53 protein-coding genes and 1 pseudogene are annotated in these 57,061 nt (G+C 64.9%); 10 read left to right on the plus strand and 44 right to left on the minus strand.

The window, feature by feature from the left end:
* Positions 1-201, plus strand: a 201-nt coding sequence (locus BI49514_RS12655; protein ID WP_145996179.1) for a transposase, incomplete at its 5' end; no start/stop codon positions are given.
* A 319-nt stretch (positions 202-520) separates the two neighbouring features.
* Here BI49514_RS12655 and BI49514_RS12660 read toward each other — a convergent pair.
* The 3 genes from BI49514_RS12660 to pheS form a co-directional block, all read right to left on the minus strand.
* The gene (locus BI49514_RS12660) at positions 521-1,399 is read right to left on the minus strand and encodes an SDR family NAD(P)-dependent oxidoreductase (protein WP_101546877.1); all 879 of its coding nucleotides are present in this window, start codon (positions 1,397-1,399) and stop codon (positions 521-523) included.
* Between the two features lie 179 nt (positions 1,400-1,578).
* Positions 1,579-4,167 (minus strand): phenylalanine--tRNA ligase subunit beta, encoded by a 2,589-nt coding sequence (gene pheT, locus BI49514_RS12665; RefSeq protein ID WP_101546878.1) that lies wholly within the window; start codon positions 4,165-4,167, stop codon positions 1,579-1,581.
* A 1-nt stretch (position 4,168) separates the two neighbouring features.
* Complete coding sequence (gene pheS, locus BI49514_RS12670; RefSeq protein WP_025779805.1) at positions 4,169-5,212, minus strand: phenylalanine--tRNA ligase subunit alpha; 1,044 nt, start codon at positions 5,210-5,212, stop codon at positions 4,169-4,171.
* A gap of 247 nt (positions 5,213-5,459) precedes the next feature.
* Here pheS and BI49514_RS12675 point away from each other — a divergent pair, with 247 nt between their 5' ends.
* On the plus strand, positions 5,460-7,091 hold the full coding sequence (locus tag BI49514_RS12675; protein ID WP_101546879.1) for an acetolactate synthase large subunit: 1,632 nt from the start codon (positions 5,460-5,462) through the stop codon (positions 7,089-7,091).
* Between the two features lie 120 nt (positions 7,092-7,211).
* Here BI49514_RS12675 and BI49514_RS12680 read toward each other — a convergent pair whose 3' ends face one another.
* The 7 genes from BI49514_RS12680 to infC all read right to left on the minus strand — a co-directional run bounded on the left by BI49514_RS12680 (position 7,212) and on the right by infC (position 12,880).
* Positions 7,212-8,114 carry a polysaccharide deacetylase family protein gene (locus BI49514_RS12680; RefSeq protein WP_101546920.1) on the minus strand — a complete coding sequence of 301 codons (903 nt, stop codon included), beginning with the start codon at positions 8,112-8,114 and terminating at the stop codon, positions 7,212-7,214.
* Between the two features lie 151 nt (positions 8,115-8,265).
* A complete protein-coding gene (locus BI49514_RS12685; RefSeq protein ID WP_101546880.1) occupies positions 8,266-8,925 on the minus strand; it encodes a pentapeptide repeat-containing protein in 660 nt (219 codons plus the stop codon).
* Positions 8,926-9,112: 187 nt separating this feature from the next.
* Complete coding sequence (locus BI49514_RS12690) at positions 9,113-10,096, minus strand: DUF559 domain-containing protein (protein WP_167443959.1); 984 nt, start codon at positions 10,094-10,096, stop codon at positions 9,113-9,115.
* 297 nt (positions 10,097-10,393) lie between these two features.
* Complete coding sequence (locus BI49514_RS12695) at positions 10,394-11,215, minus strand: TrmH family RNA methyltransferase (protein ID WP_101546882.1); 822 nt, start codon at positions 11,213-11,215, stop codon at positions 10,394-10,396.
* Between the two features lie 191 nt (positions 11,216-11,406).
* Positions 11,407-11,796 (minus strand): 50S ribosomal protein L20, encoded by a 390-nt coding sequence (gene rplT, locus BI49514_RS12700; protein WP_025779787.1) that lies wholly within the window; start codon positions 11,794-11,796, stop codon positions 11,407-11,409.
* A gap of 126 nt (positions 11,797-11,922) precedes the next feature.
* A complete protein-coding gene (gene rpmI / locus BI49514_RS12705; protein ID WP_062244103.1) occupies positions 11,923-12,129 on the minus strand; it encodes a 50S ribosomal protein L35 in 207 nt (68 codons plus the stop codon).
* 100 nt (positions 12,130-12,229) lie between these two features.
* The gene (gene infC, locus BI49514_RS12710) at positions 12,230-12,880 is read right to left on the minus strand and encodes a translation initiation factor IF-3 (RefSeq protein ID WP_244195135.1); all 651 of its coding nucleotides are present in this window, start codon (positions 12,878-12,880) and stop codon (positions 12,230-12,232) included.
* 278 nt (positions 12,881-13,158) lie between these two features.
* Here infC and BI49514_RS12715 point away from each other — a divergent pair, with 278 nt between their 5' ends.
* Positions 13,159-13,530: a DUF1844 domain-containing protein gene (locus BI49514_RS12715; RefSeq protein ID WP_101546884.1), complete on the plus strand. Its 372-nt coding sequence runs from the start codon at positions 13,159-13,161 to the stop codon at positions 13,528-13,530.
* Between the two features lie 145 nt (positions 13,531-13,675).
* Positions 13,676-13,909, plus strand: coding sequence for a hypothetical protein (locus tag BI49514_RS12720; RefSeq protein ID WP_101546885.1), 234 nt, complete (start codon positions 13,676-13,678; stop codon positions 13,907-13,909).
* 12 nt (positions 13,910-13,921) lie between these two features.
* Here BI49514_RS12720 and BI49514_RS12725 read toward each other — a convergent pair.
* The 9 genes and pseudogenes from BI49514_RS12725 to BI49514_RS12765 form a co-directional block, all read right to left on the minus strand.
* Positions 13,922-15,558, minus strand: a pseudogene (locus BI49514_RS12725) (AbgT family transporter).
* Positions 15,559-15,607: 49 nt separating this feature from the next.
* A complete protein-coding gene (locus BI49514_RS12730; protein WP_101546886.1) occupies positions 15,608-16,954 on the minus strand; it encodes a M20 family metallopeptidase in 1,347 nt (448 codons plus the stop codon).
* A 46-nt stretch (positions 16,955-17,000) separates the two neighbouring features.
* A complete protein-coding gene (locus BI49514_RS12735; protein ID WP_101546887.1) occupies positions 17,001-17,837 on the minus strand; it encodes an SseB family protein in 837 nt (278 codons plus the stop codon).
* A 4-nt stretch (positions 17,838-17,841) separates the two neighbouring features.
* Positions 17,842-18,579, minus strand: coding sequence for a bifunctional 1-(5-phosphoribosyl)-5-((5-phosphoribosylamino)methylideneamino)imidazole-4-carboxamide isomerase/phosphoribosylanthranilate isomerase PriA (gene priA / locus BI49514_RS12740; RefSeq protein ID WP_101546888.1), 738 nt, complete (start codon positions 18,577-18,579; stop codon positions 17,842-17,844).
* Positions 18,580-18,637: 58 nt separating this feature from the next.
* Positions 18,638-19,324 (minus strand): imidazole glycerol phosphate synthase subunit HisH, encoded by a 687-nt coding sequence (gene hisH / locus BI49514_RS12745; protein ID WP_101546889.1) that lies wholly within the window; start codon positions 19,322-19,324, stop codon positions 18,638-18,640.
* The gene (locus tag BI49514_RS12750) at positions 19,321-19,923 is read right to left on the minus strand and encodes a hypothetical protein (protein ID WP_101546890.1); all 603 of its coding nucleotides are present in this window, start codon (positions 19,921-19,923) and stop codon (positions 19,321-19,323) included. Before BI49514_RS12750 ends, hisH begins: the two co-directional genes overlap by 4 nt.
* A complete protein-coding gene (gene hisB / locus BI49514_RS12755) occupies positions 19,920-20,516 on the minus strand; it encodes an imidazoleglycerol-phosphate dehydratase HisB (RefSeq protein ID WP_101546891.1) in 597 nt (198 codons plus the stop codon). Before hisB ends, BI49514_RS12750 begins: the two co-directional genes overlap by 4 nt.
* The gene (locus BI49514_RS12760) at positions 20,513-21,691 is read right to left on the minus strand and encodes a histidinol-phosphate transaminase (RefSeq protein WP_420808562.1); all 1,179 of its coding nucleotides are present in this window, start codon (positions 21,689-21,691) and stop codon (positions 20,513-20,515) included. The genes hisB and BI49514_RS12760 overlap by 4 nt, the downstream gene beginning before the upstream one ends.
* 138 nt (positions 21,692-21,829) lie before the next feature.
* The gene (locus BI49514_RS12765; protein ID WP_101546893.1) at positions 21,830-22,168 is read right to left on the minus strand and encodes a LysM peptidoglycan-binding domain-containing protein; all 339 of its coding nucleotides are present in this window, start codon (positions 22,166-22,168) and stop codon (positions 21,830-21,832) included.
* Positions 22,169-22,402: 234 nt separating this feature from the next.
* On the opposite strand from BI49514_RS12765, the gene lexA reads away from it, so the two are divergent.
* A complete protein-coding gene (gene lexA / locus BI49514_RS12770) occupies positions 22,403-23,158 on the plus strand; it encodes a transcriptional repressor LexA (RefSeq protein ID WP_092012603.1) in 756 nt (251 codons plus the stop codon).
* Between the two features lie 66 nt (positions 23,159-23,224).
* Here lexA and BI49514_RS12775 read toward each other — a convergent pair whose 3' ends face one another.
* Positions 23,225-25,195: an ATP-dependent DNA helicase gene (locus BI49514_RS12775; protein WP_101546894.1), complete on the minus strand. Its 1,971-nt coding sequence runs from the start codon at positions 25,193-25,195 to the stop codon at positions 23,225-23,227.
* Positions 25,192-26,664: a GTPase HflX gene (gene hflX, locus BI49514_RS12780; protein WP_101546895.1), complete on the minus strand. Its 1,473-nt coding sequence runs from the start codon at positions 26,662-26,664 to the stop codon at positions 25,192-25,194. The genes BI49514_RS12775 and hflX overlap by 4 nt, the downstream gene beginning before the upstream one ends.
* Before the next feature lie 85 nt (positions 26,665-26,749).
* Here hflX and BI49514_RS12785 point away from each other — a divergent pair, with 85 nt between their 5' ends.
* A complete protein-coding gene (locus BI49514_RS12785; protein WP_180954386.1) occupies positions 26,750-27,364 on the plus strand; it encodes a class I SAM-dependent methyltransferase in 615 nt (204 codons plus the stop codon).
* Positions 27,365-27,366: 2 nt separating this feature from the next.
* Here the strand turns inward: BI49514_RS12785 and dapF are convergent, their stop codons facing one another.
* From dapF to BI49514_RS12855, 14 genes are all read right to left on the minus strand, one after another.
* Positions 27,367-28,356, minus strand: coding sequence for a diaminopimelate epimerase (gene dapF / locus BI49514_RS12790; RefSeq protein ID WP_101546897.1), 990 nt, complete (start codon positions 28,354-28,356; stop codon positions 27,367-27,369).
* A 75-nt stretch (positions 28,357-28,431) separates the two neighbouring features.
* Positions 28,432-29,367 carry a tRNA (adenosine(37)-N6)-dimethylallyltransferase MiaA gene (gene miaA / locus BI49514_RS12795; RefSeq protein ID WP_101546898.1) on the minus strand — a complete coding sequence of 312 codons (936 nt, stop codon included), beginning with the start codon at positions 29,365-29,367 and terminating at the stop codon, positions 28,432-28,434.
* Complete coding sequence (locus tag BI49514_RS12800; RefSeq protein WP_101546899.1) at positions 29,364-30,047, minus strand: hypothetical protein; 684 nt, start codon at positions 30,045-30,047, stop codon at positions 29,364-29,366. The genes miaA and BI49514_RS12800 overlap by 4 nt, the downstream gene beginning before the upstream one ends.
* Before the next feature lies 1 nt (position 30,048).
* Positions 30,049-31,545, minus strand: a complete 1,497-nt coding sequence (miaB, locus tag BI49514_RS12805; protein WP_101546900.1) for a tRNA (N6-isopentenyl adenosine(37)-C2)-methylthiotransferase MiaB — start codon at positions 31,543-31,545, stop codon at positions 30,049-30,051.
* 35 nt (positions 31,546-31,580) lie between these two features.
* Entirely contained in the window at positions 31,581-32,531 is a 951-nt protein-coding gene (locus BI49514_RS16385) for a regulatory protein RecX (RefSeq protein WP_115614070.1), read from the minus strand.
* The gene (gene recA / locus BI49514_RS12815; protein ID WP_101546901.1) at positions 32,512-33,603 is read right to left on the minus strand and encodes a recombinase RecA; all 1,092 of its coding nucleotides are present in this window, start codon (positions 33,601-33,603) and stop codon (positions 32,512-32,514) included. Before recA ends, BI49514_RS16385 begins: the two co-directional genes overlap by 20 nt.
* A gap of 191 nt (positions 33,604-33,794) precedes the next feature.
* Positions 33,795-34,202: a VOC family protein gene (locus BI49514_RS12820; RefSeq protein ID WP_101546902.1), complete on the minus strand. Its 408-nt coding sequence runs from the start codon at positions 34,200-34,202 to the stop codon at positions 33,795-33,797.
* A 121-nt stretch (positions 34,203-34,323) separates the two neighbouring features.
* Positions 34,324-34,551: a DUF3046 domain-containing protein gene (locus BI49514_RS12825; protein WP_101546903.1), complete on the minus strand. Its 228-nt coding sequence runs from the start codon at positions 34,549-34,551 to the stop codon at positions 34,324-34,326.
* Positions 34,551-34,880 (minus strand): helix-turn-helix domain-containing protein, encoded by a 330-nt coding sequence (locus tag BI49514_RS12830; RefSeq protein ID WP_101546904.1) that lies wholly within the window; start codon positions 34,878-34,880, stop codon positions 34,551-34,553. Before BI49514_RS12830 ends, BI49514_RS12825 begins: the two co-directional genes overlap by 1 nt.
* Positions 34,881-35,057: 177 nt before the next feature.
* Positions 35,058-35,600, minus strand: a complete 543-nt coding sequence (locus BI49514_RS12835; RefSeq protein WP_338063777.1) for a CinA family protein — start codon at positions 35,598-35,600, stop codon at positions 35,058-35,060.
* The gene (gene pgsA / locus BI49514_RS12840) at positions 35,593-36,261 is read right to left on the minus strand and encodes a CDP-diacylglycerol--glycerol-3-phosphate 3-phosphatidyltransferase (protein ID WP_101546906.1); all 669 of its coding nucleotides are present in this window, start codon (positions 36,259-36,261) and stop codon (positions 35,593-35,595) included. Before pgsA ends, BI49514_RS12835 begins: the two co-directional genes overlap by 8 nt.
* Positions 36,262-36,386: 125 nt before the next feature.
* Positions 36,387-39,167, minus strand: coding sequence for an FtsK/SpoIIIE family DNA translocase (locus tag BI49514_RS12845; protein WP_101546907.1), 2,781 nt, complete (start codon positions 39,165-39,167; stop codon positions 36,387-36,389).
* A 427-nt stretch (positions 39,168-39,594) separates the two neighbouring features.
* On the minus strand, positions 39,595-40,251 hold the full coding sequence (locus tag BI49514_RS12850; protein ID WP_101546908.1) for a response regulator: 657 nt from the start codon (positions 40,249-40,251) through the stop codon (positions 39,595-39,597).
* Positions 40,251-42,119, minus strand: coding sequence for an ATP-binding protein (locus BI49514_RS12855; protein WP_101546922.1), 1,869 nt, complete (start codon positions 42,117-42,119; stop codon positions 40,251-40,253). The genes BI49514_RS12850 and BI49514_RS12855 overlap by 1 nt, the downstream gene beginning before the upstream one ends.
* 143 nt (positions 42,120-42,262) lie before the next feature.
* On the opposite strand from BI49514_RS12855, the gene BI49514_RS12860 reads away from it, so the two are divergent.
* The gene (locus tag BI49514_RS12860) at positions 42,263-43,756 is read left to right on the plus strand and encodes a CitMHS family transporter (RefSeq protein WP_101546909.1); all 1,494 of its coding nucleotides are present in this window, start codon (positions 42,263-42,265) and stop codon (positions 43,754-43,756) included.
* A gap of 13 nt (positions 43,757-43,769) precedes the next feature.
* A complete protein-coding gene (locus tag BI49514_RS12865) occupies positions 43,770-44,231 on the plus strand; it encodes a universal stress protein (protein WP_101546910.1) in 462 nt (153 codons plus the stop codon).
* Between the two features lie 62 nt (positions 44,232-44,293).
* Here the strand turns inward: BI49514_RS12865 and BI49514_RS12870 are convergent, their stop codons facing one another.
* Positions 44,294-45,448 carry an FAD-binding oxidoreductase gene (locus BI49514_RS12870; protein WP_167443960.1) on the minus strand — a complete coding sequence of 385 codons (1,155 nt, stop codon included), beginning with the start codon at positions 45,446-45,448 and terminating at the stop codon, positions 44,294-44,296.
* Between the two features lie 190 nt (positions 45,449-45,638).
* Positions 45,639-47,243: a malate synthase A gene (aceB, locus tag BI49514_RS12875; protein ID WP_101546912.1), complete on the minus strand. Its 1,605-nt coding sequence runs from the start codon at positions 47,241-47,243 to the stop codon at positions 45,639-45,641.
* 256 nt (positions 47,244-47,499) lie between these two features.
* Here aceB and BI49514_RS12880 point away from each other — a divergent pair, with 256 nt between their 5' ends.
* Positions 47,500-49,512, plus strand: coding sequence for an L-lactate permease (locus BI49514_RS12880; RefSeq protein WP_244195138.1), 2,013 nt, complete (start codon positions 47,500-47,502; stop codon positions 49,510-49,512).
* Between the two features lie 275 nt (positions 49,513-49,787).
* Here BI49514_RS12880 and BI49514_RS12885 read toward each other — a convergent pair whose 3' ends face one another.
* From BI49514_RS12885 to BI49514_RS17315, 3 genes are all read right to left on the minus strand, one after another.
* Positions 49,788-51,434, minus strand: a complete 1,647-nt coding sequence (locus BI49514_RS12885) for a ribonuclease J (protein WP_101546913.1) — start codon at positions 51,432-51,434, stop codon at positions 49,788-49,790.
* Between the two features lie 34 nt (positions 51,435-51,468).
* A complete protein-coding gene (dapA, locus tag BI49514_RS12890; protein ID WP_101546914.1) occupies positions 51,469-52,392 on the minus strand; it encodes a 4-hydroxy-tetrahydrodipicolinate synthase in 924 nt (307 codons plus the stop codon).
* 90 nt (positions 52,393-52,482) lie between these two features.
* Positions 52,483-52,797 (minus strand): hypothetical protein, encoded by a 315-nt coding sequence (locus BI49514_RS17315; protein WP_420808563.1) that lies wholly within the window; start codon positions 52,795-52,797, stop codon positions 52,483-52,485.
* A gap of 173 nt (positions 52,798-52,970) precedes the next feature.
* On the opposite strand from BI49514_RS17315, the gene BI49514_RS17320 reads away from it, so the two are divergent.
* Positions 52,971-53,285, plus strand: a complete 315-nt coding sequence (locus BI49514_RS17320) for a hypothetical protein (RefSeq protein WP_420808564.1) — start codon at positions 52,971-52,973, stop codon at positions 53,283-53,285.
* A 37-nt stretch (positions 53,286-53,322) separates the two neighbouring features.
* On the opposite strand, the gene BI49514_RS12900 is transcribed toward BI49514_RS17320, so the two are convergent.
* The 4 genes from BI49514_RS12900 to ypfJ all read right to left on the minus strand — a co-directional run bounded on the left by BI49514_RS12900 (position 53,323) and on the right by ypfJ (position 57,023).
* Entirely contained in the window at positions 53,323-53,946 is a 624-nt protein-coding gene (locus tag BI49514_RS12900; protein ID WP_101546915.1) for a TetR/AcrR family transcriptional regulator, read from the minus strand.
* Positions 53,943-54,353, minus strand: coding sequence for a hypothetical protein (locus tag BI49514_RS17060; RefSeq protein WP_244195139.1), 411 nt, complete (start codon positions 54,351-54,353; stop codon positions 53,943-53,945). Before BI49514_RS17060 ends, BI49514_RS12900 begins: the two co-directional genes overlap by 4 nt.
* Entirely contained in the window at positions 54,350-55,984 is a 1,635-nt protein-coding gene (locus BI49514_RS12905; RefSeq protein ID WP_244195140.1) for an oxidoreductase, read from the minus strand. The genes BI49514_RS17060 and BI49514_RS12905 overlap by 4 nt, the downstream gene beginning before the upstream one ends.
* A 160-nt stretch (positions 55,985-56,144) precedes the next feature.
* Entirely contained in the window at positions 56,145-57,023 is an 879-nt protein-coding gene (ypfJ, locus tag BI49514_RS12910) for a KPN_02809 family neutral zinc metallopeptidase (RefSeq protein WP_101546916.1), read from the minus strand.
* Positions 57,024-57,061: the final 38 nt, after the last annotated feature.

Here is a 57,061-nt window from a genome sequence, read left to right on the forward strand (position 1 = left end):
ACGTTGAAGCGTCGAGCTGCTGATGTGCTCGCGTTCTTCACCCGACCGGGAACGTCGAACGGTCCCACTGAAGCGATCAACGGCAGACTCGAGCATCTACGCGGGTCCGCGCTGGGATTCCGCAACCTCACGCATTACATCGCGAGGTGTCTGCTCGAGTCCGGTGGCTTCAGACCGGTTCTACACTCTCAATTACGATGAGCCGATTAACTCTCCGTTGAATTTTTCCATAACGAATACTCAACGGATAAGTCATTAAATTGACTTTGATTTCAGGCGAGTCATTCACACGTCGCTCAAGTGACTTTCATGAAGTGAAGCTTCCGATTAGTGTGGTTCTTTCTAGCTGTGGTATGCAAGCGCCAGACAGTCCCTTAGCCCCGACTACTCTCAATAGGCATGGAGCGACTTATGTAAGCAGCCATCTGGAGCTGGCTCTTCAATAGATCCATTAAGTGTCTGAAATTCAGTGTTCACGCCGGTGTATAGTGCGTTGAATCGCGGTTCTTTCCAAGCTGATTCAGCATAAAGTCAGTCGACGGGTCGAATCCTCCAGCTCGTTCGCCTCGGAGATGAGCGACTCCTCCGAATCCGCACCGGCGCGGACGTATCGTCCAGTGAACGCGTCCAAAGTCCCCGACGCCAACGCCAACGCGAGGTCCGTGACCTGCCCCGGTGAGGTCCAGTCATCGCCCTGTCGGAAGTCGTGAACGGGCATCGACTTCGTCATGGCGGTCTCAACGACACCAGGAGCCATCTCGAAGATACGCAGCCCCTTGTCGTGACCGAAGTGCACGACCGAATCGGCGAGACGGAACAGCGCCGCCTTCGACGCCGAATACACGGCATACGCCGGCGTTCCCTTCGCTCCCGACCCGGAGTTGAGGTCGATGATCCGGCTGGGACGGCTGGTCGCCTCGGCGCCGGCCATGAGCACCGGTGCAAAGACATTGATCATGAGCGCAACCCCGGTGACGTTCGCGTCGACAACGGCCTTGAGGCTCTCCGGATCGGCGTCCCACAACGGACCCTCGGACGACTCGATGCGCCCCGCATTGTTGATGAGCACCTGCAGGCGCTTGCCCGTCTCGGCCTCGAGCGCGACCACCGACTCACGCAGCGCCTTCACCGCAGCAATGTCATCGGTGCGCAGCCCAACACCGGTCACCCCTCCCCCGGTCGCTTCAGCGATCTCGTCGGCCGCAGCCTCCGCATTGCTCGCCGAGGTAGCCGTCACGATCACGTGATATCCGGCACCAGCGAATGCCTCCGACAGATGGCGTCCGATTCCGCGCGCACCGCCGGTTATGAGCGCAATCGTCTCGGACGGGACCGCAGTCGCCTCAGGGGTTCCGTCGGTGGTCGGCATGTTTGTTCCGTAGGGCAGTTTCTCGGACATGGTTGGGACTCCTCAGCGGTGATCGGGTACGAGTGGTCAGGTGTCGTGGTGCGCAGCACAGATCCTCACACCAACGTGTTCGGATGTTCTTGTGCGCTCTACCGTGATGCTTCGAGCGGACACGGCAGAGCCCGGTCGAACCACTGTAGCGGTCGACCGGGCTCTGTGACGTACTGTTTTCAGCTGCGGACTTCGGCGCCGTGACGCTCGGCAGCCAACTTCGTCGCCGCCTCACGCATCGCCGAGGCCTCATCTGCCTTGAGCGTACGATCCGGGGCACGGAACGTCAGGCGGAACGCCAGCGACTTCTTGCCCTCGGGCAGCTGATCGCCGGTGTAGAGGTCGAAGGTCTCGAGCAGTTCGAGCTCCTCCCCTGCACCTTCACGCAGCGTCGCGGCCAGAGTCTGCGTCGGCAGGTCCGCATCGACGATGAGCGCGACGTCCTGACGGGACACCGGGTAGGTCGACAGCGCGCCGTCCCAGGCACGCAGATCGTCCTGAGCAAGCAGTACATCGAGATCGATCTCGAATCCGACAGTCCTGGCGGGCAGGCCGAGGTTCTCGCACACCTTCGGGTGCAGCTCACCGGCGTGGCCGAGAGTCTGCCCGTCGGCAAGGACGAACTTCGCAGCCCGTCCCGGATGCCAGGGAGCGATCTGGTCGGCCTCGACGGTGACCTCGAGGCCATTGACCGCAGCGATCCGGCGGACGGTGTCGATGACGTCGGTGGCCTCGGCCTTGCGGCCCTTGCCCCAGACGCCGGGCATCTCGGCGTTTCCGGAGATGATGCCCGCGTAGTGGTAGGGCTGGGCCGGCACCGAGGCGTAGATCTTCTCGAGCTCGTCATCGCTCGGGTGGTATCCCGGCAGGTGACGCGGTCCCGGTCCCTCAGGCATTCCCGCCGAGGTGGATACGAGTCCGGCTTCGAAGAGCGCAACGTCTTTGGCTCCACGGCCCTGGTTGCGAACCACGAGGTCGACGAGAGTCGAGAGCAGGTTGGTGCGCATGAGCGGCAGGTCTTCGGACATCGGGTTGGCCAGGCGCACGTGCTTGCGACGCACATCATCGGCCTCGAGCCTCAGCTGATCGTCCCGTTTGTCGTTTGTGAACGGGTACGACAGCACCTCGGTAAACCCATCAGCAGCCAACAGGTTCGAGACACGGCGACGCGTCTTCTGCGCGACAGTCAGTCCGTTGCCGGCCCGAGCGGCGGGCTGAACGGACGGAATCCGGTCATAGCCTCCGGTGCGAGCGACTTCCTCGATGAGGTCGACGTCGTCGGTGATGTCCGTGCGCCAGCTGGGCACGGTCACGGACACGGTCTTCTCATCGTCCTTAGTCGACACGGTTGCGCCGATGCCCTCAAGCAGTGAGGTCACCTCGGCGATGGAATAGTCGATGCCGACCAACGACGCCACACGGGCGACCTTGAGATCGAGCATGGTCGGCTCGGGCGTCTGACCGACCTGCGTGGTCGCAGGGCTGAGCGTTCCGCCGCCGAGTTCGACGAGCAGGTCCGCGCACCGACGTGCGGCCACAGGCCCGAGCCTCGGGTCGACGCCGCGTTCGAAGCGACGCGAGGCCTCCGAGGACAGCTTGTGACGACGCGAGGTGCGGGCGATGGAGATCGGGTCGAAGTGAGCGGCCTCGATGACGACATCAGTGGTCCCAGCATGAACTTCGACGTCGGCGCCGCCCATGACTCCGGCCAGGCCGATGATCTTCCCGCCCTTGCCAGAAGCACCAGCACCGCGGTCGGTGATGAGCAGATCCTCGGGATCGAGCTTGCGCTCGACATCGTCGAGAGTCGTGAACTTCTCCCCCGCGGTGGCGCGGCGGACGACGATTTCGTCGCCGAGCAGCGAAGTGTCGTAGGCGTGCAGCGGCTGGCCGAGTTCGAGCATGACGTAGTTCGTGACATCCACGGTCAGGCTGATCGGACGCATTCCCGCCTGCTGCAGGCGACGCTGCATCCAGAACGGGGTCTTTGCCTGAGGATCCAGGCCGGTGACCTGAAGGGCAGTGAATTGGTCACAGCCGGTCACCTCGTTGATGGGGTTCGAATCCTCGATCGACACCGGGAAGCCATCGTCGGTGGCCGCATTGGTGGGAGCCACCTCGGCGGAACCGATATCGGTGAAGGTCTGCCCCTTCATCTGCGCATATTCGCGTCCGATGCCGCGCATCGACAGCTGGTAGCCGCGGTCGGGGGTGACGTTGACGTCGAGGGTGACCTGGTCGAGGCCGAGCAGGGCGATCGCGTCGTCACCGGGCTCACCGGTCAGGCCGAGGTCAGTCAGCACGATGATGCCGGAGTGATCCTCGCCGAGGCCGAGCTCCTTGGCTGAGCAGATCATGCCATCGGACTTGTGACCGTAGGTCTTGCGAGCAGCGATCTTGAAGTCACCGGGCAGGACGGCTCCGGGCAGGCAGGCGACGATGAGGTCGCCGGGCACGAAGTTGTGGGCCCCGCAGATGATGCCGCGGCTGGGCACCTCGGGGCCGGGCTGCGGGTCCTTCGGATCGTCGAGATCCTCGTTGTGTTCGGGGCCGACGTCGACGCGGCACCAGTTGACGGTCTTGCCGTTCGAGTGCTCTTCCTTCACCAGTTCGAGCACCCGGCCCACGACGAGGGGGCCGGTGATCTCGGGGCCGAAGAAGTCCTCTTCCTCGAGTCCGATGGATGCGAATTCGGCGGCGAGGGCATGGGGGTCGGTCTCGGCTGGGAGATCGACATAGTCGGCCAGCCAGTTCAGTGGGACGCGCATATCAAGCCTTCATTCCGAAACGGGCCGAGAAGCGCACATCGCCTTCGACCATGTCATGCATATCGTTGATTCCCTCGCGCAGCATCAGGGTGCGCTCGATGCCCATGCCGAAGGCGAAGCCCTGGTAGACGTCGGGGTCGATGCCGGCGGCGCGCAGCACGTTGGGGTGGACCATTCCGCAGCCGCCCCATTCGATCCAGCCGGGGCCGCCGACCTTGTTGGGGAACCAGAAATCCATCTCCGCGCTCGGTTCGGTGAACGGGAAGAAGCTCGGGCGCAGACGGGTCTTCGACTCAGGCCCGAACATCTCGCGGGCGAAGCCGTCGAGGGTGCCCTGCAGGTTGGCCATGGTCAGGCCCTTGTCGATAGCGATGCCTTCGATCTGGTGGAAGACCGGGGTGTGGGTGGCGTCGAGCTCATCGGTGCGGAAGGTCTTGCCGGGGCACACGACGTAGAGCGGGACACCGCGTTCGAGCAGGGAACGCGACTGCACCGGTGAGGTGTGGGTGCGCAGGACGAGGCCAGCCTCAGGTGGGTCGACGAAGAACGTGTCCTGCATCTGGCGGGCCGGATGGTCAGGGCCGAAGTTCAGCGCATCGAAGTTCAGCCATTCGGATTCGATCTCGGGGCCTTCGGCCACTTCCCAGCCGAGGCCGACGAAGTAGTCGGCGGCCTGTTCCTGGATGAGGCTCAGCGGGTGGCGAGCGCCGAGGCGGCGACGATCGGTGGGCAGGGTGACGTCGATGGCCTCTTCGATGAGCACGGCCGCATCGCGTTCGGCTTCGAGCTCTGCCAGGCGTGCGTCGTGGGCCTGCTTGACCGCTCCCCTGGACTTGCCGACGATCTTGCCGGCGGCGGCCTTATCGGCCTTGTCGAGTGAGCCGATGGCTCGGTTGGCGAGCGCCAGCGGGGCTTTGTCGCCGGTGTGGTCGATCTTCGCCTGCTTGAGCTCGTCGAGAGTCGTCGCATCCGCAAAAGCCTTGAGTGCCGCGTCGACGGCCTGCTTCACGGCCGACTCGTCCAAGGGGTCGAGTTGGTCTGTCATCAATGTCCTTTTGTCCGTACTTGCCCGCAGCTGAGGGGACGTCGTTTCTCTTCGCCTGCAAGTCTATCGTCTCCCCCGGCAGGGCCCTGGTCTGGTCCGCTGTGTGGGTGGGCCGCCTCGGTGAGCGATCCCCTCGCCGAGGGGGCCGTGCGGTTGCGCACGTTAGCTGGGTGGGTGGGCCGCCTCGGTGACGGTGGTGTGGGGCTGGTCATAGGGATCGAGGCGACAAAAGCGTAGGGTCGGGCACATGACGACACAACGTGCATCAGATGTCATGGTCAAGGCCTTGGAGAACGAAGGCGTCGAGCGGATCTTCGGCATTCCCGGCGAGGAGAACCTCGACTTCGTCGACTCCCTGCGGAACTCATCGATCGAACTCATCCTCACCCGGCATGAGCAGGCGGCCGCGTTCATGGCCGCCACCTACGGCCGGCTGACCGGCAAGCCCGGGGTGGTGCTTACGACCTTGGGGCCGGGCGCACTCAACCTGGCGACCGGGGCCGCGTACGCCCACCTCGGCGGGATGCCGGTCATCATGATCACCGGTCAGAAGGGCATCCGCACCGCTGAGCAGGCGGCGTTCCAGATGGTCAACACGGTGGCGACGATGGATCCGCTGACGAAGGTGAGCAAGCAGATCACCTCGGCGGCGATGATCCCGACAATGGTCCGGGAGGCGTTCCGTGCCGCTCAGGCCGAGCGTCCGGGACCGGTGCACCTCGAACTTCCCGAGGACATCGCCGGAATGCCGGTCGACGGATTCGAGCTCATCGAACCACATACGAACGGTCGTCCCGTCGCCGGGGATACGGCGATTGCGAACGCCGCGAACGTCATCAAAGAGGCGAAGAACCCGCTGCTCATGCTCGGTGCGGATGCCTCCCGGGCTTCCTGCAGTGAAGAGCTGTCGCGTTTTGTCGCCGAGATGCGCATCCCCTACGTCACCACGCAGATGGGCAAGGGGTCGGTGTCGGGGTCGTCGGATCTGTACATGGGCACGGCGGCGCTGACGTCCGGCGACTACGTCCACGACGCAATCGATGCGGCCGATGTCATCGTCACCATCGGTCACGATACGACCGAGAAGCCGCCGTTCACGATGGACGAGACCGGGCCGACCGTCGTGCATATCGGGTACCGTCCCGCCATCGTCGAGCGGGTGTATTTCCCGCAGTTCGAGGTCATCGGTGACCTGGGTCCGTCCCTGGACAAACTCGCCGAGGTGCTCGGTGGTCCCGTGCCCACCGCCGAGGCGCTCCTGCCGATGCGCGATGAGATACTCATCAAGATCCACGAGGGAGCCGATGAGGATCGCTTCATCCCGCAGCGGATCGTCCAGGAGGTCCGCGACGTCGTGCCGACCGATGGGATCGTGGCCCTGGACAACGGAATGTACAAGATCTGGTTCGCCCGCAACTACCGCACGACCCGGGCGAACACCCTGCTGCTCGACAATGCTCTGGCCACGATGGGCGCCGGGCTGCCCTCGGCGATCGGGGCGAAGCTGACCTACCCGGAGCGTCGGGTCATGGCCGTGGTCGGCGACGGTGGGTTCATGATGAACAGCCAGGAGATGGAGACCGCAGTCAGGCTCGGGCTGGACCTCGTCGTGGTCATCCTTGAGGACAACGCCTACGGCATGATCCGGTGGAAGCAGGCCGCGGACGGATTCCCCGACTACGGTCTGACCTACGGCAACCCTGATTTCGTGAAGTACGCGGAGTCGTATGGGGCCACCGGCACCCGCGTCGAGGATGTCGACAGCATCAGCGACGCCTTGGAGAATGCATTCTCTGTTGGCGGCGTGCACGTCGTGGTCGTGCCCATCGACTACTCGGAGAACAAGCGCGTGCTCATCGATGAGTTGGGGAAGCGGTGAAGTACTTACGGTGAACCGATCGGCGATCGCGAGCGGCATTCGCTGAAACGCTGAGAGCCCCAGCCAAGATCGTCGCGGCTGGGGCTCTCGTCGTGAGTCTGGACGGTCTCGTAACGAGGCTCAGTACGCCGGTGGACGCTCAGGTGACTCGAACGGGTACCGAGCGCGGAAGTCATCGGCGATCTCGCCCATGGTCACGATCTTCACTCCGTCGTGCCCGCCGATGTAGTCCAGCAGACGTTCGAGCATGAGCAGCACCTGCGGGCGGCCGGACACGTCCGGGTGGATCGTAATCGGGAAGATCCCATAGTCGAGTTCGCGGTAGACCCAATCGAACTGGTCTCGCCACAAGGTCTCGATATCGCGCGGATTGACGAACCCGTGGCTGTTCGGGCTGCTCTTCACGAACAGCATCGGAGGCAAGTCATCGACATACCAGTTCGCGGCGATCTCGACGAGGTCGATCTCCTTGCCGTGTTTGAGCGGCTTCATCCACGTTTCCGGCGACTGCGAATAGTTGATCGGCGTCCATTCGTCGCCGGCGATGGAGTAGTACGGCACGAAATCCTTGTGGCTCTGGCTGTGGTCGTATTCGAAACCGAACTTCTTCAGCAGCTCAGGCGTGTATGCGCTCAGCTCCCACCATGGGGCGACGTAGCCACGTGGCTGGCTGCCGGTGAGGTTCGTGATGAGCTCGACGGACTTCTCCATGACGATGTCTTCCTGACGGTTCGTCATTGCGACGGGGTTCTCGTGGCTATAGCCGTGGGCGCCGATCTCATGTCCGTCGTCGTACACCATCTTGCATTGGTCAGGGAAGGTCTCGAGCGAATGTCCGGGGATGAACCAGCTTGCCTTGAGGTCGCGGCGTTTGAGCATCTTCAGGAGCCGGGGAACTCCGATTTCGCCGGCGAAGATGCCCCGCTGAATGTCTGAGGGAGAGTCTTCCCCGCCGTAGGAACCGAGCCAGCCTGACACCGCATCGATGTCGATACCGAGTGAAACGAAAATCTCTTTGGCCATCTTGCGCATCCTCCGTCGATTCGAAAGTGAGAACGCGGACTCGCTGCGGGCGAATGCCGCGATGCTGTGAGTCTTTCACCGAAGCGTGATCTGCGCAATAGGTGTCTCACCTGGTCAGAGACCGTGCTACTCCGCTAGGAAACTCCTGTGCTCATTCCACGGTGATGCCGAGTTCTGAGGCGAAGAGTTCGGCGAAGATCATGAGCTGGGTGTCGTCGATGGTCGCCCCACGCAGTGAGTGAACGCCGGAGATCTTGTGCGGTTCCAGTCCGCGGATGTCGACGTTGCCAAGCGTGGCGCCTTCGCACTGGAAGACGCCGACACTGCTTCCCGGAAATGCGACCCGGCTGACTTTCGCTCGGTCGAGGTCGATCTCGTCGATCTTACAATCACGGAACTCGACATCGGTGAGTTTCGACCCGCGTAAGTTGAGATACGAGATGCGGCAGTTGGTGAATCGCACCTTCTCCCACACGCTGTCATAGACAACGCCAGCACCGATTCTGGTGCCGCTGATCTCCGTGTGCAATAGGTTTCCACGGGACATGTTCCAAGTGTCGGCGCGGCAGTCCGTGATCTCCGTACCGGAGATCCTCGCCCCGGTGAGGGCGATCGGGGCGTCGGCGTCGCCGAAATTGACGTTCGCCAATCGGCAGTCGAGGAATGTTGCTTGCGTGGCGGCCGCCTCGGCGAGGTTGAGGCCGTCGAACTCCATCCCTTCGAGGAACTCCTCTGGACCGATATCGCCGAGGTAGCCGGTCGCCAGTCGGCCGAGTGAGGTCTTCGGAGGGTGCGGAGCTTTGGTCGTCATGTCCTCACCGTATCGGGTGCCGGTGACGCTACGTCGTTCAACAAGTAGTCGGTTTTTCGATTCGAGACAGCGTCGAAAAGCGAACTGGTCCTCGATCGACCTCGCCAACACGGCAGTTGTCACCGACCGTGGTCACACGAACTTTCGACAACACACATACGAAGAGAAGATTCTGAGCTCGTGACCCTTATCTGAAATCAGCCAGTCGACTGTTCATGCTCTCCCTGATGCGGAGAAACACGTCTGCTGTAAACAGATCCTGCCAGCGAATGCGGAAGACGGCATAGCCGAGGTTCCGCAGCTTGTACTCCCGCCGGCGCTCTTTCTCCATCTCCGCCCGCGGGTTGTTCCCCATCAGGTGGTACTTTCCTTCGCCGTCGAACTCGACAATGACCTTCGCCTTCTTGTTCGCGAAATCCGTGCGCGCGATGAACTGTCCCTTCTCATCAAAGAACTCGACCTGCGGCTCGAACCCTGGCAGCGCGTACTCATCAAAACGCACCGCGCATATCGATTCGGCCACAGACTCCCGCCTTCCATCCATCAGGGTCAGCGTTGTTTCGACTCTCTTTCGCAGTGTCCTCGGCCGATGAGCTTCGCAGTATTCGGTGATCGCCCGCTCTGACGCTCTGCCTTGACGAAGAGCAGCATCGAGAACTGCGACCGAGAATGCCAGCGGATAGTCACGGGCAACATCAGCAAGTGTTCTCAGCATCGACGTCACTGGAGTTCCATCGAAGTTGACGATGTCGTCATCGGCCAACTCGCGTCGGCGCACCAGCATAGGAGTATGCCGCACGCCGTTCCGGGGATGGATCGCCTCAGCGAACGGGTGACTTCCCTGATCGAGGTATGGGACAGGCAAACCGTGAACAATCATGGCACTTCGGTGTGACAGCACAGTTTCCGGCGGCATTCGCCCCGTGTAGGACCGAACCAGGATCCTCAGATCTTCGTCCTGCTTTCGCATCCCGGATTCTTCAACGGGCAGGTGAACGTGCTTCGCTGTGGCAAATGCCTTTATGAACTCGTGGTTGGGGTGAGAGCAGCGCTTGGCAACGGCATAGATGCCGGTTCTGACTCGCCGCAAGCAACAACCCAACGCGGTGGTGATCTGGTGGGAAGTCCACCCTACGTCGTGAAGATCGGAGGTGCTCAGGCAGATGAACATGCATACCAGCATGTGCTCTGCAGCAGCCTCAGCACAATGACTGGGTTTTCGGCTGTGGATAACTGTCTACTTGAGCACACAGACCACGAAGTTCTGCTGTTTTCGACCAGGGGCGAACCCGCAACCAGCACCCAGCGAGCCCCGTTCAACCGTCAGAAGACTTTTCGATGTGAAGTAGCGTAGAAAATCGAACTGATGGTTGAACGACAGGAAAGACACCGACTGGCCCTCAGAGAAACTTCGGGTGCCGTCAGTGGTCAGAGACTCGCAACGAATGCGAAACCCACCACGAACGCATCACATCCGCTGGTTGCGAGCACTTTCGTAGATGCAGACTCCGGCGGCGGTGCCGAGGTTGAGGCTTTCGGCCGAGCCGTAGATCGGGACGGCTACAGACGAGTCGCACAGCTCCAGATCCTCGGCGCTCATCCCCCAGGCCTCGTTTCCGAAGACCCAGGCGGTCCGTGCGGTCAGGTCGAGGCCTGTCTCCCAGGGGTGGTGAAGATCGTGGGCTTCGTCGTTCGCATCGGCGGCGAGCACCTGCAGGCCGCGCGCACGGGCCAATTCGGTGACCTCGGACAGGCCGACTCCGGTGACGACGGGAATGTGGAAGAGCGAGCCTGCGGTCGACCGCACGACCTTGTCGTTGTAGACATCCACCGACGACGACGTCAGCACCACGGCATCGGCGCCCGCGGCATCGGCCAGGCGGATGATCGTGCCGGCATTGCCCGGATCGCGCACTTGCGCCAGGACGACGACGAGCTGCGCTTCCTTGTCGAGCACCGACGTCAGCTCCACATCGAGCGCGTTGCACACGGCCACGACACCCTGGGAGTTCACGGTTGATGCGAGCTCGGTGAGCACCTCGGGGGTGACGATGCTGCACTGCATACGCCCGTGCTTGGCCGTGGAGACGAACGACGGATGCTCCTCGGCGGCCTCCTCGGTGATGAAGAGCTCGACCACAGAACCCTTGCGCGCCAGTGCCTCACGGACGGCCTGCGGACCTTCGACGAGGAACTGCCCCGTGGCCTTGCGATCACGACGCTTGAGCAGTTTCGCGGCATTCTTGATCCGCTTCGACTGAGGTGAGGAGATGACGTCAGGGAGTTTCATGAAACCGGGTTCTCGATCCGTTGAATGCTGAAGTGGAAGAGGTGCGAGCTGAAGAGACAGAAGCTGAAATGACGACAACGCTGCTCTTGGCAGAAAGACCGACGGCCCCGAACCTGCAGTTCGGGGCCGTCGTCGATCACCGAGGCGATCGGTCAGTCACTTCAGTGACCGGAGTCTAGATAAGACGCTGCTCAGGCGGCGTCGGTCTTCGCTGCGTTGACGTCAGCAGGAAGAGCGTCCTTGGCGACCTTGACCAGGTGCGCGAAGGTGGCCGAGTCGTTCACGGCGAGCTCGGCGAGCATGCGACGGTCGACCTCGACTCCAGCGGCCTTGAGACCCTGGATGAAACGGTTGTAGGTCATACCGTTGGCGCGGGCGCCGGCGTTGATGCGCTGGATCCAGAGACGACGGAAGTCGCCCTTGCGCTTGCGACGGTCACGGTAGCTGTAGACCAGCGAGTGGATGACCTGTTCCTTGGCCTTACGGTACAGGCGCGAGCGCTGTCCGCGGTAGCCGCTTGCCCGGTCGAGGATGACCCGGCGCTTCTTGTGAGCGTTGACCGCTCTCTTCACACGTGCCACGTGTTACTCCTTTAGAAAGTTCGTGTCTGCCGGCGGTGCCGGACTCTGATTCAAGCTGTGGGAGCCGATATCGACTGCCCATGGGGGTCCCGGAGACTGTCCGGGAAGGAAAGACCCAAAAGGGTCTCACCTGCCCTTGAGCTTGCCCAGAAGCTTGCGGGCCATGGCGCGGTCGCCGCCGGTGATCTCCTGGTCGGTGGACACGCGGCGCTTACGAGCCGAGGACTTGCCCTCGAACTTGTGCTGGTTGTTCACGCCTTCACGCATGATCTTGCCACTGCCAGTCACGCGCATGCGCTTCTTGGCGCTGCTGTTCGTCTTCTGCTTCGGCATAGTGCCGTTCTCCTTTGCAATTCGTTGCCCGCGTCAACCGCTGGCAACTACTTCACACGCACAGACCAGGACGGACCTGGAACGCGACGTACTTAATTTCTCACGCGTCCGGGCGAGCTGCGTTCTTCTCTGCAGCGACCCGATCGCGACGGGACTTCACCTCAGCGGACTTGCCCTTGGCATCTGCTGATGCTTTCCGGGCCTCCGCCTTGGCGTCAGACTTTGACTTGTGCGGGGCGACGACCATCACCATGTTGCGTCCGTCGACTCGCGGTGAGGATTCGACGGAGCCGAGGTCGGACACATCCTCGGCCAAGCGGTTGAGCAGCTTGATGCCCATCTCGGGACGGGACTGCTCACGTCCGCGGAACATGATCATGACCTTGACCTTGTCGCCGCCTTCGAGGAAGCGGGTGACGTGGCCCTTCTTCGTCTCGTAATCGTGTTCGTCGATCTTGAGACGGAAGCGGATCTCCTTCAGCGCAGTGTTTGCCTGGTTCTTCCGGGCTTCTCTGGCCTTCTGGGCAGATTCGTATTTGAATTTTCCGTAGTCCATGAGCTTGGCTACGGGTGGCTTCGCCTGCGGGGCTACCTCGACGAGGTCGAGGCCAGCTTCGCCGGCGAGATCGAGTGCCTTGCGAATGGCAACGATACCGACCTGTTCACCGTTGGGTCCGACCAACCGGACCTCGGGAACCCGAATCCGGTCATTGATGCGCGTCTCGCTGATGTGTTCACTCCTTTTGCTCAAATGTGGTCGTGACAACGAAAAAGGCTCCCGTTGACACATGCCAAGGGAGCCTGCACACACGAGCAGTACGGTAGACGTACGTTCGGTGAATACACCTCGATCTGCACCCGATCAGACTATGCCTGACGGACAGATCTTTGGACCCGATCGCTCTTCGCGATCAAGGTGGGAGACAGACTCCGCTTCGCACCAGCTACCAGTGTACTACGCTTCATGACTCTTCGCACATCGAGGCCCTGGTGTGATCGCCGCATTGATTTATATGTCAAGCTTATGGCATGAGTTCTGAAGAATCCGTTCCCGCCGAGGCGATCGCCGACGTTACGCGCGACATCGCCGAGGTCCCCGCTGTCGAGGTCATCACCTCCAGCGCCGTTCACCTCATGTCCGCTGCCGCCGTCAAGTGCGGCCTGGCCGAGGACACCGCCGAAGGTCGCGGCGCCGACCTGCAGGACCTCGACGAGGCCCGCAAGCTCATCACCGCACTGGCCGGCTTCGTCACCGGTGCCGCCACCGTGATCGGCGACCACCATGCCCGCCCGCTGCGCGATGGACTGCGCAGCCTGCAGCTGGCCTTCCGCGAGGCCTCGGAGATTCCCGACGCCCCCGGCGAAGGCCCCGGAGAGAAGTTCACCGGCCCCGTCCGCTGACACTCCCCCGCTGACCGTTCGCACCGCGGCCCTCGACCATCGATCGGGGGCCGTTGTCGTATTCGCATTCACCGAGCCGGCCGGCGGTATCGCACCGGCATCAAATCCGACACTGGCCGAGATCGCCGACTTCACCTCTGACATCTTGGGGAAGAAGCGCAAGCGCCCGGTCTCGGTGCCACGCTGGGCGACCCGTGCCATCGGTGCGTTCGAACGCTCCTTCTACGAGCTCAACGCTCTGGCCCCGATCTGGTACGAACCTTGCGTCATCTCCTCCAGCGAGTTGGCAGAGAAGGTCGGCATGACCGACTGGCGCGAGGGCGTGCGGCAGATGCTCGCCGCGGAAACGTCTGAGACTCCTGCACGGCAGCCTCGGTGAGCGAACGAGGCCTCACAGCCGGATCCCGTTGCCCGGGCCCAGCGGCAGGTCGAAAAGGAACCAGATGCCCAGCAGCACTGCCCAGGCCAGCCAGAACGGGATGACGAATGGGAACATCCGAGAGATGACCGTGCCCAGCCCGGCGTTCGGCTCATACCGGCGGACGAGACCGAGCAGCACGATCATGTACGGATTGAGCGGGGTGATGACCTGCGTGGCCGAGTCACCGACGCGGAAACCGGCCTGGATGAACGCCGGTTCGTAGCCGAGCAGGGAGAAGAGCGGGACGAACACGGCGGCCATGAGCGTCCACATCGACGATCCTGAGATGATGAACAGATTGAGCAGGCTGGCCAGGAGCATGAAGCCGATGACCGCAGCGAACCCGGTCAGCCCGATCGCCTCAAGCCCCGACGCACCTGCGACGGCGATCCACGAACCGATGCCCGTCCAGTTGAACAGGGCGATGAACTGCCCGAGGATGAACGCGAGAATGAGGAACGACATCATGTCGATGATCGACTGACTCATCATCTTCACGAGGTCGTTCATCGACCTCACGGTGTGCACGACGATGCCGTAGACGACACCCATGAGCATGAAGTAGGCGAAGACGATGAACACGATCGACGACAGCAGTGGGGACTCCGGGAGGAAGCCGCCGTCCTCGTTCCGCCATGGTGAGTTCGGGATGAGTACGGAGAACAGGATCACCGCGGTCAGCAGCAGTGCCGCCACGAGCGACCAGATCAGTCCGCGTTTCTCCTCCGGCTCGAGTTCGGCCTTGATCTCGGTGGCATCGTCCTCGCCGGAATCATCTGACGTCGCCGAGGCGTCCCCGTAGGGGCTGTCGGGTGCTTGGTATTCGCGGGCCAGGCCGCTCGACGAGGCATTCGCGTATTCGCGGGGCACTCCCTTGCGCACCATGTTCGGTTCGATGAGCCGATCGATGATGAAGCCGGCGATGACGGCCAGAACGATCGACGAGGCGATGTTGAAATAGTAGTTCGAGACCGGGTTGACCGCGGTGTAGTCGGTGTTCGGCAGGGTCTCCATCACCGAGGTGGTGATCCCGGCGAACAGAGCGTCGAGGCTCGTGGGGACGATCGACGTCGAATAGCCGGCACCGGTGGCGGCGAACCCGCCGATGAGCCCGGCCATCGGATGCCGTCCTGCCGCTTTGAACACGAGCGCAGCCAAAGGCGCGATGATGACGAACGCCGAGTCGGCCATGATCGACCCGACCACCCCGACGAAGCCGACAGCATACGGCAGCAGCCACTTCGGGCTCTTGCCGAAGGCGATCCGGACGGCCGCGGCGAGCATTCCCGACTTCTCGGCCACACCGACGGCAAGGAGAATCGGCAGCACCGTGGCCAGGGGCGGGAACCCGATGTAGTTGTCGCCCATCGTCGTGGTCAGCCACGACAGGCCCTCCCCGGTGAACAGGCCCTTGATCGCGATGGTCTCGTCGCCGCCGGGAATGGCCACGGTGACATGGCCATGGCCATGGCCGTGGAGACGAGACCGGTGATGATGGAGAGCCCGAGGAACAGTGTGAACGGTTCGGGCAGCTTGTTTCCGATGCGTTCGATCCAGTCCAGCGTGCGCTGGCCGAAACCGACTTTCCCATCTGCCGTCGTCGACATGAGCGGTCCTTCTCTTCGATGGCGCGGGTCTGGGTGCGGCGGGACGGTCTCAGTCGAAGAAGTGCTCGACATCGATCGCTCCGCCGTCGCGGGCGAATTCTTCGGTCACCTCGGCGGCGAGGGCGTCGTCGACGAGGAAGTCCAGGGCGGTGCACGCAAGACCGTAGGCTGCGTCGAGCGCCGCAGTTTCGGCGGCAGGGGTCCTGGCGGCTGCGGCGAATTCACGGGTGTGCAGGGCCACCTCGGCGTCGGCGGTCTTGATGAGCGGATGGATGCCGGGAATCCTGTAGGAGACGTTGCCGAAGTCCGTGGACGCAGCGATCGATTCGTCGAGGACGCCAGCGGGCAGCGGCCGGCGCCCGCGGGTCTGTTCGTGTTCTGCCCAACGGGCGGTCAGCGCCTGGTTCGTGCGCACTGGCAGGGACGGCGGATGTTCATCCCAGTCGACGGTGACTCCGGTTCCGGTCATGAGCGCGGCACCCTTCGCCGCGTCCTCGACTCGGTCGGAGAGCTCTTTGAGCGTTTCGGGGAACTTCGAACGGACGTAGCACTGCACGGTGGCGGTTTCGGTGATGATCGACGGCCTCGTTCCGCCGTCGGTGATGACCGCGTGCAGGCGGGAGATCGGCGGCATCTGCTGCCGCATCAGGCCGAGCCCCTGATAGAAGAGGTTCGCCGCGTCGAGGGCGTTGCGCCCCATGAACGGCTGCGCCGAGGCGTGGGCGGCGACCCCTGAGTACGTGACCTTGAGCAGGCGGCGTCCCAGCCACACCTGGTCGGCGCAGTCGTATCCGTAGCTGTGGACCATGATGGCCGCGTCGATGCCGTCGAACGCGCCGGCGCGGGCCATGACCTCTTTGCCCGAATGACCTTCTTCGGCCGGGGTGCCCAGCAGCACGACGGTGCCCGGCACGGCGTCGGGGTCTTTCTCGTATAAGGCATGGAGGGCGAGGAAGGCACCGACTCCGGCAGTGGCGATGATGTTGTGTCCGCACGCATGCCCGATCTCGGGCAGGGCATCGTATTCGGCGAGGATCGCGATCGTGCGACCGTGACCGGATCCCGTCGTCGCCCGCAACGTCGTCTTCACACCGTAGAGGCCGGTCTCGACGTCGACTCCGTGATTCTTCAGCACCGAGGCGATCGCTGCGACCGAATCGAACTCTTCGAACGCGGTCTCTGCGAGGTCATGGATGGTGTGGAGCAGGCCCGTGAGGTCGCCTTCCGCAGCGTCGAGGCCAGCGGCGATGCCGGACCGGCTCGTCTCCGGGGCACCGGTGAAGTCGGAGGCCCACTCGGCGGCCTGCCCGGCTCGAGCTCGGGTCTGTCGAGCCATCTCGTCGAGGTAGCTGTCGTCCGGTGCGGTCGAGTGGCCGAGGTCACGGATTTCGCTCATGGGTCACAAGCATAGGTGCCCTGCCGATCTGACACGCCAGGAACGGTCAGAATTCGACGAGGCGGATGGCCAGAGAGTCGATCTTCGCCACAAGGTCCTCGTCGCCGGCGACGGCTTCCTGGAACCGGCGCACCTCCTCCGGCGGCACCTCGGACTCGACGCCGAGTGTGATGCCGAGCTCCGGCCCACCGAGGTGGACGCTGTCGCTGCCGGGGCTCACCCCGATTCGAGACAACCAGGGGAAGGACTCGGCGATGGCACGCAGTCGCTGGGCCACCTCGGCGTCGGCCCAGGACGGAGTCCACGGCTGGGACTGCACGAACGCGAACATGGCCGGGCGGCGCAGCAGGAACGAGGACTCGGCCCCAGGGTCGAGGACGACGAGCTGGGACTCGGCCTCGATCGCCCCGAGGACGAGCCGTTCGGACTCGATCGGGACGGGACGGGCATCGGAATGCCACGCGGTCAGCGGCGGGATTCCGGAGAATCCCGGGGTGCACTCTCGTCCGTCATCGGCCTGGAGGCGAACCATCGCCATCTCCGAGGAATTGTCGGCCATGAGACCGTTCTCTCCGACCTCGTGATCGAGAACCATCGGCACGATCGGGGCATAGAGCCTGGCCCCGGACAGGGCTTGGACGACCCGTTGGTGTGCGGCCGGATCCAGGGGTGCCTGAGCGGCCTGGGTCATGGACTCCAGCAGAGCCGCATCCGCCAGCCCCGTGTCGCCGGAGAACGGGTTGGGTTTGAGATCCCGGCCCTCCCACGCCTGACCGGCGGAATCCGCCGGAGCGTGGGCCTCGCCTGCCCGGGCATCAGACGCGGAGGACCGGGGACCGCCCGGCCCATGCGGCTGGCCCGGATCGTGCGAGTGCGTGCTCACAGACTCACCGTCCTGCGACGTCGAGGGCTTCTTCCAGAGTGAACTTGCCGGCGTAGAGTGCCTTGCCCACGATCGCCGAGTCGACGCCGAAGGGCACCAGCTCACGAAGGGCTCGCAAGTCGTCGAGGCTCGAGACTCCGCCGGAGGCGACGATCGGAGAGTCCGTCTTCTGCGCGAGGTCCTTGAGCAGGTCGACATTGGGACCCTGCAGGGTGCCGTCCTTGCGCACATCGGTGACGACGTAGCGGGAGCAGCCGGCGGCTTCCAGGGTGGCGAGGACTTCGTAGAGGTCGCCGCCGTCCTTCGTCCAGCCGCGAGCGGCCAGGGTGGTTCCGCGCACGTCGAGGCCGATGGCGACCTGGTCGCCGAAGCGCGAGATCATCTCGGCCGTCCACTCGGGATTCTCCAGGGCGGCGGTGCCGATGTTGACACGTTCGGCTCCCGTGTCGAGTGCACGTTCGAGGCTTTCGGTGTCACGGATGCCCCCGGAGAGTTCGACCTTGATCCCCAAGGCCTTGACGACCTGGTTGAGCAGATCCGAGTTCGATCCGCGTCCGAAGGCGGCATCGAGGTCGACGAGGTGGATCCATTCGGCGCCGCGGCTCTCGAAGTCCTGAGCGGCGTCGATGGGTGAACCGTAGTCGGTTTCGGTTCCGGCTTCGCCCTGGACGAGGCGGACGGCCTTGCCATCGGCGACGTCGACGGCGGGGAGGAGGACCAGCTTGTTCGAACTGTCTGTCATTGTGACCTTTCTGCCAGGGTGCCACGGGGTTTGAGGCAACCATAGTCGGTGTGCTCGGTCAGGAGCTGAGTGAGTCTGTGGGGTTGGTGCCGGTGCTGCCGGAACCGCTGCCCGGACCGCTGCCCGGACTGCTGTCGGCGGCGAACGAGGCGAGCCAGTTGCGCAGGAGCTTGGCGCCAGCCTCGGCGGATTTCTCGGGATGGAACTGTGCTGCCCAGGTGGTTCCGTCTTCGACAGCGGCGATGAAGTCATTGCCATGGCGGGCGGTCGTCACCGTCGCGTTCGCCGGCGGCTCGGTTGCGGCGTAGGAGTGGACGAAGTAGAAGCGTTCGTCGCCGATGCCGTCGAACATGGCCGAGTCTGCGGGAGCGTTGACCTTCGACCATCCCATATGCGGGATGACCGGCGCTTCGAGGCCGGTGACGGCTCCGGGCCACAGACCGATGCCCTCGGTCTTGACTCCGTGTTCGACTCCGCGGGCGAAGAACACCTGAAGGCCGACGCAGATGCCGAGCAGCGGTCGCCCCTGTTCGTGGCGTGCCCGGATGAGGTCGACTCCCCCGACGTTCTCCAGTCCGGCCATCACTGCCGAAAACGCGCCGACGCCGGGGACCAGCAGTCCGTCGGAGTCGTTGATGACATCGTGATCGGCCGTGAGCGTGACCTCGGCACCGGCCGCGGCGACCGCTCGGACGGCGGAGCGGACGTTTCCGGCACCGTAGTCAAGGACGGCGACAGTCGTCATCGCTTCGCCCCCTTGCTCAGCACCGACCAGATCCTCCACAGAGAGAACCCGAGGACGATGGCTCCGAGTGCGGCGACGACCCAGGCGATGGTGTTCCCGCCGAGGGCCAGGGCGATACCGAAGGCCACGACGAGCCCGGCAAGCACGGCGGCGATGATCCACAGCAGTGCGGTGCGTGCCCTGGCGGCCCGGCCCGGGCTCATCGTGGCCGCGCTGGCCTGCAGCTTCGTCATCGAGTCGGTTCTGATGCTGCCTTCGACGTCATCTGCGGCAACGGTTTCGAGCAGCAGTCCCTCGAGCACATCGGGCAGGTTCTTCAGCGCCAGTCCGGCCGGCACATCGGATTCTCGGGCGCCGTGGCGGAAGTGGCCGGCGTCGATCTGCTCTTCGCTGCGCACGAGGAGGAGGACCTCATGTTTGCCCGCGAGCTTCGAGATCGCCGCGGCCGCCTCGTTGCCGGCTTTGACATCCGTGTCGGCGAGCACGATTCCGCTGAACTCGCCGATCGGCACGATGGTGCCGGAGATGTTCGACAGCACGCACGCGGCGGCCAGCTGTTGGGCGGCCCCGAACGGGGTCACGATGACGGTCGTGCTCACAGGACTCCCTTGGTGCTGGGAACGGAGTTGTTGCGCGGATCGGTTTCGACGGCTTCGCGCAGCGCGCGGGCGAAGGCCTTGAACTCGGCTTCGACGATGTGGTGCGGGTCGCGGCCGCGCACCAGGTCGAGGTGGACGGTCAGTCCGCCGTTGAAGGCGATCGATTCCAGCGAGTGGGAGGTCATCGAACCGGTGAAGTGGCCGCCGATGAGGTGGTACTGCTGGCCTTCGGGCTCGCCTTCGTGGACGAAGTAGGGGCGACCCGAGACGTCGACGACGCACTGGGCCAAGGCCTCGTCCAGCGGCACGGCGGCGAAGCCGTAGCGGCGGATGCCGACCTTGTCGCCGAGTGCTTCGCGCAGGGTCTGGCCGAGCACGATCGAGGTGTCTTCGACGGTGTGGTGGACGTCGATGTGCGTGTCGCCGGTGGCGGTGATGTCGAGGTCGATCATCGAGTGCTTCGACAGGGCGGTGAGCATATGGTCGAAGAACGGCACGGAAGTCGAGATGTTCGAGGAGCCGGTGCCGTCGAGGTTGACGGACACGGACACCGTGGACTCGGACGTGGTGCGTGAGTTCTGGGCCTGCCTCATGGAGTGCCTTTCGTCGGGGCGGCTGATGACGGGGTCGGAATCTGCGGACGGCCCAAGAGGATGTCCGGGTCTTCGGCGAGGATCTCGTCAATCGCGGTCAGGAACGCTTCGGTCTCTGTCTCGGTTCCGGCGTTGACACGGGCGTGGCCGCTGATGCCGATATCGCGGATGAGCACTCCGCGGTCGAGGAGCTTCTGCCACAGATCGGACGGTGAGGCGATGTTGCCGAAGAGAACGAAGTTCGAATCGCTGTCGTGGACGGTGAAGCCCGCCTCAACGAGGTGGCTCGACATCCGATTGCGCGAGTCGATGAGTCGGTCGACGTTGCCCAGCAGCAGTTCGGCATGTTCGAGTGCCGTGCAGGCCAGCACCTGGGTGACTTCGGACAGGTGGTAGGGCAGGCGGACGAGACGCAGGACGTCGATGAGCTCGGGTGCGGCGATGGCGTAGCCCAGGCGCAGGCCGGCACAGGCGAAGGCCTTGCTCATGGTGCGGGAGACGACGAGGCGGGGCCGCCCCTCGAGCAGTGTCATCGCCGAGGACTTGGCGGGACGGGAGAATTCCGCATACGCCTCGTCGACGATGACTATCCCTGCGCAGTTGTCGTAGGCGGCTTCGATGACATCGAGGCCGATCGAGGTGCCGGTCGGATTGTTCGGGGTGCACAGGAATACGATGTCCGGATTCGCCCGAGCCACCTCGGCGGCGACCGTCTCGGCATCGAGGGTGAAGTCGTCCTTGCGTTCGACGTGCTGCCACTCGGCACCTGTGCCCGTGGTGATGAGCGGGTGCATCGAATACGAGGGGGTGAAGCCTAAGACGGTGCGGCCCGGACCGCCGAAGGCCTGGACGATATGGCTGAGCACTTCGTTCGAGCCGTTGGCGGCCCAGATCATGGAGGGATCGAGGTCGACGGAGTCTCCGGCGCGTTCGTTCACACCGTCCAGATAAGTGACGAGGTGTTCGCGCAGTGCGGTGAATTCGCGATCGGGATATCGATTGAGTCCGGCGAAGTGATCGTCGACGGCGGCGCGCATGCTCTCGACGACGACGTCCGGAAGCGGATAGGCGTTCTCATTGACGTTGAGCTGGACCGGCACATTGAGGTGCGGAGCCCCGTACGGCTTGAGGCCGACGAGGTCTGAACGCACTGGCAGAGAGTCGATGTTTCCCACGACGATCATTCTACCGAGAGGCCCCCGCGGCCCGGGCGGCGGGTCGGGCCTCGAGATCCGCCGGTCGGCTCACCCGATCGAACGGGTCAGCGCGCTGCCGTTCGGGCCGCCGCCCTGCCGGTCGAGCAGGGTTCGACCTCAGCGGACGGGGACGTCAAGGGTCTGGCCGGGGTGAACCGTCGGGGTGTCCAGGTGGTTGATCTCGACGATATCGGCAACGACATCGCGGGTGTCGCGGTCGATGCCGAGATTCGAAGCCACGGTCCACAGCGATTCGCCCTCACCGACGACGACCGCCTCGGCGTCGATGCCGATGCTCTCCGTCTCCGATTCGGCGACAGCAGCGGCCGAGAACGACTGGGTGGCGAGGAGGACCGCCCCGCCGATGACGACGAGAGCGACGAGCAGGGTCCGGAGAAGGCGCACAGCCTGGCGTCCACGAGGGGTCAGGTGCAGCTCGGTGTTCTGTGCAGACATCGCATTACCTCTTTCATTCGTACGATTCCACCAGTAATCGGTAGAACGTCTGTTCTATTCAACATGCCAATCGAACAAATGTCCAGTCCAACTCGAACATCTATGCCACAATGAGAGGGAACCAGCGTTGTTGATTGATCTGTCAGAACCATCTCAGTCGGCACTGACACGAGAATTTCCGAAGCGGAGATCACGGCGTTCAGCGGCAGGGAATAGAACGAAGGGGAACGAGCAATGGTTCAGAACAAACGAGGCAGAGGCAGGCCTCGCAACGAAGATGTTGCCAGCGAGATCGCTGCCGCTCGCACCGATGACGACGTCGTCCAGATCCCCGAGGGGTCATCCGGTGAGGGCGACTTCCGCCTCACTCCCCGTCAGCGTCTCGTGCTTGAGACCATCGAACGCGCGGTCGTGACCAACGGCTACCCGCCGAGCATGCGCGAGATCGGCAAGGCCGCCGGGCTGGCATCCCTCTCCAGCGTCGCCCACCAGCTCTCCCAGCTCGAACGCCTCGGCTATGTCCGCCGCGACCCGAAGCGCCCTCGTGCCATCGAAGTGGTCAATCCGTTCGAAGAGGAAGAGGCCGAGCGCGCGAAGTACGAGGAGCTGGCCAACAACACCGTGCAGGTGCCGGTCGTCGGACGCATCGCCGCCGGTGGCCCGATCCTGGCCGAACAGGAAGTCGATGATGTCTTCTCCCTGCCGACCCAGGTCGTCGGCTCTGGTGAGATGTTCCTGCTCAAGGTCGTCGGCGATTCGATGATCGAAGCCGCCATCTGCCACGACGACTGGGTGGTCGTGCGCAAGCAGCACACCGCTGACAACGGTCAGATCGTCGCCGCCCTCCTCGACGGCGAGGCCACGGTGAAGACGCTCAAGCGCAAGGCCGGTCAGCAGTGGCTGATGCCGCAGAACGAGAACTACGAACCCATCGACGGCACCTACGCGCAGATCATGGGTCTCGTCGTCGCCGTCATCCGCCGCCTCTGATGTTCCGTCGGCTATCCGCAGTCTGAGCAGAAAGGCCCGCGACCGAATCGGTCGCGGGCCTTTGTGTCATCCTTCGTCGGTTTCGGCCAGCCTCGTCAGACTCTTGCGGACGAGAGCGGAATTCGTCGTCGGCCACATCCTCGGCATCGAATTGACGAGGAACCCGGCATACCGGGCCGAGCGCAGCCGCGAGTCGAGCACGGCCACCACTCCCCTGTCCTTGGTCGACCGGATGAGGCGTCCGGCGCCCTGAGCCAGACGCAGGGCGGCATGCGTGGCCGACACCGCCATGAATCCGTTGACTCCCCGCTGGTCGGCATCGCGTGCCCGCGCCTGCATGAGCGGGTCGTCGGGGCGTGGGAACGGCAGACGGTCGATGATGACCAGGCGGTTCGTCCGTCCCGGCACATCGACTCCCTGCCACAGTGACATGGTTCCGAACAGGCAGGTCTGGTCGTCGGCCGTGAACTGAGAGACCAGTGCCGGCAGGCCGTCATCGCCTTGTAGCAGGATGGGGAAATCGAACTTCTTCCGCAGGTGTTCGGCTGCCGCGTTGGCCGCCGCCCGGGAGGAGAACAGGCCCAGTGCCCCGCCGTTCGAGGATTCGACGAGTTGTTCGAGTTCGGTCAGCGCTTCCTCGCTCAGTCCGCTTCGTCCGGGTTTGGGCAGGTGGGAAGCGACATAGAGGATTCCCTGTTTGCCGTAGTCGAAGGGAGAACCGACATCGAGGCTGTCCCATTTCGGGGCGTCGGGACCGAAGAGTCCCAACGAGGCGGCCACCGCGTCGAAGTTCCCACCGAGGGACAGGGTCGCCGAGGTGGCCACGACCGTGGATTCTTCGAAGATGCCGTTGCGCATGGTGCCGGCCACGCTCAAGGGCGCGACGACGAGGTTCGTCGTCTCCTTCTCGCGGAAGGTCGAGCGTGAGAGCCAGATGACGTCGTTCTTGCCCGGGTCGCAGAAGCGTTCGGCGAGTTCGAAGATCTCCTGGCAGCGCGCCTTGGCCATCTGTCGTCCCGCGTCGGCGTCCTCGGTCTTGCCGCCGATGTCGTTGATGATCTGGCGGGCGGAGTCGCGGATCTGCGCGAGAGCCAGTCCGAGCGCCTCGCTCATATGCAGGATGAGTCCCTCGGGCACCGAGGTCTGCGCACGTTCGAGTGCCGCCGCGGCGGAATCGAGCAGCGACACGACGCCGTCCTGGACGGTGGTGTGTTTGCGTACGGAACTCGTCGCGGCCGAGAGCATGCTCGTATTGATCTGCCCGGACAGGGCGCTGGTCACCCGGTCCTTGAGCTCGTGGGCCTCGTCGATGATGATGACATCGTGTTCGGGCAGCACGTTCGATTCCCCGAAGGCGTCGATGGCCAGCAGGGCATGGTTCGTCACGACGATATCGGCCTCGGCGGCCTTGTTCCGGGCGAGCTCGGCGAAGCATTCGGTGAACAGCGGACAGTTCGAACCGAGGCAGTCGAAGGCGTTGACGGACACCTGTGACCAGGCACGATCACTGACGCCGGGCAGGAGGTCGTCGCGATCGCCGGTGTCGGTGGTCTTCTCCCAGGTGCGGATCCGCTGGATCTCCTCCCCCAGGCCGGAGCGTTCGGTGGGTTTGCGTCCCGCCTCGGCGTCGGCACCGAGGTCGAAGAGCATGCCCTCGCCCTCGTCGGGGTACCCGCCGGCGAGCTTGTGCTTGCACACATAGTTCCGGCGGCCTTTGAGCAGTGCCGCCCGCGGCAGCGGATCGAGGTCCTTCTTCACGGCCTTGAACAGCCGGGGCAGGTCGCGGTGGATGATCTGCGTCTGCAGGGCCAGGGTCGCCGTTGACACGACGACCTTCCCGCCGGTGCGGGTGACGTACTCGGCCGCCGGCACCAGGTATGCCAAAGACTTGCCCGTGCCGGTTCCAGCCTGCACGAGCAGATGGATTCCCTTGTCCAGCGACGAGGCGACCGCCTGCGCCATCTCCTGCTGACCCTCTCGTGGCGATCCGCCGATGGCGCCGACAGCGGATTCGAGGAGGGTGTCGACAGCCTTCACTCGTCGATGACCAGGTCCGGACGTTGGAATTCGCGCAGTTCGTCGACGAGCTCGGTCGGCACCTTGGCCTGCAGGCTGGTGCCCTCCGTGCCGTGCGACTCGTGTTCGACCGTACCGAGGGCGTAGATCTTCGACACGAGGTCACCGCGTTCATAGGGAATGAGCACGGTCATGTCGATGTCCGGGACGGGAAGGCGGTCCTCGATGGCCTCGATGAGGTCGTCGATTCCTTCCTTCGAGACGGCGGAGACGAACTGGGCGTCGGGGTACTCCGCGCGCAGCCCGGTGATCACGGCCTCCTCGGCGATATCGGATTTGTTGAACACGAGGAGTTCGGGGATGTCCCCGGTCTCGACATCCCCCAGGACGTCGCGCACGGCCTGGATCTGTCCGTGCGGATCCGGATGGGAGGCATCGACGACGTGGAGGAGCAGATCCGAGCCGGCGGCTTCCTCCAGGGTCGAGCGGAAGGCCTCGACGAGCTGGTGGGGCAGGTTGCGGACGAACCCGACGGTGTCGGTGTAGGTGAAGACGAGGCCGTCGGCGGTCTTGGCCTGCCGGACGGTCGGGTCGAGGGTGGCGAACAGGGCGTTCTGCACCATCACCTCGGCGTCGGTGAGCAGGTTGAGCAGGGAGGACTTGCCCGCGTTCGTGTAGCCGACGATCGCGACGGAGGGCACGTGGTGGCGGGCGCGGTTCTTCCGCTTGGTCTCCCGGGAGGGCGCCATGGCGTTGATCTCGCGGCGCAGCTTCGACATGCGTGTGCGAATGCGGCGACGGTCGAGTTCGATCTTCGTCTCGCCGGGTCCGCGGGAGCCGATTCCGGCACCGCCGGCGACACGGCCGCCGGCCTGACGGGACAGCGACTCGCCCCAGCCGCGCAGTCGCGGCAGGAGGTATTCGAGTTGGGCGAGTTCGACCTGGGCCTTGCCTTCGCGGGATTTCGCGTGCTGGGCGAAGATGTCGAGGATGAGCGCGACGCGGTCGACGACCTTGACCTTGATGACGTCCTCGAGTCCGCGCCTCTGGCTGGGGGCGAGTTCGGAGTCGATGATCACGGTGTCGGCGCCGACGGAGGCGACGACCTCGGCGAGCTCGGCTGCTTTGCCTTTGCCGAGGTAGGTGCCTGGGTCCGGCTTGTCGCGACGTTGGATGAGCGCATCGAGGACCTCGGAGCCGGCGGTTTCGGCGAGTGCGGCGAGTTCGCGGATCGAGTTCTCGGCTTCGGCCTGGGTGCCGTTCCAAATGCCGGCGAGGACGACGCGTTCGAGGCGAACCTGACGATATTCGACCTCGGTGATGTCTTCGAGCTCGGTGGAGAGGCCGGCGACACGGGTGAGCGCGGCGCGCTCGGCGAGGTCGAACTGGTCGTCCTCGGGGGTGGTGTCGTGATCATCGAGGGCTTGGGCGCCTCGGGAGAGCACACGGTCGAGCATCGCGTTGCGACGCTCTTTGTCTTCAGACGTCATTCATTCCTTTGTTCTCTGCCGTCGGTGACGATTCGCACCGACAATGGTGTCCATCAATTCTCCCACAGCCGTCTAGACTGAAATGGTGTCAGAGCACTATTTCACCGAATCGCCGAGCAGCGAGGCCAAGTCGCGCGAGCTGAACCTCGATCTGGCCGGCCGCGCCGTCACCGTCGAAACCGTATCCGGCACGTTTTCGCCCACTCGCCTCGACCTCGGGACGGCTGTGCTGCTGCGGCATCTGCCTCAGCCGCCGGCGGGCGATATCCTCGATCTCGGCTGCGGGTGGGGGCCGATCGCCCTGCACACGGCCTTGGATGCCCAGGACGCCGAGGTGGCTGTGCGAGTGTGGGCACTCGACGTCAACTCCCGGTCCCTGGAGACCACCGCGGCGAATGCGCGCAGGCTGGGTCTCACGATGATCAACACCGTCACGGCCGCAGATGTTCCCGAGGACCTGCAGTTCGCCGCGATCCGGTCGAATCCGCCGATCCGCATCGGCAAGGAGGCACTGCACGAACTCCTGGAGACGTGGCTGCCGCGCCTGGCGCCGGGCGGCCGCGCCGATCTCGTCGTGTCGAAGAACCTCGGTGCCGATTCCCTGCAGAAGTGGATCGCCGGGATGCTCGGAGATGGCTATTCGGTCACCCGGACGGGGTCGTCGAAGGGCTTCCGCGTGCTCACGGTCGAGCGAGACTGAGCTCAGCTGATCGTGCCGCTGGCGACGAGGACGGCTGGGCCGGCGAGGCTGACGCGTCCGCTCGTGCCCTCGGCGTTGGGTTCGATCTCGATGCGCAGCTGACCGCCGGGCACGTCGACTCTCCACTGCAGAGGCGACTTCTCACCGGCCCAGTGGTGGGCTGCGATCGCTGCCGCGCAGGCTCCGGTTCCGCAGGAGCGGGTCTCACCGACGCCGCGTTCGAACACGCGCATGCGCAGGGCGCCTTCTCCCCCGGCCACATCGGATCGGGCCGGTTCCATGACGATGTATTCCACATTGGATCCCTGCGCCGGGACGGGGTCGAGGACGGGTGCATCGCGCAGTTCGGCTGCGGCGAGTTCGGCGTTCTCGGCCAGGGCGACGACGGTGTGCGGGTTGCCGGTGGATACGCGCAGTCCGGGACGGGCGACGTCGATGCCGCCGGTGGTCACGAGTACGCTGCTCGCGGGGTCGAGTGACCATTCGCCCATGTCGATGGTGTACCAGGCGTCGCTGGCGGATCCGGGTCCGGCTGTACCGGTGTCGACGACGTCGTCTCCGGTTTGGACGCCGAGGGCGGGATTGAGGGTGGTGCGCACGGCTTTGATGCCGTCACGGGTGCCGACGAGGATCTCGCGGGCATCGGCGGGGACGCGACCGCTGGTCAGGAGTGCGTGGGCGAAGACGCGAACTCCGTTGCCGCACATCTCGGAGAGGCTGCCGTCGTTGTTGTAGTAGTCCATGAACCATTCGGCACCGGCTTCGGCCTGTTCGGCGGCTCCGGGGATGCCGCTGGCTGCGGAGCGGACGATGCGGATGATGCCGTCGGCGCCGAGTCCGGCCCGTCGATCGGCCAGGGTGGCGACGGTTTCGGGATGCATCTCCAGTGTGCTGTCGTCGTCGGTGAGCAGAACGAAGTCGTTCTGGGTGCCGTGCCCCTTGACGAAGCTGACATCGGTCCAGGCGGCGAACGGGGTATCCGGAGTGCTCATGGCTCCATCCTATCTGTGAGCGTCCAGTCGGGTCTTCAGTGCCCGTTCAGGACGTCGAGTGCAGCCGCTATGCCGTCAGTGATCGCGCAGCGCATCAAGTGCGGCCGCCAGATTCTGTTCGGCGTCGGCGGCGCTGCCGTCGATCCAGCGGATGCGCGGGTCGCGGCGGAACCAGGTGTCCTGTCGGCGTGCGAACTGCCGGGTGCGGATCGTCGTCTCTTCCTTCGCCTCGGCGGCGGTGAGCTCTCCTGCCAGATGGCGTTGGATCTGTGCGTATCCGATGGCACGTGATGCTGTCTTGCCTTCGGCCAGCCCAACGTCGAGCAGACGCGTCACTTCGTCGACCCATCCGTGCTCCCACATGAGGTCGACGCGGGTGGCGATGCGCTCGTGCAGAATGGCCCGGTCCATGCTCAAGCCCAGGTGGATGGTCGGTTCGATCTCCTGGTAGTCCGGCAGTTGGGCGCTGAATGGACGTCCCGTGAGTTCGATGACTTCGAGCGCTCGTGCGATACGTCGTTGGTCGTTGACGGTGATCTTCTCGGCCGCTTTCGGGTCGAGTTCGCGCAGCTTCTGATGCAGCGCCCACCGGTCTGTTGCGACCTCGGCCTCGAGGCGAGCCCGCACCTCGGGGTCGGTGCCGGGAAACTCCATATGATCGACCGCAGCACGAACGTAGAGCCCGGACCCGCCGACGAGGATCGGCCACAGTCCGCGCCCCCGGATGTCCGCAATCGCTGCCCGCGCACGTGCCTGAAAGTCCTGCACGTTTGCCTCTTCGGTGACGTCGAGGATGTCGATGAGATGGTGCGGAATCCCCCGCCGCTCGTCGACCGGCAGCTTCGCGGTGCCGATGTCCATCCCTCGGTAGAACTGCATCGAATCCGTGTTGATGATCTCCCCGCCGAGGCGGCCGGCCAGATCCAGCGCAAGGTCCGATTTTCCTGTGGCGGTGGCTCCGACGACTGTGATGATCGGTTCTGAGTTCTGCTCCTCGGGCATCTCGGTCATGCCCAGGTTCCGATGCCACACAGTGAACGTACGTCGTGGACTCGTTCGTCCACAGTGATTTCCGGAGAAGTCAGGCTCGCTCCTTGCTCGGATATATGGCGCAGGCCGTTGTCGAGCATCGTGAGGTTCGCGTGGACGCCCGCGGCCCGGGAACAGAGGTCGGACAGTCGGCTGATGTCGATAGTGGACCCACTCTGGGCAGCACCACCGCTCGTCAGTGACTCGACGATCTCGGCATCGAATCCGGCGGCTCCGCCGATCGGAGCCAATGGGGCGCTTTCAGCGGCGGCCGCCGAGAGATCGATGGGCAGCAGCAGGTTTTCGCTCGTCCCGAGCGGTCCGACCTCGACTCCGGCGGCGTGAGCATGCAGGAGCGCGACGATAACGGCGGGGTCGGCCGCCTCGGCAAGTTCCCGTTCATCTTCGGTCAGGGATGCGACGGCAGTGATCCAGTCATCGCCGGTGATCAATTGTCCGGTCCTCGTGTCGAAGCCCCGGTCGATACCCCAGCCGCCGAGCCCGGCCAGGGGAGGCAGAGCATTAACGGGCAGCGACCACGTCGTCTGGGTGCGCAGGAGGTCACTGATGACGGTCCGCAGTTCGGCCATGCGGGCGGCTTCGGTGTGGTCGATGTTCTCAAGCAGCACGGGGGCCGCCGGAATGATAGCGAAGGCGCCCATCTCAGCCGCGGGTGCGGATGGTCGGCATGCCCAGGTTCGTCGTTTCGGCCGAGCCTTGTCCGGGGGTGGGTGCCCCACAGCTCTCCGCCTGTGCCCGGTCGTAGGCGTCACCGGCGCGGGACGGACGCACGGAGAACCCGGAGTCGGCGAGGAGGAAGTAGGGCTTCGCCTCGGTGACGGTGGCGGTGACGAAATCACCGGGCCGCGGCATCTGGGCGCCTTCGGGGATTCCGACGTGGACGAGGCGGTTGTCTTCGGCGCGACCGCTCAGTCGTGGGGAATCGTCGTGGGGCAACTTGGTCACGAGCACTTCGACCTCACGACCGATCTGGGCTTTGTTCTCGTCCCAGGCGATCTCGTCCTGGAGCGCGGTGAGGCGTTCGAACCGCTCCTGCACGACATCCTTCGGCACCTGGTTGTCCATCGTGGCCGCCGGTGTGCCGGGGCGGATGGAGTATTGGAAGGTGAAGGCCTGCGAGAAGCGAGCACGGCGAACGATGTCCATCGTGCCTTGGAAGTCCTCTTCGGTCTCTCCGGGGAAGCCGACGATGATGTCGGTGGTGATGGCAGCGTGCGGGATGCGTTCGCGCACGGAATCGAGGATGTTCATGAACCGCTTGGTCCGGTAGGAGCGGCGCATTGATTTGAGAATCGTGTCCGAACCGGATTGCAGCGGCATGTGCAGCTGCGGCATGACTGTCGGGGTCTCTGCCATTGCGTCGATGACGTCGTCGGAGAATGCGGCCGGGTGCGGGCTGGTGAAGCGGACCCGTTCGATTCCGTCGACGTTGCCGACGGCGCGGAGCAGTTTTGCGAATGCGCCTTTGTCGCGGAACTCGGCGCCGTAGGAGTTGACGTTCTGGCCGAGCAGGGTGACTTCGACGACTCCGTCGGCGACGAGGGCTTCCACCTCGGCAAGGATGTCGCCGGGGCGGCGGTCCTTCTCTTTGCCACGCAGGCTGGGCACGATGCAGAAGGTGCACGTGTTGTTGCAGCCGACCGAGATCGACACCCACCCGGAGTGCTGGGATTCGCGGCGACTGGGCAGGGTGGAGGGGAAGACGTCGAGGCTTTCGAGGATCTCGACCTGGGCTTCCTCGTTGTGGCGTGCGCGTTCGAGCAGCGCCGGCAGGGATCCCATATTGTGGGTGCCGAAGACCACGTCGACCCAGGGGGCCTTCTTCACGATCGTGTCCCGGTCTTTCTGTGCCATGCATCCGCCGACGGCGATCTGGAGGCCGGGGTGGTTCTCTTTGACCTTCGCGAGCTGGCCGAGGTTGCCGTAGAGGCGGTTGTCCGCGTTTTCGCGGACGGCGCAGGTATTGAAGACGACGACGTCGGCCTGGTGGTCGGTGTTCGCCTGAACGTAGCCGGCATCGTCGAGCAGTCCGGACAGACGCTCGGAGTCGTGCACGTTCATCTGACATCCGTAGGTCTTGACCTCGTAGCTGCGAGGGGTGGTTCCGGATGCCGTCGGGGATTCAATCAGTTCAGTCATGGCGCACCCATTCTAGCCGTTCCCCAGGAGCCGTTTCAGTCTTCGGCGAGCACTTCCCGTGTGACCTTGATGCAGATCGCCGAGGGGAAGCCGCGGCGGGCGAGCATTCCGAGGATTCGGCGCTCTCGCACCGCATACTCGAGACGCCGGGTGGAGGCGGCTTTCTTCTCGGCGACTTCGCGGGCGAGTTCTTCCTCGCCGTCGATGTCGGCCACTGCGTCGGCGGCCAGTTCGGGACTGATGCCCTTCTTGCTCAGTTCGCGTTTGAGCACGGATCGGGAGAGCTTCCGGTTCTCGCGCTGTGCCCGTGCGAAGCGGTGGGCGAATTCTTCGTCGTTGAGCAGACGCGAGTTCTGCAGCTTCTCGATGAGGACATCGATCACTTCGGGCATGAGGTCGCGTTTGAGGAGCTTCTTGCGCAGTTCGTCGCTGGAGTGGTCCCGCATGGCGAGCATGTTCATCGCCGTCTTCTTCGCCTGCGCGTAGTCCGTGTCGAAGTCGGGGGCGTCGTCTTCGTCGTCGAAACTCAGCCCGGGACCGGCAGCGAAGTCGGGTGGTCCGTCGCTGTCAGCCAGGAAGTCTGGACCATCATTCTCGGCTGCAAGGAAATCAGGGACGTCGATGAAATCCGGTGTCGAGTCGGTACCGCCCTCGACCCACCCGTTGTCCGGTTCCTGCTGCTGTCGCTTCCAGCCGTTGGAGTTCTTCTTGCGCTTCGACCCAGAGCTGTTTCGTTTGGCAGTTCGACCATTGCCACCGGTGACATCGTCGTCGAGTCCGGAGAGGCCGGAGAAGAACCCGGCTTCTCCTTCGGCATGACGTTGGTCGATCTCCGAGATCGCACTGCGCAGCTGCGAGAGCGTCTCGGTCTGAGACGAGTCGCTGCGACCCGAGTCCCCCGCACCGACCGTGTAGGTCGATGCGGCGGACTCGCGGTCGGCGAACTCGTCGTCAGTCGACGAGGCGTCAGGAGACTTCGACGTCATCCGTCTGTGCTTCTCCGGCCGCCTCGGTGCCTTCCTCGGGTTCGTCGACCTGGATCAGGCCGAGCTTGTGCTTGATCTTCAGCTCGATCTCTTCGGCCAGACCCGGGTTGTCGCGGAGGAAGTTGCGGACGTTCTCCTTGCCCTGGCCCAGCTGATCGCCGTCGTAGGTGAACCAGGAACCGGACTTGCGCACGATGCCGTTGTCGACGCCCATATCGATGAGGCTGCCTTCGCGGGAGATGCCGTGGCCGTATAGGATGTCGAACTCGGCCTGCTTGAACGGCGGAGCGACCTTGTTCTTCACGATCTTCGCACGGGTCCGGTTGCCGACCGCGTCCTGACCTTCCTTGAGGGTCTCGATGCGGCGGACGTCGATGCGCACGGAGGCGTAGAACTTCAGTGCCTTACCGCCCGAGGTGGTCTCCGGCGAACCGAAGAAGACGCCGACCTTCTCACGCAGCTGGTTGATGAAGATCGCGGTGGTCTTCGACTGGGCCAGGGCACCGGTGATCTTACGCAGTGCCTGTGACATCAGGCGAGCCTGCAGGCCGACGTGGCTGTCGCCCATCTCGCCTTCGATTTCGGCCTTGGGCACAAGGGCCGCGACGGAGTCGATGACGATGACGTCGAGGGCCCCGGAGCGGATGAGCATATCGGCGATCTCGAGAGCCTGCTCACCGGTGTCCGGCTGGGAGACGAGGAGCTGATCGGTGTCGACGCCGAGCTTCTTCGCATACTCCGGGTCGAGCGCGTGCTCAGCATCGATGAACCCGGCGATTCCGCCAGCCTTCTGAGCGTTCGCGACGGCGTGGAGAGCCACGGTCGTCTTACCGGAGGATTCCGGACCGTAGATCTCGACGACGCGACCGCGCGGCAGACCGCCGATGCCCAGAGCGATGTCGAGTGCGACCGAACCGGTCGGGATGGAGGCGATGGGCTCACGCACACCGTCGCCGAGGCGCATGATCGCGCCCTTGCCGTAATTGCGATCGATCTGGCCCATTGCGGCTTCGAGTGCCTTCGACTTGTCTCCGCCGGTGGGAACCTGAAGGTTCTTGGGTGTACGTGCCATGACGTCTCCTCTTCGTTGCTTTTCCGTTGAGACCAAGGCTAGAAGATGGCACTGACATAACGACAGAGGAAGCGATTCCCCCGTGGATAACCAGCCACTCGTGGTCACAGGTCCCGTGATTCCTCACCAGGATAACCCACATGGGAACAGGTGTTCTATATATTCGGGTGTGTCGCGTGTCTCCGCGAGAGTCAGGCCTGGGCCAGGCCCAGCTGCCAGGTGAGGCCGAACCGGTCCCCCACCCACCCGAATGGTCCGAATCCGTAGTCGTCGAGCGGCATGAACACAGTTCCGTCTGCGCTCAGTGCGGTGAAGATGCGTTCGAGTTCCTCGGCCGATTCGCAGTCGACCATGAGTGACACGCCGGGAGTGATGTCCCACTCATGTGCGACGAAGCTGTCGCTGAAGCGCAGTCTCTGTCCGGCGATCTCGATCTCGGACATGATGACCGTGCCCTCGGCGCCCGGACCGTCGGAACCGTACCGATTATCGAGGATCACTCGCCCGTCGGCGAAGAGTTCGAGGTAGGTCTCCATGGCCTCGGCGGCGCTCTGTCCACGACTGGGCTGGAAGGTGATGAACGGGACGGCCTGATTCATGCGGTCAGTCTACACTCGGCCGGCACGGCGCCGGCAGAGAAAGGCCAGCGCTGTTCCGAGCAGGCAGAGCCACAGACGGTGAGAGGCAGCTCCGACCCACCAGAACGACGTCGAACCTCGGTCAGAACGGCGTCGAGCGCGGCTTCTCCTTGCCGAGACGCCGCGATTCGGGGACGCCCATGGAATCACAGACGGCAGTCCAGATGTCGCGGGGTTCGACCCCGGCTTCGAATGCCTGGGCTGCGGTCCGCGAACCCAAGGAGCTCAAAGTGAGGTCGGTGTGCAGAGAGGCCGCGCGGGCCTCACCGAACTCCTCGTTCATGAGGGTCCAGTAGAGCGTGTGCCGCATCAGGGCTTAGCAGCCAGCCGCGGAGCAGAGTATCCCTCGGGGTGACCGAGGATCTTGTCCGAGAGCTCCTGCGGAATGGTGTCGGGGATCTGCATGCCTTCTTCGAGAGCGAAGCGATCGGACACAGACGACAGCAGTGCCGACAGCGGCAGGTCGAGTGCTTCGCAGATCGCCGACAGCAGCTCCGAGGAGGCTTCCTTCTGTCCGCGCTCGATTTCGCTGAGGTAGCCGAGCGAAACGCTCGCCCCGGTCGAGACATCGCGAAGGGTGCGCCCTTGACGACGGCGGGCGGAACGAAGTGCGTCGCCGATTTCGACTCTCAGTAACATAACGCGGCCCTCCCTTTGTCAGCGCGTCCCGTCAATGCAGTTCCAATAACTTTACAACCTGGCCGTGACACAGCACCAATCTGGTGCCCCGAGCGGATGGTATTGCCAGTCCATTCGAAGACTTTGGAGAATTTTCGTCCGATGGTCATCACCCGGTCAACCGCACAGCAGACGAACTTATTCCGTGGCGTCTCCGCCAGCATTCGACGCCTGCCCGGCCTCGGGCCCGAAGGCGAGTTCGCCGACGAACTCGTCGAGGTTGACGGCCATCGCCTGCACCGTCTGGCTGCGGATGGAATCTCGGTCGCCGGTGAAATCGTGTTCGAAGACCTTCGCTTTCCCGCCGAAGGCAATCGCCGTGTAGACGAGTCCGACGGGCTTGTCGTCCTGCGGATCGGGGCCGGCGACTCCGGTGCAGGAGATTCCGATGTCGGCAACGCACTGCACGGCCGTGCCGACGGCCATCTGCGCGGCGACGACCGGGTCGATCGGTCCGGTCTCCTCGAGGTGGTCGGCGTTCACTCCGGCCAGGCTCGCTTTGAGGTCGGTGGCGTAGGTGACCAATCCCCCGCGCACCACGGCGGAGGCCCCCGGCACATCGACGAGTGAGGCGACGAATCGTCCCCCGGTCAGCGATTCCGCCGATGCCAGCGAGATCCCCAGCTGAGCACAGGTGGAGATGATGCGACGCGCAGTCTCCATCAGCTCGGACTCAGCCACGCTGCGCGTCCCTACCGGTCTCTGTACTCCCACCGCTCTTCGCATCCTTGTACAGCTTCGCCGCCTGCACGCAGTAGTCGACGCCGGTGACGATGGTGACGACAATGGCCGCCGTCATGATGATCCACGCGGAGACGAGCAGGATGACGTAGACGACAGAGGGCACCACGTCCGAGAGCGGGAAGACCAGCAGGAACAGTCCGATCGCAGCGGTCTGCAGCACGGTCTTGATCTTGCCGCCTCGTGAAGCGGGCATGACGGCGATGCGGATCATGAAGAAGCGCAGTACGGTGATGCCGAATTCGCGGACGAGGATGATCACGGGCACCCACCAGGGCAGTTCGACGATGATCGCCAGACCGACGAGGGCGGCGGCCATGAGCGACTTGTCCGCGATGGGATCGGCGATCTTGCCGAAGTTCGTGATGAGGTTGTTCCGTCTGGCCAGATAGCCGTCGACGAAGTCGGTGAACATGGCCAGCAGGAACACGATGAGCGCCCACCAGCGCAGGGTCACATCGTTGCCGCCGTCTGCCAGCAGAAGCACAAGGAACAGAGGCACCATGAGGATGCGCAGCACCGTGAGTGCGTTCGGGACATTCCACGGACTCGGTTCTGCAGAGGGCTGCTGAGAGGCTCCGGCCTCGACTCGATCGTTCACGCATCCAGCCTATCGGAGTGAGCTGAGCAGATCATTCCAACCACGGACATCTCAACCACAATCGCCGAGGCGGCGCCCCGTTTCAACGGTGCGCCGCCTCGGCGATGGGTGGAGTTCGGATCGGATCAGCGGCCGGTGAGCTGCCAGGCGTCCTCTCCGCTGGCCTCGACGACCTCGAGCCCGGTCTCCGGGTCGACGGCGCCGACGGTGAGGTCGCCGGCATGGCCGACGCCGTTCGCGTAGCGGTCGGACGATGCCGAGCTGTACGCCGACGCCGAGCCGTGAGAGGTCTCGCCGTAGTCGTCGAACTCCTCGTCATAGTCCCCCGCCGCCGAGGCGTGCCCGGTGCCGGCCTGTCCGGACTGGCCGTTGCCTCCGTCGGCCGGGACGTCGGCAGAGGCGCCGCCGGAATCCTCGGGCGGGGTCTCGCCCTTGATGATGGCCAGGGTGCCCGGCAGATCATCGGGGCGCACGAGCACGTCGCGGGCCTTCGATCCCTCGGAGGGTCCGACGATTCCGCGGGACTCCATGAGATCCATGAGGCGACCGGCCTTGGCGAAGCCGACGCGGAGCTTGCGCTGCAGCATCGAGGTCGAGCCGAACTGCGTGGTGACGACCTGCTCGATCGCCTGCAGCAGCAGTTCGAGGTCGTCTCCGATGTCCTCGTCGATCTGCTTCTTCGGCGCTTCGACGGCCACGTCTTCGCGGTAGTTCGGGGTGAGCTGACCCTTGACGTGTTCGACGACCTTCTCGATCTCGGACTCGTTGACCCAGGCGCCCTGGACACGCATCGGCTTGGCCGCGCCCATCGGCAGGAACAGGGCGTCACCCTGACCGATGAGCTTCTCTGCGCCGGGCTGGTCGAGCACGACTCGGGAATCGGCCAGCGACGAGGTCGCGAATGCCAGACGGGAGGGCACGTTGGCCTTGATGAGGCCGGTGACGACGTCGACGCTGGGTCGCTGGGTGGCGAGCACCAGGTGGATGCCTGCAGCACGGGCCAGCTGTGTGATGCGCTGGATCGAGGCTTCGACGTCACGTGGGGCGACCATCATGAGGTCGGCGAGCTCGTCGACGACGACCAGCAGGTACGGGTAGGGCTGGAGGACGCGTTCGGATCCGGCGGGCGCCTGGATGCGACCCTCGCGGGCGGCCTTGTTGAACTCCTTGACGTGCTTGAACCCGTAGTTCGCGAGGTCGTCGTAGCGGGCGTCCATTTCACGCACGACCCATTCGAGCGCCTCGGCGGCCTTCTTCGGGTTCGTGATGATCGGGGTGATCAGGTGCGGGATGCCTTCGTAGATCGTCAGCTCGACGCGCTTGGGGTCGACGAGGATCATGCGGACTTCGTCGGGGGTCGCGCGCATCATGATCGAGGTGATCATGGAGTTCACGAAGCTCGACTTACCGGCACCGGTGGCACCGGCAACGAGGAGGTGGGGCATCTTCGAGAGGTCGGCGACGACGAATCCGCCTTCGACGTCCTTGCCCACTCCCATGACCATGGGGTGGTCGGTCTTGCGGGCGGCCTTCGAGCGCAGCACATCACCGAGGGCCACGTTCTCACGGTCGGTGTTCGGGATCTCGATGCCGATGGCCTTCTTGCCGGGGATCGGCGAGAGGATGCGCACGTCGGCGCTGGCCACGGCGTAGGCGATGTTCTTCGACAGCGCCGTGACCTTCTCGACCTTCGTACCGGCGCCGAGCTCCACCTCGTAGCGGGTGACCGTCGGTCCGCGGGAGAAGCCGGTGACCTCGGCGTCGATCTTGAACTGCTCGAGCACATCGCGCAGGGCTTCGACGACACGGTCGTTGGCCTCGGAGCGTTCCTTCGCTGGAGGTCCGGGCTGGAGGTTGTCGGAGGCGGGCAGTGTGTAGGTGACGTCGCCGGCGAGGGTGAGCTGTTCGACGCGTTCGGGCAGCTGCTCCGTGGGTGGAGGTGCGGGTGCGTTCGTGATCGGCACCGGCGCCGGGGCGGCAGCGGGCTCGGGCTTCTTCGCCTGGTCCGCGGCGTCGTCGTCCATCCCGATGGTCTTCTTCAGCTCGGCTATCTCGCGTTCGGCCTTGGTGGGACGGCGCTGGCCGGGCTTGAGCTTCGGCTCCGGGCTGGTTTCGATGCGCGTGGTGTCGGCGTCCTCGTCGCTGACGTCATCCTCGTGGATATAGGCCTTGTCGTAGGCCTTCGTCGCGGTGTCGTCGTCGGCGGATTCGGAGTCGGGATCCGGGATCTCGGTCTTCTTCTTCCGGCTGCGGCGCTTGGCGCCCATCACGGGTTTGAGGTCGGAGGTCCGGCCGTTCTCGGCAACGAGGTCGGACTGTTTGGTCTCGGCCGCCTCGACGTCGGTTTCGGGTCGAGCACCGCCGGTGAGCCGGTAGTACAGATCGGTGAGGCGACGGGGAATCGCGCGCACCGGTGTCGCGGTGACCACGAGCAGGGAGAAGAGTCCGAGGAGGACGAGCAGCGGCACCGCCACGTACACGGTGGTCGCGACGACCAGTGGCGAGGACACGACGAATCCGAGCGCGCCTCCCCCGTTGGCCATGGCTTCGCGGGAGTTCGTGAAGGTCGGGTTGCCGGCGGCGATATGCGCCAGGCCCGAGGCGGCGAGCAGACCGAAGATCATCCCGATGAGGATGCGGTTGTTGCCGCGGTTGTCGTCGCCGCGCAGGAACAGGCGGATCGCATAGCAGGTGAAGACCACCGGCAGGGCGAGTGCCACCCGGCCGAAGGTGCCTTCGACGATTCCGCGGACGCCGTCGCTGATCGCGCCGGGGATGTTCCACCATTCGAAGGCGGCGATGATGATCGAGAGTCCGATGAGGAAGAAGGCTGTGCCGTCCCGCTTCGTCGGTGATTGATCGGTCGGTTCGTCGCTGAGAGTCTTTCGCGCACGGTTTCCGGCCATGTGGGCCACTCCCCTCCATGCACCGGTGACAACGTTTGTCCCGGGTTCTTCGGTCCCCGCTTGACCGGACCGACCAGCGTTTTTGCGCGCTGTGCGTTTCCCGGAACCAGAAGCGGGGGAAGTCGTTCTGGTCGCCATGTCTCTCATCTTAGGACGATATTGCGCTCCTGCCCAGCAAATCCGCAGGTTTCGGCGTGCCACCAGGGGCGATGTTCGGCCCCGCGTGTCACTGCGGCTGCGCTAGCCCGGAACATCCGATTTCGCGCCCGTAAGCGAGATAAGTGTGCTCGGATTGCACATCTTCTTCGCATTTTTGGCAATCTGCGCACACTTAAATTGCCGTTCGGGACAGAATCAGTGCGGCCAGGCAGCGCCGAAGCCGCTGATCGAAAGAGATTGAGAGTGACCGGGACGAGCCCACCCCGCCTCAGCGGGTGGAGTAGAGATGCTCCGGCCGTCCGGTCGACCCGTACTGCAGGGAAACGGTGATCGTGCGGGCTTCGGCGAGCTTAGCCAGATGCCGCTGTGCGGTCGCACGGGAGGCGCCGACCGCCTCGGCGACTTCGAGGGCCGTCATCGGACCGCTCGCCTCCTCGAGTGCTGTGAGAATCCGGGTCGTCGTCGACGATCCCGCCGGGCTCGCTCCGGTCCCGCCGACGGCCGCGGCATCGTGGAGGTTGCGCAGCTGCCGCTCGAGGTCGGTCTGCCCGACCTTATCCCGCTCCCAATAGCGGAGGAATCGAGCGTAGCGGCGCAGGAAGTTCTGCAGCACCTCGGCGGCGAAGGGCTTGACGATGTACGTCATCGCCCCCGCGCGCAGCGACGAACGGACCACCTGCGGATCAGTGACCGCCGAGAGCACGATCGCATCGATATCGGTCTCACGGATCAGTTCGACCCCGGTGCCCTCGGGCAGCACATAGTCGACGAGAAGCAGGTCGACCTCGTTCTCAGCGATGACCACGCGGGCCGCCTTCAGGTCGCGGACGGGTTCGAGTGCCGTGAAGCCGGGCACCTCGTCGACGTACCGGGCGTGGATCTGCCCGACGAAGAAATCGTCATCGAGCACGAGAACGTTGACCATCATCTCTCCTCATCAATTGGGAAGTCGTTGTCGTCGGCGATCGCACTGCCGTCTTCGCCCACGTCGCCCGTGTCGCCCACGTCGGCAGGGTCGGCGAGGGCGTCGGGCAGGCGCATGCCGAAGCTCGCCCCGCCGAGGTCCGGGTCGTGACCGTCGATGAGCCACACCGCTCCCCCGCCCTTCTCCGCGACCCGGCGGCTGAGCGCAAGGCCGATGCCGAGTCCGTGACCGTCCCCGGTGCCGGTTCCCGACGTCAGTCCGATCCCGAAATCCGGCGCCGAGGCGGCCGTCGAGGTCGAGAATCCCTCGTCGAAGATCTTCCCCGCCACCTCGTCGTCGATCCCGTCGCCAGTGTCCGTGACGACCGCGTGGAGCTCCGTCCCGGAGCTGAGCACCTGCACTTCGACCCGGCCCCCGTCCTCGGCGCACCGCCGGCCTGCGACCGCCGCACGGACGGCATTGTCGATGAGGTTGCCGAGGATGAGCGTGACCGCCTCCGGGTCGCGGACCGCACCGACGGCCAGGGAGTCAGGGGTGACGGCCAGGGCCACTCCTGCCTCGGCGGCGGTCGTCCCCTTCGCTTCCAGAACGGCGCGCAGGTACGGGTCGGACACGAGGTCGATGTCCTCGACGGGGGTCGTGATCGGACCGGTGCCCAGGATCGAGGACAGGTAGGTGTGGGCCTCATCGGTGGCGCCCGTGTCGACGAGGCCGAGCACGGTATGCAGTCGGTTGGCGAACTCGTGGCGCTGGGTGCGCAGGGCCCGCGCCATGGCGGTGACGGATTCGAGCTGGCGAGCCATCGTCAGCATCTGGGTCTCGTCGCGGAGGGTCACAACCCCGCCGACCGAGACCCCGTCGCGTTGGACCCGCACCGCTGTTGCCAGCAGGATCCGGTCGCGAATCGTGATCCGCCGCCGCAAGGCTCCGTCCGCCGGGGCGTCGGCCATGAGCGCGGTGATCTCATCGGGCACATTGACGAGTTCGTCGTCGGACACGGCGGCCAGTTCACGGTCGGAATCCCCCGCCGAGGCGGCTCCGCCGTTCGCGTCCACCTTTCCGTCCGCACGGTCGGAATCCCCCGCCGAGGTTGCACACAGCAGCTCCTTCGCGTTCGAATTGCTCAGGCTCAGTTTCCCGTTCGTATCGAATCCGAGCACCCCGTCGTCGAGGCCGTGGAGCACGGCCCCTTGGTCGCGGGCCATCTCGGCCAGCTCTTCGGGTCCGACGCCGAGCGTCTCCCTCCGCAGCCGGCGCCCGAGCATGACCGATACGACTCCACCGAGCGCCAGGGCGAGCACCGCGACGGTGCCGAGCAGGATGAGTTCGCGGCGGACGTCGGCATCGAGCACGGAGGCGAAGATGCCGACCGACACCTCACCGACGACGGTCTTGCCGTCCTCATTCGAATAGATCGGCACCTTCGCGCGCATGGTCTCGCCCAGGGTTCCGGATTCGTGGGAGACGTTCTCACGTCCGGCCAGTGCCTCATCCGGCGAGGTCGAGACCTTGTGCCCGATCTTCGACCGGTCGAGGTGGGTGAGTCGGATGCCGCGGTCGTCGGTGATGACGGCGAAGCTGATGCCCGAGCGGTCGCGCAGATCATCGGTGATCGCCAACATCGAGGTCACGAGCTGCTCGTCGGGTTCCTCGGCATGCTCGGCAGAGGCCTGCGTGGCGGCGGCACGGACGGCCGGATCGATCGCCAGGGTGCGGGCAGTGGCCAGCGCCTTCGTCTCGGTCACCTCGGTGACGGTGCGCGCACCCATCCACGCGAACACTCCAGTGACCAAGCCGAGGATCACGATGACGAGTGCGAGCTGAGAGATCAGCACACGTCGGGAGAACGAACGATGGGGCCGGGGCACGCGCTCAGCGTAGCCGCGTTTGAGCGCAATGCGCAAAAGGCGCGCAACGATCTAAACGCCATCAGTGCACACAAGCGCGCGCGGCCCGTGATCTGGGCCCTACGGTGTTTCGAGCCTCACATTCGCCTTCGAAGGAGAAGCTCGTGCTTGTCATTCTCGGTTTTGCCATGATCCTCGTCTTCATGACGCTGATCATGACCAAACGACTCTCGCCGATCCTCGCGCTCATCCTCGTGCCCACGATCTTCGGCCTCTTCGCCGGAGCAGGACTGGGTATCGGGGACATGGTCATGGACGCGATCGCCTCGATGTCGTCGACGGCAGCGCTGCTGCTCTTCGCCATCATCTACTTCGGCATCATGATCGACGTCGGCCTCTTCGACAAGCTCGTCGAGTTCATCCTCAAGGTCGCCGGCAACGACCCCGTCAAGGTCGTCCTCGGCACCGCGCTGCTCACCGGCGCCGTGTCTCTCGACGGTGACGGATCGACGACGTTCATCGTCGTCACCGCGGCCATGCTGCCGATCTACCAGCGCCTCGAGATGTCACCCGTGGTGCTCACCTGCGTCGCCGGCCTCATCAACGGCACCCTCAACATCGTCCCGTGGGGCGGCCCGACTGCCCGGGCCTCCTCGGCGCTGCAGATCGACGCGAACGAGATCTTCGTCCCCATGGTCCCGTCCCTGGTGGCCGGCCTGCTCGTGTGCCTCATCTTCGCCTATGTGCTCGGCATCTCCGAACGCCGCCGCCTGGCCAAGAACGGCGTCGCCTGGGTCGAGGACCGCGGTTCGAATCGTCGCAGGGACCTCGTCGGCGCCGTGGCCGGAGCCAGCACGACCGCGGGCTCATCCGCGGGCACCACCGCGGGTGGGCACGGACACGGATCCGGCTCGGCCGCCTCGGCGAATGACGACACCACCGCCGAGGCGGGACCCGCCTCCGCGAACGACACAGACGGATCCGCCGGAACTGGTTCGGGCCTGTCGAACACCGCGCTCGATCCCAACCGCGCGACCCTGCGACCGAAGCTGTTCTGGTTCAACCTGGCCCTGACCGTGGCCGTGATGGTCCTGCTCATCATCGACATCCTGCCGCTGCCGTACCTATTCATGATCGGCACCGTCATCGCACTCATGGTCAACTTCCCGAAGATGAAGGACCAGCAGGAGGAACTCGCCTCCCATGCGACCGCGATCATCTCCGTCGTGGCCATGGTCATGGCCGCAGGCGTGCTCACCGGCATCATGTCCGGCACCGGAATGGTCGACGCGATGGCCGAATGGCTCGTCGCGGTCATCCCGAACTCGATGGGGCCCTACATGGCCGTCATCACCGGTCTGCTGTCGATCCCGATGACGTTCTTCATGAGCAACGACGCCTTCTACTTCGGCATCCTGCCCGTCCTCGCCGAGACCGCCTCCCACTTCGGCATCTCCGCGTCGGATATGGCCCGCGCCTCGATCACCGGCCAGCCCGTGCACATGCAGTCGCCGCTCGTGCCCGCGATCCTGCTGCTCGTGTCCCTGTCCGGCGTCGAGCTCGGCGATCACCACAAGAAGGTGCTGTGGCGCGCACTCATCGTCGCCCTCGTCATGCTCGCCGTGGGTGTCGCCGTCGGCGTCATCGGAATCGGCTGAACGGCGACCTACGATGACTGATCTCTATTCGGCTCCACAGCGCCGCTTCCCTGCCCCGTCCCGGCAGGTCACCGCCTCACCGGGCATCGGTTCGGCTGCCGCGACCGTGGTCCTGGCGCTGCGTCCGGATTCTTCGGACGAGGTGCTCGAACAGGCGATCGCCGCGGCCGGCCGTGAGCACGCAGCGGTGCAGGCGGTCGTGTTCGGCACGGATACGACGACGGCTCCGTCGACGTCGTCCCTGTCCGAATGCACCAAGTTGGGCACGGCCCTCGCCGAGGCGGGACTCGAGTATGCCGTCCACCGTGCCGGTCCCGATCCGGCCGAGCAGATCCTCGGCCTCGCCGAGGAGCACGACGCCGCGGTGATCGTCATGAGCACGAAGCGCCGCTCACCCGTCGTGAAGCTGCTGCTCGGGTCGAGTGCGCAGCAGGTCATCCTCGAAGCCGATTGCCCGGTGCTGTTGGTGAAGTAGAAGCCCGGGACAGGTCGCGGCCCGGTACACGGCGCCAGTCGTGCCGCGCCAGTCGCGCGGCGCTAGACCCCTGCGATCCCTCGACCCGGGGCTAGGAACCCGCGCGGATCGACGAGCGACTTGAGCTCTACCAGACCCTGCCGCCCCGGCTGCGGGCCCCACGCGTCGACCTCATCCCAGACCGGAGCGGGCGCATGGATGAGCCGGGCGGCGATGAAGTGCAGTCCGAAGCTGCGTAGATGTTCGAGGACCACGCGCGTGGCCACTCCGGGTTCGGAACCCGGGGCGCCGACGCCCAGTTCGAAGGCCCCTGTCGCGCTGCCGCGCAGCTGCAGCGGATAGCCGATCGTCGTCTCCAGCCGGTCGACGGCATCGATGAGGGTCGGAATGAAACTCGGTGCCACGGACACCCCGATGGTCGCGGCCAGGCGAGCTCTGCTCCCCCACCATTCCGGTTCCCCGCACGGGGTTGCCCCGGGAACCCAATCCACGAGGTGGCCCACCTCGGCTTCGACCTCGTCGGTGTCCCCCTCGATGAGGACCACTGTCGCCGCCGGTGACCCGGGCGGACGTTCGATGTTGACCGCATCGGGGACGCGGCGGGCGACGAGGAGGTCGGCGGCCGCCTCGTCGCCGGGGATCCATATGAACCTCTGCGTTGCGGGTCGCGGAGTCAGACGGATCTCGGCTTCGGCAATGATCGCCCGGGTCCCCCATGATCCGGTGACGAGGCTGCGCAGATCGCGGCCGTCCAGATCCGGGTGGAGTCCGTGAGCGGTGCGGACGATGGTCCCGTCGGCGGCGACGGTCGTCACGGACTGCACTGTCTCGGCCAGCCGAGGACGGCGCAGACAACGGGACCCGGTGGCCGCGGTGGCGATCATTCCGCCGAGCGTGGCGCCGGCCTCGACGCGGTCAAGCGGTAGGTCGGCGAGGATCTCCTGCCCGGATTGGGCTGCGAACCTGTTGAGGGCGCTGATCCGGGTGCCGGCTCCGGCACGGATGGTGCCGCCGCGAGGGGCAGCCGCCTCGGCGATGGAGGTCAAGTCGATGAGAAGCCCCGGAGTGGACGCGGGCGGATGATCGTCGAAGGCGGTGCCGCCGCCGAACACTGCGACGGTGCGGTTCTCGGCATGTGCGCGGGCCATGAGTTCGGAGAGTTCGGCGATGCTGCTGGGACTGGCCAGTCGGGGCAGTTCGTCTGTGGTCAGGCTCATCCGCATCTTCCGTTCCTGCTGTCTCGGGCGCTGCGCTGCGTGCGTGTGTATGTCGAGCTTAGCGAAGAACGCCCCCGAAATCGGTGCACATTGCACAGATTTCGGGGGCGTTCGGTGTCGTCACCGGCCGTGGACCTGCATGCCCGAATCGGGGCACGCAGCAGGGCCGGAGTCGATCACGACCTGCGGATCACGGCATGCGGGCGTAGGCCGGCAGGGTGAGGAAGTCGACGTACTCGGGGTCGAGGGCGACCGAGACGAAGGTGTCGGTGGCGTCCTTCCAACCTGAGTCGTCACCGGGCAGCTTGGCGACCTCCTCGGCGACGATGCGCTCGACGAGTTCCTTCGTCACCTTCTCACCGGAGTCCAGGGTGATGCCGGCATCGAGCCACTGCCACACCTGGGAGCGGGAGATCTCGGCGGTCGCGGCGTCCTCCATGAGTCCGTTGATGGCGACCGCGCCGTTGCCTTCGAGCCAGGCGCGCAGGTACTGGATGCCGACGGACACGTTGGTACGCAGGCCCGCCTCGGTCATCGAGCCCGGGGTCGACTTCACGTCGAGGAGATCGGCGGCGGTGACGTTGACGTCTTCGCGCTTGTTGTCGATCTGGTTGGGCTTGTCGCCGAGGGTCTCGGTGAAGACCTCCTTGCACAGGGAGACCATGCCGGGGTGGGCGACCCAGGAGCCGTCGAAGCCCTTGCCGGCCTCGCGGGACTTGTCCTCGCGGACCTTGTCGAAGGCGGCCTTGTTCGCGGCTTCGTCCTTCGAGGGCACGAACGCGGACATTCCGCCGATCGCGTGGGCGCCGCGCTTGTGGCAGGTGCGTGCGAGCAGTTCGGTGTAGGCGCGCATGAACGGCACCGTCATGGTCACGTCCGAGCGGTCCGGCAGCAGGAACTCGGAGCCGCGGGAGCGGTAGTACTTGATGACGGAGAAGATGTAGTCCCAGCGTCCGGCATTGAGGCCGGCCGAGTGCTCGCGCAGTTCGTAGAGGATCTCTTCCATCTCGAAGGCTGCGGGGTAGGTCTCGATGAGCACGGTGGCCCGGATGGTGCCGCGGGCCAGGCCGAAGGCATCTTCGGCGTGTTCGAAGACCTGGTTCCACAGGCGGGCCTCGAGGTGGGACTCCATCTTCGCGAGGTAGAAGTAGGGGCCGCGGCCCTTCTTGATCTGGATCTGGCCGGCGGTTGCGAAGTAGAGCGCGAAGTCGACGAGCGAACCGGAGGTCTCCTCGCCGTCGATGAGGATGTGCTTCTCGGGCATGTGCCAGCCGCGGGGGCGTACGACGATGGTCGGCAGCTCCTCGTCGGGGGCGAGCTTGTATTCCTTGCCCTCAGGCGAGGTGAAGTCGATTTCGCGGTTGAGCGAGTCGAGCAGGTTGATCTGGCCCTGGATGACCGAGTCCCACTGCGGGGTGTTCGCGTCCTCCTGGTCGGCCAGCCACACCTTCGCGCCGGAGTTGAGCGCGTTGATCGTCATCTTCTTGTACGTCGGGCCGGTGACCTCGACGCGGCGGTCTTCGAGGCCGGGTGCCGGAGGCGCGACCTGCCAGGAGGGATCGTTGCGGATCTCAGCGGTCTCGGGGAGGAAGTCGAGGTCCTTGGCTGCGGCGATTTCGGCCTGGCGTTCCTTGCGGGCCTCGAGGCGATCGAGACGGTCGCCGTTGAACTTCCGGTGCAGATCGACGATGAGCTCAAGCGCCTTGGGCGTGAGGACCTTCTCAGCCCCGTCCGGCAGCTCACCGGTGATCTCCATCCCGGCGGGGATGTCCAGGTTTTCGATATGAGCGGTCATCGATGGTTCTCCTTAGTCAGCACATCGGTGCTGCGTCCTTATCCACATCTGGCGATGCGATATGTTCGCTGGTCAACGGGGTTTTGACTGCGACATTTTCACATTGTGAAAATGTTTGTTCACACAACGAAAGAATATGAGGTGATGCACGTCTCGTCAAACCCTATCCTGCATTCGAGACGGTGTGTTCATTGACTCCGCCCCAAGCGCTCGGGACGATAGGGGGAACATCTCTCATGGACTCGCCGAGGCGGCAATGGTGCCGCGGATCGGACTCACGGTGGACAACCTCGCTGTTGCAGCTCTTCTGGCCCTCTCCCCCATCCTCTTGGCCGGAATCCTTCTCATCGGATTCCGCTGGCCCGCCAAATACGCCATGCCCATCGGCCTGGTCGCCGCAGCACTCGTGGCGAACTTCGCGTGGAAGATCGAGTGGGTGACGATCGGCGCCTCGGTCGTCCAGGGCCTCCTCGTCGCGATCGGCCTGCTGTGGATCGTCTTCGGTGCGCTTCTGCTGTTGGCCACGATCACCCGGTCCGGAGCGATCGAAACGATCCGCGCCGGCTTCATCGCGATCTCCCCGGACCGGCGGGTGCAGGTCATCATCGTCGCCTGGCTCTTCGGATCCTTCATCGAGGGCGCCGCCGGCTTCGGCACTCCGGCCGCCGTGGTCGCCCCGCTCATGCTGGCCCTCGGCTTCCCCGCGATCGCCGCGGTGCTCGCCGGGCTCGTCATCCAGTCGACGCCGGTGAGCTTCGGCGCCGTCGGCACTCCGATGGTGCTGGGCATCGGCTCCGGGCTGGCGCAGGAGGACGGGTCGATGTCGGCCGACGTCGCCGAACGCGCCGGTCAGCTCGGCCTCGGCCAGGCCGAGTTCGTCGCTCATACCGCCGCTCAGGTCGCGCTCATCCACGCCTGCTGCGGCATCCTCATCCCGCTGCTGCTCTCCTGCCTGATGACCGGGTTCTTCGGTGCCAATCGGCGTTTCGCCGACGGTCTGGCCATCGCCCCGTTCGCGATCTATGCGGCCCTGGCCATGATCGTGCCCTACCTCATCGTGGCCAATGTGCTCGGCCCGGAGTTCCCGTCGCTGCTCGGCGGGCTCATCGGTCTCGTCATCGTCGTGACGACCTCGCGGATGGGGTTCCTCATGCCCAAGAAGACCTGGGACTTCGCTCCGCGTGAGAAGTGGCCGGCATTCTGGATGGGCACCGTCGACCCGAACAAGGAGAAGGCGCAGCTGACCAAGAAGATGTCGCTGCCCCGCGCCTGGTCGCCGTATCTCATCGTCGTCGCCCTGCTTCTCATCACCCGCAATGTGCCCGCGATCAAGGAGTTCCTCAACGGTCCGGCCGTGATCAAGATCGACAACATCTTCGGCACCCCGATCAGCCAGAATATGGATCTGCTGTGGTCGCCCGGCGCGATCTTCGCCCTCGCCTGCGGGCTGACGTACTTCATCCACCGGATGACGAAGAAGCAGATCGCAGGCTCGTGGCAGATCGCCGGTTCGCAGATCGCCGGCGCGGCCGTGGCCCTGCTGTGTTCCCTGCCGCTGGTGCGCGTGTTCATCAACTCCGGCGCCGACTACAACGGCGCTGGCCTGGATTCGATGCCGGTCACCCTCGCCGAGGCGGCCGCCAGTTCCGTGGGCGACGCCTGGCCGCTGTTCGCCCCGTTCGTCGGTGCCCTGGGTGCCTTCGTCGCAGGGTCGAACACCGTCTCGAACGTCATGTTCTCGCAGTTCCAGTTCTCCACCGGCACCGCGATCGGTGCCGCCAGCCCTGAGACCGTGGTCGCGGCTCAGGCGGTCGGTGGCGCCGCTGGGAATATGGTGGCCGTGCACAACGTCGTAGCCGCCTCGGCGACGGTGGGACTCATCGGTCGGGAGGGCGAGCTCATCCGGCGGACGTCGATCCCGATGCTCGTCTATTCGCTGGCTGCGGGCACTCTGGCGTTCGTCGGCCTCAACGGTCTGGGCTTCAATGCGGGCACCGTCGTGCTCACTGCGATCGTCATCGGCCTCGCCGTCGTCGTGGTGATGATCCGCCGCTCCCCGGGCAAGCCGCTGCCGGGCCTTGAAGCAGGCGCTGGCAGTATTGCCCGAGCCGGCGCTTCCACCGGCAGCGCAGCGGACGATGTGACCGGTGCGGCAGCCACAGACGAGGGCATGGCCGACGGGATTGCCGAAGGCGCCGACGGGCACTCGGCTCGCGGCGGCAGCTCTGACATCGACGATGACGAACCGGAACCCACCCAACGGGCCTGACGCTCCCGCCCGCGCGAATCGTCCCCGCACCTTACGCTCACGCCCGCGCGGATCTTCCCCGCACCAGGTGTCATCGCCTTTTGAGTCGGGAGTCATCGCCTTTTGTTCCACGCATCGGGTTCAAACGCGATGTGCCGATCAAAAGGCGATTCGCCCAGAACGCGACAACGCCCGCAGAGCCTCACGAGGAGGCATCTGCGGGCGTTCGCGGTTTCGTCTGTGCTGCAGACCGACAGTCGAGCCGACCGCCGACGGAGCCGCTCGAAGACTGGGTCTCAGACGATGACGACCATGGGGACGATCATCGGCTTGCGGCGCAGCTTCGACGACACCCAGCGGCCGACGGTGCGGCGCACCACCTGCTGCAGCTGGTACTGATCGGTCGTGCCGTCGCGCAGAGCATCCTCGACGGCCTTCTGGACCTTCGGGACGATCGAGTCGAAGACATCATCGGATTCGGCCATACCGCGGGCGTGGATCTCGGGACCGGCGATGAGCGACTTCGTCTGCGAGTTCACGGCCATGAAGATCGTCACGAAGCCCTCACCGGACAGGACGAGACGATCCTTGAGGTCCGCCTCGGTGATCTCACCGACCGACGAACCGTCGACGAAGACGTAGTTGCAGTCGACGGCGCCGACGACCTCGGCGTGACCGTCCTTGAGGTCGACGACCCAGCCGTCATCGGCCAGGACGATGTTGTTCGGGTCGACTCCGGTCGCCTCGGCGTGGCGAGCGTTGGCCAGCAGGTGGCGCCATTCGCCGTGGACGGGCATGACGCCGCGGGGCTTGACGATGTTGTAGCAGTAGAGCAGCTCGCCGCCGGAGGCGTGGCCGGACACGTGGATCTTCGCGTCGGCCTTCGAGATGACGCGAGCGCCGAGTTTCATCAGGCCGTTGATGACCTTGAACACGGAGTTCTCGTTGCCGGGGATGAGCGAGGAGGCGAGGATGACAGTGTCGCCGTCGCCGACGTCGACCCGGTGGCTGCGGTTGGCCATTCGGGACAGGGCGGCCATCGGCTCGCCCTGGGAGCCGGTGCACATGAGGACGATCTGATCCTCGGGGTAGTCGTCGACCTTCTTGACGTCGATGAGCGTTCCCTGGGGCACGTTGAGGTAGCCGAGGTCTTCGGCAATCTTCATGTTGCGGACCATGGAGCGGCCGACGAGGGCGACCTTGCGGCCGTGGGCGGTCGCGGCGTTGAGCACCTGCTGCACGCGGTGGACGTGGGAGGAGAAGGAGGCGACGATGATGCGGCGCTCGGCGGTGCCGAAAAGGTTCTCGAGCACGGGCCCGATGTCCTTCTCCAGCGCGGTGAAGCCGGGGACCTCGGCGTTCGTCGAGTCCGTCATGAACAGGTCGACGCCTTCTTCACCGAGGCGGGCGAAGGCGCGCAGGTCGGTGATGCGGCCGTCGAGCGGCAGCTGGTCCATCTTGAAGTCACCGGTGTGGAGGATGTTGCCGGCGCCGGTGCGGATGAACACGGCCAGTGCGTCGGGGATCGAGTGGTTGACGGCGACGAACTCGAGGTCGAAGGGGCCGAGCTGGTCGAGATCGTCTTCGGCCACCACGCGGGTGATCGGCTTGATCCGGTGTTCCTTGAGCTTGGCTTCGATGAGGGCGATCGTCAGCTTCGAGCCGAGAATCGGGATGTCGCCCTTGCGGCGCAGCAGGTAGGGCACGGCGCCGATGTGGTCTTCGTGTCCGTGGGTGAGGACGAGGCCGACGATGTCGTCGAGGCGATCGTCGAGGTACGAGAAGTCGGGGAGGATGAGGTCGACGCCGGGCTGGTCCTCTTCGGGGAAGAGCACGCCGCAGTCGACGATGAGGAGTTTGCCGTGGTATTCGAACACGGTCATGTTGCGTCCGACCTCACCGAGTCCGCCGAGAGCGACGATGCGGACGGCTTCTTTGTCCATCCTCGGCGGGCGGGACAGTTCTTGGGTCAATGCATTATTCACTGAGGTAACCACTCCTGGTCAATTGGGCGGTGACGAACGCCAACTGGTCCTCATCTGCTGGGAGCAGCGGCATCCGCACATCGCGGTTGTCGAGTATTCCTTGGGCCTGCAAGGCGGCCTTTGCCGAGATCACTCCCGGCATGTGGTTCATGAGCGCATCCACGACGTCCGCGGTCTCGCGGGAGAGGGTGCGTGCGGTGTTGAGATCGTTGTTCGCCACTGCGGCCACCATGGTCGCGAAGCGGTCGGAGCACACGTGCCCGGCCACGGACACGAGTCCGAGCGCACCGAGGGACAGCAGCGGCAGGTTGAGCGCGTCCTCACCGGAGTAGTAGACCAGCGAGGAGTTGTTCATCACGAACGAGGAGGCGAAGAGGTCGCCCTTGGCGTCCTTGACCGCGAGGATGTTCGGATGGTCCGAGAGCCGCAGCAGCGTGTCCGTGATGATCGGGGCACCGGCGCGTCCGGGGATGTCGTAGAGCATCACCGGCAGGTCGGTGGAGTCCGCGGCCGCGCGCATATGCGCCTCGATCGCCGGCTGCGTCGGCTTCGAGTAGTAGGGGGTGACGATGAGGATGCCGTCGGCTCCCGCATCGGCCGAACGCCTGGAGAGTTCGATGGTGTGAGCGGTGACGTTGTTGCCGGTGCCGGCGATGATCTTCGCCCGCTTGCCGATGACACCGCGCACGACGCGTAGCAGCTCGACCTTCTCGTCGTCGGTCGTCGTCGGAGATTCGCCGGTGGTGCCGGAGACGACGAGCATGTCGTTGCCGAGCTCGACGAGGTGGTTCGCCACCTTCTCCACGGACGCATAGTCGATGCTGCCGTCGCGCTTGAATGGAGTCACCATTGCCGTGCCGACGGAACCGAACGCGTCCATGGCAGTCGCTGCTGCCTGATCACCGAGAATCGCCATAGAACCAGGATAGCGCCCACGTCCTCTCACGAGTGCAGCGGTCCACCCGCGTTGCGGGTGTCGTTCGCCTCGGATGCGGCGCTCATGCGGTCACAGTGAGAGACGGATCACACCCGTGTCTGTCTGATCGTCTACGCTTCTGCCCTGCCCGCCACCGAAACACAGGAGTTTTCGATGACCCGCACCCGCATCCGCGATTTCCATGATGATGATCTCGACGGAATCATCGGTCTCTTCGAAGCCGCCGTTGCGGAATCTACGGCCGCTCCCCCGCTCAATCCGCTCTCCGAGGTGTTGGCCGCCTGCCAGCGCAATCAGGCCGTCGTGGCCGTTCGCGATGAGGAGATCGTCGGTGCCGCCGTCGGCCGCGCCGCCCACGGGCAGGGGGTTCTCGTGTTCTTCCATGTCCTCGAGACGATCCGTGCGGATCCGGAGCAGGGCACCCGCGTTGAGGCGGGGCTGCTCGATGCGCTCGAACGACAGAGGGCCGGCTGCTCATCTGTGCGACGAACTTCGTCCGTGCCCTCGATGCGGCGTTCCTGCGGCATGGGCGCTTCGACTATGTCATTCCCATCGGTTTGCCGGATGCCACCGCCAGGGAGGCGATCTGGTCGCGCTACATTCCCGAGCACACGATCGCCGGTGTCGATCTCGACGTGCTCGTCAATGCCAGTGACGGCCTGACCCCGGCCGACATCGAATACGCTGCCCGGCGTGCATCGCAGGAAGCTCTGGCGTCGTCTCTGCGGCAGCAGCACGTCGACATCGCTTCGCGGTCTGGCGCGCTGTCGACCGATGACTATCTCGAGGCGCTGCGTGCGACGCGGACGACGGTGTCCGAGGAGACGGCTCGGGAGTTCGACGAGGACGTGGAGATGATCGCGCGATTGTGAAGCGGGCGCGCTCACCCGCCGCTCGGGCGCGGTTCCGCTAACCTTCGAGCAGGCGGTCAGCGGTTTCGATGAGGATCCGTGTCATCGTGCGCGGTTCCGGTCCATGGCCGGCGACGGTGGCGAGATCGAAGCCGTCGATGATCGCGACGAACGTGTCGACCACCTCGGCGGCGGTGAGCTCGAAGAGTCCGAATTCGGCCCTCTCAACCCCATCGTCGACGATCGTCCGAAACAGTTTCCGCCACCCGTCGAACACGGCGTCGACGCAGTTCTGCAGGCCTTCATCGGTGCGCGCGGCAGTGACGATTTCGACCCAGATCCGCGACCGCTGCTCGTGCATGCCCACCCCATGGACGGCAGCGAACGCATCGTGCAGGCGATAGCGAGCCATCCGACCGCGGGGATCATCGCCCGGCTTCGCCATCTCTTCGAGGTGCACCAGCACTGTGGCCGTATGGAAGGAGAACGACTGGGCCAGCAGTTCGTCTCGGGACTCGAAGTAGTACTGAACTGTGCCGATCGACATTCCAGTCGCTTTCGCCACGTCCCCGAGCCGGACGGCGGCGGCACCTTTGGCGACGATGGCGTCGAGCGTTGCCTGGATGATCGCGAACTTCTTCGCCTCGGCCTGCTCGGGCGGCCGAGCCGGACGGGGGCTCATGATGAGACCGCCTGTTCTCCTGTGGCCGGTTCCCTTGGCGGCCGGTGGGCGGCGCGTTCACCTGTCGCCAGAGCGGTGGCCGCGGTCAGCCCTTCGTACACGGCCTCTTCGACCGTGCGCGGCGCCAGGGCGTCACCGACCACCGTCCCCGAGGCGGCCCCGAAGTCGAGGTCGACCGTCACCGATCGCGGGGCACCGGAGACGATCGTGGCCGCAACACCGTTGACCTCATGAACGACCTCGCAGAGAGTGGACTGCAGGTAACCGGTATCGGCATCGACGCCGACGAGGCGAGCATCGTTGACGAATTGCATCCGACCGGTCCGCAGCGCTTGGGACACGAGCAGGGTGCGCGTGTACTGCTGGATCGCGGCACCGGCGAAGTTCGCCGCCGTCGCCAAGCTCACGTGTCGCCCGGCCTCGACCAAGCGCAAGGCGATGCCGAGTCCGATCCAGTCGCCCTTCCAGTCTGTGACGAGCACGCGGCCTGGCGGCAGGTTCGGGGACTCCCGCAGATAGTCGCGAGCCCCGATGACGAATGCGTCGTCAACAATCTCGAGTGCGGGCATGCGCTGTTCGGCACCGGTGGCGATGATGACATGATCGGGGGCCACCTCGGCGATGAGGTCCTGGTGGCCGGTACGCAAGTGCGGATGTCGACTCCCGCGCGGGCCGCCTCGGCGGTCAGGTTCGTCGCCGCTCCCCCGAATTCGGACCGGTACGGCAGCTCCTGAGCCAGCAGCACCGCCCCGCCGAGGTGGGGCTCCTTCTCGCACAACACGACGTCGTCGCCCTGCTCGGCGGCGACCGCGGCGGTCTTGAGTCCGGCCGGTCCCCCACCGATGACGAGAACCTTGCGTCGGGTGCGCAGCGTCGGTCGGGGAAGGAACGTCAGTTCCTGGCCCGATTCAGGGTATTGGATGCACGAGATCGGCACACCCTGTTGGAAGTGGCCGATGCAGGCTTGGTTGCAGCCGATGCAGGCGCGGATCTCGTCGACCTTGTCGGATTCGGACTTGTTCGCGATTTCGGGGTCGCAGATCATCGCGCGGGTCATGATCGCCATGTCGGTGCGGCCTTCGGCGATCGCGGTTTCGGCTTCGTGGGGTTGGTTGATGCGGCCGGCGACCATGACGGTCTTGTCGGTGATCTTCTTGACCTGCTCGGACAGGTTCGCGGCGTAGCCGGGATCGATCTGCATCGAGGGCACGATGTGGACGGCGCCCTGCAGAGTGGAGGAATCGCCGGCGGTGATCGAGAAGTAGTCGAGGCAGTCGACGCCGTCGGCGGTCAGGGAGTCGAGGTGGTCGACGAGATCGAGGATCTCGGTGGCGACGAGGCCGTCCTCGGTCTTGTCCTCACCGGAGATCCGCACGCCCACCACGACATCAGGGCCGACTGACTGACGGACGGTGTGGGCCACCTCGGTGAGGAAGCGGCGACGGTTCTCCGGGCTGCCGCCGTAGTCGTCGGTGCGGGTGTTGACGGCGAGATTGAAGAATTGGATGGGCAGGTAGCCGTGGCTGGCGACGATCTCGACGCCGTCGATTCCGGAGTCGGCGATGCGTTTTGCCGCTTCGCCGTAGCCGGCGATGATGTCCTTGATCTCGGCGGTGGACAGCGTTTCGGGGACGACCTTGAATCTCTCCTGCGGTTCGTCGCTCGGGGCCTTGGCCCGGGGTGCCATTCCGCGTTCACCGTCCATGACTTCGCGGCCGGGGTGGAAGAGCTGGGCGAAGATCGTGGCTCCGTGGCGGTGGACCGCCTCGGCGACGTTTTGGTAACCGGGGACGGAGGATTCATCGGTGGCCATGAGGACGTGGCTGGTGTAGCGGGCGGTTTCGTGGACGCCGGAGACCTGGAGGACGATCAGGCCGGCTCCGCCTTTCGCGCGGGCCTCATGGTAGGCGACGAGGTCGTCGCCTATGTGGCCGTGATCGTCGAGAACGGTGTCATGGCCGGAGGAGACGATGCGGTTGCGGATGGTCGTGGAGCCGAGGGTGATGGGGTCGAAGAGGTGCGGAAACAGCTGAGACATGATCGTCCTTGATCAGATCGTCGGGATCGTCCGACGGTTTCGTTCGGACGGGGTGCCTCAGTTATTCATACCACCGTATGACGAACTGCGGCGAGGGTCGGCTCCCGAGGTGCCGAACTCCGATTGAGCCGGTGCGATTGCTGTCAGGCGGAACCGTCAGTCAGAGCTCGCTGCCGGAGACCGCGAAGGTATCGCAGCTGTTCAGCCCCTCGTTGTATCCGGTGGTGAACCACTTCTGCCGCTGCTTGCTCGAGCCGTGGGTGAACGATTCCGGATTGACGAAGCCGGACTGCTCCTGGATGTGGTCGTCGCCGACGACGAAGGCCGCGTTGAGGGCGTCGTCGAGCTGCTGTTTGGAGGGCTCTTCGAGATACGGAGTGCCGTTGTCGTCGGTGAGAGTGGTGACATTGCCCAGCCAGGCACCGGCATAGCAGTCGGCTTGGAGTTCGGTGCGCACGCCGTTGCTCTCCGGACCGGTGCCGTTGTTCGGGTGCTCGCTCATCACGCCGGTGATGTTCTGGATGTGGTGGCCCCATTCGTGGCCGACGATGTAGAGCTGGGCGAGCTCATCGGCCGAGGCCCCGTACTGCTGGCGCAGAATGTCGAAGAAGCTCGGATCGATGTAGACGCCCTGATCGGCCGGGCAGTAGAAGGGCCCGACCTGGTTCGATGCGGTCCCGCAGCCGGTTGACGTCTGACCGTCGACCAGTGTCATCGCCGGCGGTTCGTACCCGTCGACCTTCTGCGCCCAGTAGTCGTCGAGGACGACCTGTGCTCCGGCCATTCGGCAGTCGATGTTCGTGTTCGCGTCCTCGCCCGTGTCGCACTGGGACATGCTCGTCCCGCTCGACTGGTTCTGACCGCCGTCGTCCGGGGTGATTCCGCCCATCAGTCCGGTGACATCAACGCCGAGCAGTGGTCCGATGAGGAAGACGAGCAGACCGACGATGCCCACGCCGCCGCCCCCGACGATCGCGGTGTTGCGACCGCGTTTGCTCGTGCTGTTGCCGCTGATGTCGGCGTTCGGGTTGAAGGTCATGGCATAAAGATACCCCGGGAGCGTACGAGGGAGGGCGC

This window comes from Brevibacterium iodinum ATCC 49514 (assembly GCF_900169265.1).
Taxonomy (GTDB): Bacteria; Actinomycetota; Actinomycetes; order Actinomycetales; family Brevibacteriaceae; genus Brevibacterium; species Brevibacterium iodinum.

What these genes read in the sequence shown, in the direction of transcription:
- BI49514_RS12660 (WP_101546877.1), bottom strand. Translation starts at nt 1,399, where the DNA reads ATGTCCGAGAAACTGCCCTACGGAACAAACATGCCGACCACCGACGGA.
- pheT (WP_101546878.1), bottom strand. Translation starts at nt 4,167, where the DNA reads ATGCGCGTCCCACTGAACTGGCTGGCCGACTATGTCGATCTCCCAGCC.
- pheS (WP_025779805.1), bottom strand. Translation starts at nt 5,212, where the DNA reads ATGACAGACCAACTCGACCCCTTGGACGAGTCGGCCGTGAAGCAGGCC.
- BI49514_RS12675 (WP_101546879.1), top strand. Translation starts at nt 5,460, where the DNA reads ATGACGACACAACGTGCATCAGATGTCATGGTCAAGGCCTTGGAGAAC.
- BI49514_RS12680 (WP_101546920.1), bottom strand. Translation starts at nt 8,114, where the DNA reads ATGGCCAAAGAGATTTTCGTTTCACTCGGTATCGACATCGATGCGGTG.
- BI49514_RS12685 (WP_101546880.1), bottom strand. Translation starts at nt 8,925, where the DNA reads ATGACGACCAAAGCTCCGCACCCTCCGAAGACCTCACTCGGCCGACTG.
- BI49514_RS12690 (WP_167443959.1), bottom strand. Translation starts at nt 10,096, where the DNA reads ATGTTCATCTGCCTGAGCACCTCCGATCTTCACGACGTAGGGTGGACT.
- BI49514_RS12695 (WP_101546882.1), bottom strand. Translation starts at nt 11,215, where the DNA reads ATGAAACTCCCTGACGTCATCTCCTCACCTCAGTCGAAGCGGATCAAG.
- rpmI (WP_062244103.1), bottom strand. Translation starts at nt 12,129, where the DNA reads ATGCCGAAGCAGAAGACGAACAGCAGCGCCAAGAAGCGCATGCGCGTG.
- BI49514_RS12715 (WP_101546884.1), top strand. Translation starts at nt 13,159, where the DNA reads ATGAGTTCTGAAGAATCCGTTCCCGCCGAGGCGATCGCCGACGTTACG.
- BI49514_RS12730 (WP_101546886.1), bottom strand. Translation starts at nt 16,954, where the DNA reads ATGAGCGAAATCCGTGACCTCGGCCACTCGACCGCACCGGACGACAGC.
- priA (WP_101546888.1), bottom strand. Translation starts at nt 18,579, where the DNA reads ATGACAGACAGTTCGAACAAGCTGGTCCTCCTCCCCGCCGTCGACGTC.
- hisH (WP_101546889.1), bottom strand. Translation starts at nt 19,324, where the DNA reads ATGACGACTGTCGCCGTCCTTGACTACGGTGCCGGAAACGTCCGCTCC.
- hisB (WP_101546891.1), bottom strand. Translation starts at nt 20,516, where the DNA reads ATGAGGCAGGCCCAGAACTCACGCACCACGTCCGAGTCCACGGTGTCC.
- BI49514_RS12765 (WP_101546893.1), bottom strand. Translation starts at nt 22,168, where the DNA reads ATGTCTGCACAGAACACCGAGCTGCACCTGACCCCTCGTGGACGCCAG.
- lexA (WP_092012603.1), top strand. Translation starts at nt 22,403, where the DNA reads ATGGTTCAGAACAAACGAGGCAGAGGCAGGCCTCGCAACGAAGATGTT.
- hflX (WP_101546895.1), bottom strand. Translation starts at nt 26,664, where the DNA reads ATGACGTCTGAAGACAAAGAGCGTCGCAACGCGATGCTCGACCGTGTG.
- dapF (WP_101546897.1), bottom strand. Translation starts at nt 28,356, where the DNA reads ATGAGCACTCCGGATACCCCGTTCGCCGCCTGGACCGATGTCAGCTTC.
- miaA (WP_101546898.1), bottom strand. Translation starts at nt 29,367, where the DNA reads ATGACCGAGATGCCCGAGGAGCAGAACTCAGAACCGATCATCACAGTC.
- BI49514_RS12800 (WP_101546899.1), bottom strand. Translation starts at nt 30,047, where the DNA reads ATGGGCGCCTTCGCTATCATTCCGGCGGCCCCCGTGCTGCTTGAGAAC.
- miaB (WP_101546900.1), bottom strand. Translation starts at nt 31,545, where the DNA reads ATGACTGAACTGATTGAATCCCCGACGGCATCCGGAACCACCCCTCGC.
- BI49514_RS16385 (WP_115614070.1), bottom strand. Translation starts at nt 32,531, where the DNA reads ATGACGTCGAAGTCTCCTGACGCCTCGTCGACTGACGACGAGTTCGCC.
- recA (WP_101546901.1), bottom strand. Translation starts at nt 33,603, where the DNA reads ATGGCACGTACACCCAAGAACCTTCAGGTTCCCACCGGCGGAGACAAG.
- BI49514_RS12820 (WP_101546902.1), bottom strand. Translation starts at nt 34,202, where the DNA reads ATGAATCAGGCCGTCCCGTTCATCACCTTCCAGCCCAGTCGTGGACAG.
- BI49514_RS12825 (WP_101546903.1), bottom strand. Translation starts at nt 34,551, where the DNA reads ATGCGGCACACGCTCTACTGGACCCTCATGAACGAGGAGTTCGGTGAG.
- BI49514_RS12830 (WP_101546904.1), bottom strand. Translation starts at nt 34,880, where the DNA reads ATGTTACTGAGAGTCGAAATCGGCGACGCACTTCGTTCCGCCCGCCGT.
- BI49514_RS12845 (WP_101546907.1), bottom strand. Translation starts at nt 39,167, where the DNA reads ATGGCCGGAAACCGTGCGCGAAAGACTCTCAGCGACGAACCGACCGAT.
- BI49514_RS12850 (WP_101546908.1), bottom strand. Translation starts at nt 40,251, where the DNA reads ATGGTCAACGTTCTCGTGCTCGATGACGATTTCTTCGTCGGGCAGATC.
- BI49514_RS12865 (WP_101546910.1), top strand. Translation starts at nt 43,770, where the DNA reads ATGACTGATCTCTATTCGGCTCCACAGCGCCGCTTCCCTGCCCCGTCC.
- BI49514_RS12870 (WP_167443960.1), bottom strand. Translation starts at nt 45,448, where the DNA reads ATGAGCCTGACCACAGACGAACTGCCCCGACTGGCCAGTCCCAGCAGC.
- aceB (WP_101546912.1), bottom strand. Translation starts at nt 47,243, where the DNA reads ATGACCGCTCATATCGAAAACCTGGACATCCCCGCCGGGATGGAGATC.
- BI49514_RS12880 (WP_244195138.1), top strand. Translation starts at nt 47,500, where the DNA reads ATGGTGCCGCGGATCGGACTCACGGTGGACAACCTCGCTGTTGCAGCT.
- BI49514_RS12885 (WP_101546913.1), bottom strand. Translation starts at nt 51,434, where the DNA reads ATGGACAAAGAAGCCGTCCGCATCGTCGCTCTCGGCGGACTCGGTGAG.
- dapA (WP_101546914.1), bottom strand. Translation starts at nt 52,392, where the DNA reads ATGGCGATTCTCGGTGATCAGGCAGCAGCGACTGCCATGGACGCGTTC.
- BI49514_RS17315 (WP_420808563.1), bottom strand. Translation starts at nt 52,797, where the DNA reads ATGGAAGAACACGAGAACCCCCTGCCCGTGGGCGGCGCGGCCGACGGC.
- BI49514_RS12900 (WP_101546915.1), bottom strand. Translation starts at nt 53,946, where the DNA reads ATGAGCCCCCGTCCGGCTCGGCCGCCCGAGCAGGCCGAGGCGAAGAAG.
- BI49514_RS12905 (WP_244195140.1), bottom strand. Translation starts at nt 55,984, where the DNA reads ATGTCTCAGCTGTTTCCGCACCTCTTCGACCCCATCACCCTCGGCTCC.
- ypfJ (WP_101546916.1), bottom strand. Translation starts at nt 57,023, where the DNA reads ATGACCTTCAACCCGAACGCCGACATCAGCGGCAACAGCACGAGCAAA.